This window comes from Spirosoma koreense (genome assembly GCF_054777875.1).
This window is the reverse complement of the sequence record NZ_BAAHAC010000013.1, coordinates 115344-173014: the sequence shown is the minus strand read 5'-3', so window position 1 is coordinate 173014 and position 57671 is coordinate 115344. Positions and strand designations below refer to the sequence as shown.

Below are 57671 nucleotides of genomic sequence, written 5' to 3'. Positions count from 1 at the left end.
TGGAAGGTAGTCAGCACACAAACCAGAAAGAGTAAAATGAAGCTATGCCTGACAGTAAATCGGAATAGTTCGGCTTCCCGGCCGGATAACCCAACGGAAGCCGTTCCAATCGCAATCGACTGGGGTGAAATCATTTTGCCCGTTACCCCGCCAGTGGCATTGGCACTCACGGTAATCAGCGGGTCAATTCCAATGGCTTCGGCCGATGTGCGCTGTAATTTGCAGAACAGGGCATTGGCCGAAGCATCAGAACCGGTCAGGAATACGCCCAGCCAGCCCAATACGGGGGAGAAAAAAGGAAACAGTACGCCCGTGCTGGCAATGGCCATCGCCATCGTGGCTGACATACCTGAATTATTGACCACAAAAGCAAAGCCGACAACCGAGGCAATGGTCAGGGCCGGAAACCGTAATTGTTTCAGCGTCGCCACAAAAATTTGGGTACCCTGCCGATAGCGCATACCTACCAACGGCATGGCTATCAGCGAAGCGAGCAGAACCCCTAAGCCAGAATTGGACAGGTAATTAAATTCGTAGGGTTTGATCAGTAGTGGACTCCCGTCTTCTTTGGCGATCGCATTTTCCAACCCCGGCATCATGAATTTTACTGTGCTAATGGAGTTCAGGGCATCCTTAACGGGTTGAAGCCCCCAGGCAACCACCATGAGCGTCATCAGCAGAAAAGGCGACCAGGCCCGCAGGATGGCACCCGCTGTATACCTCTGGGGGACGGTGGACGCGGGCGGCTCCTCGCTGAAGCGCCAGATTGTTTTGGGCTGCCAGAACCGTAAGAAAAGGATAAGCGCCATCAGGGAGGCTAATCCGGCCAACACACCGGGCAACATGGGACCTAGGTAGTTGGCGGTAAGCCATTGGACAAGAGCAAACGTAAAACCGGCTACCAGACAGGCGGGGAGAACCTCTACGGACCGTTTAACCCCCGCCATAACACCAATCAGATAGAAGGGCATAATGAACGATAACGTGGGCAGGGTTCGGCCGATCATTTGCGAAATGGCCATTTCGGGCAAATCAGACACTTGGGCCGCGATGATTACCGGAACCCCGACCGAGCCAAACGCGACGGGTGCCGTATTGGCGATTAAGCATATACCAGCCGCGTACAGGGGCGTAAAGCCCATACCCACCAGCATGGCGGAGGTGATGGCGACGGGCGCTCCCATACCGGCAGATCCTTCCAGAAAAGACCCGAACGAAAAGGCAATGAGCAGGGCTTGCAGTCGCCGGTCGGGGGTAATCGACGACATGACATTCTTGATAATCTCAAACTGACCACTGGCTACGGTTACGTTATACAAAAACACCGCCCCCAGAATAATCCAGCAGATGGGAAACAGCCCGTATAAAGCGCCATGTAGAGCCGACGCCAGGACCTGTGGTATGGGCATCCTGTAAACGATGACCGCTAAAACCAGTGCCAGCGCCAGGGTTAATACGCTGGACTGATAGCCTTTCATTTTTCGGATGATCAGCGCCCAAAAGATGAAAGCAATCGGTAGGAACGCTACCAGCGCCGACAGGGTCAGATTGTGCAGGGGATTAATGGGCTGTATCCAGGTCATTGTCGTCAGTTCAGTTTGCTGCCTTTTCTGGTGAATCGTTGATTAGAACCTGATGTCGAACGAAAGCACCGCGCTTCGTCCGTCGGAAGGCCAGATACCGCCCCCTGGGTACATCGTGGGGCGCTTAGTGACGTATTGTTTGTTGGTAAGGTTGTTGGCACCCAAGTCAGCAGCGAGCCGACGTTGCCCGTAACGCCCGCTTCGAAATTATAACCAAAGGCGTCTTTCCGATTTTTATCAACCCTTTCTAACACCGACCCCGGAATGATGTCCTTGATGACAACGGGTTGATAAGCCTGCGCTATTCCGGCATAGAATTTAGTGGTCGCATTGGATCGGTACTGCGCATTAACGTCCAAAAGAGCAAAACAGTGACTGATGCTACTCGGCAAATCAGCGGGCGCATAGTACGAAATAGAACCCTGCATATCGCTGACGCTCCCCTCTATACGTAAGTCCGGTGCTAGCGTTAGTTTGGGAGTAATGTACACTAAGTTCTCTACGAAGAAGGCAATATTTTTCGTCTTCATATACAGATCACGTCCGAACGTCTGATCAGTCACGGTCAGGTCGAAGTCGCTACCAGTGGTGCCCTTACCCAGTTGACGACGCCGGAGGTTGTTGTGCATGTACTGGACCCCAGCCGCTACGATACTGGTTAGATAGTTGGTCATGGGGCAAATAAGCGTTACGGCTGCGCCCCTTGACAGGCGTATCGATCTAGTCCGAAATTTGGTAAAACGAGCGTGTTTCATAGGACAGTCAAGGTCAAACAGTCAGTAAATTTCCACAATGCTCCCACAGCTGACCCGATTAGCATCCGGTCACTTATTGCCAATAAACAGGTTTTCAGAAAGAGATTATGCCATTTAATCTTCCAGGAAATTCAGGTCTTTACCAAAGGTTTCCTCCATCTTCCAAAGGCCGAGGAAAGCGGTCAGAATAGTTAATGCTCCTAACAAAGCGGCCCCATTGACAATGCCCAGCATGTCTCGGAACAGCAGAAATAACGGCGTCATGATGTTGATGCTCCCCCGCACAAAATTCGGTACCGTCGTCGCCACCGTCGCCCGCAGATTCGTCCCGAACTGTTCAGCCGCAATGGTCACAAACAAAGCCCAGTACCCTACCCCGAATCCCAGGGCTACACAAATGGCATAGAACGCGGTAGCCGATTGAAACGGTACGTATAAATACACCACCACTAGCAAAGCCGTCCATACCAAAAATAAACCCAGTACTCTTTTCCGACTGTTCAGGTATTGGCTGAAAACGCCACTCGACAAATCGCCGATAGCCAGCCCGATGTATTCCCACATGACAGCTTTACCAGCCACTATTGGTTCGCTGAGACCCAACGCTTTACCAAACTCGGGCGAAAACGTCATCAGGATACCCGCCACAAACCAGACGGGCAGCCCAATCAGAATGCAACGCAGGTATTTCAGGAACTGGGGACCACTGGAAAACAGGTGCAAAAAATTACCTCTGGATACCGTTTCTTTTTCCTTGACCTGGCTAAAAATACCCGACTCGAACACACTGACCCGCATCAGCAACAGGAGTAGTCCCAACCCTCCGCCAATGAAGTAAGCAACCCGCCAGGCGAACATATCGGCAATGAAATAAGCCAGTACCGCGCCCAACAACCCAACCGAAGCCACCAGCGACGTACCGTAACCCCGGATTTCTTTGGGCAAAATTTCGGCTACCAGTGTGATGCCCGCGCCCAGTTCACCGGCCAGACCAACCCCGGCAATGAAGCGCAGCAGGGCATACTGATCAACCGAGGTCACGAAGCCATTGGCAATGTTGGCCAGCGAATAAATCAGGATCGACCCGAACAAGACCGAGAGTCGACCGCGTTTATCACCCAGGATGCCCCAGAGAATCCCCCCCACCAGTAAACCTGCCATTTGCGTGTTAATCAGATAGATACCCTGAGGCAGCATATCCGCATCGGCAACGCCGAGGTCTTTCAGACTCTGCACGCGAACAATGCTAAACAGCAATAAATCGTATATATCGACAAAGTAACCCAGAGCCGCTACAATAACGGGGATCTGAAACAGTTGGCGCAGCAGCGAAGGCGAAACTGACAATTTGGGTTTGGTGATAGGTTCAAGCATAGCGTAGTTTTTTGACAGGATTCATAGGATAGACAGGACTTACAATCCTGTTTTCATCCTGCAAATCCTGCTAATCCTGTCAGAAAATGATTAACTGATGCCTCCAAAGCACAGATACTTAATTTCAGTGTAAAAATCCATACCGTACTTAGACCCTTCCCGACCAACACCGGACTCCTTAACCCCACCGAACGGGGCTACTTCGGTCGAGATCATACCATCATTGATGCCGACCATACCGGATTCCAGGGCTTCGGCCACGCGCCAGCAGCGGTTAATGTCTTTGCTGTAGAAGTAAGAAGCCAACCCATAAGGGGACGCATTGGCCTGCTCAATCACCTCCTGTTCATCCGTAAATCGGAAAATCGGAGCGACCGGACCAAATATTTCATCCTGGGCAATAATCATGTCGGCGGTAGCATCGGTTAGAATGGTCGGTTCAAAAAACAATCCCTCCAGTCCATGGCCACCCACCAGCACATGGGCTCCTTTCAACACGGCATCGGTCAGGTGACGCTTTACCTTTTCCAGTCCTTTTTCGTTGATCAGCGGCCCGATCTGCGAATCGCTGTCCAGACCGTTACCAACCCGAAGCGCTTTGACGGCTTTGGCGAGTTTATCAGTAAATTCGTCGTACACCTTATCATGCACATAAAGCCGATTGACACAGACGCAGGTCTGCCCGCTGTTGCGAAACTTCGAAGCCATAGCGCCTTTAACAGCGGCATCAATATCGGCATCGTCAAAGACGATGAACGGGGCGTTGCCGCCCAATTCGAGCGAAATCTTTTTCAGGTTCGACGCACACTGTTTCATCAGCAGCTTGCCGATTGCCGTTGAGCCGGTAAACGAGAGTTTTCGAACCTTGCTGTTTTCGCACAGTTCCAGGCCAACTTCCGTATTTTTCGAGGTCGTTATGGTGTTATAAACGCCCGGTGGAAACCCTGCTTTCTCGGCTAGGTACGAAACAGCTAAAGCGGTCAGGGGTGTTTCGGTGGGTGGTTTTACAATCACCGGGCAGCCAGCGGCCAGCGCCGGACCTACCTTGCGGGTAATCATAGCCAGCGGAAAATTCCAGGGGGTGATCGTGGCTGTAACGCCGATGGATTGTTTGATCACTACAATCCGCTTGTCGCGGGTATTGGCCGGAATCACATCGCCGTAGGTACGCCGGGCCTCTTCGGCAAACCACTCGATGAACGCAGCCCCGTACTCCACCTCGCCCCGGCTCTCGGCCAGCACTTTCCCGCATTCCATCGTCATCAACCGGGCTAGTTCCTCCTTGTTCTCCAGAATCAGGGCGAACCATTTTTTGAGCAGCGCTGCCCGCTCTTTCGCTGTCTTGTCGCGGTAAGCGGGCCAGGCGTTATGAGCGACATCAATGGCTTTTTGAACATCGTACTGATCCATGTCGGTCACCTGCGCAATGGTTTCGCCCGTAGCCGGGTTGATTACGGTGAATGTTTCGCCACTGGCCGCATTCACCCATTGGCCGTTGACGTAGGCCTGGGTGCGAATCAGCGAGTTCTGCGATGTGTTCGTTGCGGTCATGATCAGAAAGTGATAATCTGGCGAATCGCTTCGCCTTTGGCCAGTCGCTCAAATCCTATATTTACATCATCCAGCTTTAACTGGTGGGTCATCAGCTTATCGACGGGAAGGCGACCCGCCTGGTACAGCGAAATATAAGCCGGAATGTCCCGCGCCGGCACGCAGCTTCCGATGTACGATCCTTGCAGAGTTCGTTCATCCGCCACCAGTTTTGTAGGCGATAACTGCATCATTTTGCTGGGATGCGGTAATCCAGCGGTAACGGTTTTTCCACCCCTGGCTGTAGCCTGGTAGGTAAATTCGAGGGCCGCCACCACACCAGCAAATTCAAATCCGATATTTACACCCCCGCTGGTCAGGTCTTTGACCTGCTCGACCGCGTCGGGCTGCGAGGAATCGACGACCGCATCGGCACCTAATTCAAGGGCTTTTGTCAGCTTGTCCCTGTTGACATCGGCCACAATGATTTTACTGGCTCCCCCAGCCAGAGCGCCTAACAGCGCGGCAAAACCAACCCCGCCCATCCCGGTAATCAGCACCGTTTCACCGAGTGACAGTTTCGCCGTATTTATCACAGCCCCGACACCCGTCATGATGGCGCAGCCAAACAGGGCTGCAATATCGAAGGGTAAGGTCGAATCAATTTTTACGATGGATTTGCGGGATACGACACTGTACTCGGCAAAGCCCGACACGCCCATGTGATGATGAACAGGGCGCGCCTGACTATCCTGCAGGCGAAGACCTCCTTCTAATAGTTCTCCTTTGTTATTGGATGCCAGACCATTTGCGCAGAGCGCCGGACGACCCGTCATGCAGGGCATGCAATGACCACAGATGGGCAGGAATGAAAACACAACGTGATCACCCACCGCTAAATCATGAACGCCGGAACCCAGTTCGACCACCTCACCAGCCGCTTCATGGCCTAACACCATGGGCATCTGACGGGGTCGGTTTCCGTCAATTACCGACAGATCGGAGTGGCAAAGCCCGGCTGCCTTAATCCGAACAAGCACTTCGCCCGGCTGGGGTGGCTGTAAATCGACCGTTTCGATGGTCAGTGGTTTACTGCTGGTGTATGGGCGTTCTTTACCCATTTCATGTAAAACGGCGGCTCTGATTTTCATGCGTTCGGTATCAATATTGCCTGACTAAGGCTTTTCGCTCTTCTTACAAACTCACAACTAGTTGTGGTCGCTGCTCTTCGGTGATAAATAGCCTGGCTGGAATGATTTTGAAAGGTTCAACCCCTCCCAGCTACGGAGGAAGGGGAGAATCCTGAATTACCCAACCTATAAATGAACTGGTGGTGCCTGCTGCACATGTTCCTGTAAAAACTGTTCAATAGTCTGCCCCACTTTCTCCATGAGCAGCGTGCGGGATTCGATGCTCGCCCAGGTTACGTGGGGTGTCAGCACCAGCTTTTCTTTCTGCTTTACGTGCAAAAGTGGATTGTCCGGGCTGATGGGCTCCTGAGTAAAAACATCGATGCCCGCTCCGGCGATCAGGTTTTCGTCCAGTGCCTTGGCCAGATCAGCTTCAGACACAATACCACCCCGACCTACGTTAATCAGAATGGCCGACTTCTTCATCTTTGTCAGTCGCTCATAATTAATAAAGTTAGCCGTGTTCGCATTTAAGGGAGCGTGGATAGACACGATGTCGCAGGTCCGTAAAAACTCGTCTAATTCCAGGCGTTGATACGGTTGCTGATTATTCTGGCCGGAGGTGGAATAATACACGACCTCGCAACCAAAAGCATCGGCCATTTTGGCAACCTGGCGGCCAATGGCCCCCAGGCCAACGATCCCGAACCGTTTCCCGGTCAGCTCCCAGAATCCGGGACCAAAGTGCGTGAATATGTCAGTTTTCGCGTACTCGCCCTCTTTGACGTACCGATCGAAATAAGGAATATTCACTAGCAGATGCAACAGGATGGCAAAGGTTCCCTGCGTCACGCTCTGGGTCGAATAATCGGCGGCATTCTTCACCGGAATACCCCGGCCTTCTGCCGCTACCTTATCTACATTATTCGTACCCGTTGCGGCAATGCAGATGAGTTTTAAATTCGGTGCCTCGTTGATAACGGCCTCATCAAGAACCACTTTGTTGGTGATGACGATATCCGCATCTTGGATGCGCTCCCGCGTCTGCGACGGCAGGGTTGTTTGGTAATACCTTACCTGGCCGTATTTCTCTAATACATTTAGGTTGGGAACATTACCAACGGTTTTGGTATCTAAAAACACTAGTCGCATGGTATCTGACTGGAAACAATGCCCGAATGAACTTAACTTTAGTTGTAAAGGGCTGGCTACTTGGGGGTTACCCTTACTTTAACAACTACTTTTTTGACGCCATCGTACCCATCTACTTTGTTCGCCGGATTGTGCGCTTCAGTTGGCGTGACGATGTAGAAAACACCCGGTTCAGCTACATAGTAGTTACCCTGATCGGTGGTATAAAACGCAATGTCTTTGTCGGCACTGTATACCTGAGCCACATTCGATTTTACTTCCTCAGTCGGAATAATCCCGATCTTTTCCTTGCCCTTCACGACAAAATGAATGTCAGAGTAAGTCTGATGAGCCTCCCATTTCGAATTGGAAATCTCACGGGGCGGACCTTCGGAAATGGTAGCATATACGTTATCATCGTCGATGGGGTACTTGCCTGGCCTTAATCGGGTAAAATCCGTGTTTTTCAGGAAAGCAAAGGCCTTTTCCCAACCGGCTTTATTGGCGTGGTAGCGTCTGGCAAATTCCACCTTGTTGATCGGGTCGGCGGGTTTAGCGTTCAGTCCATTGAGCCAGTTCATCTTAGCATACCACTGCTCCGCCTTTTCGCCCGTCCACTCATCGGTCGATTGAGCACGTACGGCAAAACTGGCCAGGCAGGCAATGAGCAGGAGATATAGATTAGGGTAGTACTTCTTCATGCTACTTTCGGGGCATCAGGTTGACGCGTAGTGGGTTATCATATCCAGCCCACTTCAACCAGCAGGCTGGATACTGAAACCATCTGCTTAATTCCGGGCCATCTTTTTCACCTGACCGAGACCGAACTGATCACCGGCGGCAACAGGTTTACCCCCGCTGAAATGGATTTCAACCATTTTCTCGCTTTGCACATCGTTGTGCTCCTGATCTTCCAGATTGGAAACGATCTTCCGCGTTTTAACGTCGATCACTTCACCCGTTGCGGGATAGGCGTATTTACCATCCAGGCTAAACGTGATCCAGCCGGGCATGTCTTTGAGCGCTATCGTTGTTTTCTGGACCGGCGGCATCACCGTGTTGTCGAAAACATGTAGTCGCAAGTTGTGCCCGTCACATACCCAGAGTTCTTTTTCATCGGGCGTCAGACCAATACCGTGACTAGGGCAGCTGTGCCGTCTTACCTCACCCGCGTTCCAGCCTTCGACCACCACGCGATGCAGGAATTTACCCGTCACTAAATCGGCTACTTCAAAGCCAAGCAGGCCGTTGACATTCACGTACACCAGCGTCTGCGACCCGTTGATCGTAAATGGCCGTATTTCGGCGCTGAATGGGCCAACCTGCCGGCTAACCGTATGCGTTTTCGTATCGGCTACGTTCAGCATGGTCGATTTCAGACCAGCCATGTACACTTCTTTGCCGTCTGGTCCGTAAATCGTATTGTGCGCTCCGGAATTGGTGACAATTTTAGTGATTACATCCCCGGTTTTGGCGTCGACGACATTCCAGTGGGCTTTCTCCAGGGAAGGTGCATAAATAGTTTTGCCGTCGGGCGAGATGGAAATCCGGTCGACACCTCCTTCGTATTCTTTTTCCCAGAGCGTTTTTTCCGTAACCAGATCGATGCATTGAATGGCTTCCAGGGTGCTGATATAAATGCAATTGGTGGCCAGGCTCACATCAACCCCCTTCACATTGGAGGGAACGCCTTTTTTCGCCACACCCGTGGGGGATGGCATGTCTTTTCTTAACAGACCACCGGGCGTCTCGATGAACTTGACAAACTTATGGTTATTGTCTATGTCGAAGACCTGAATTCCGTGGCCACCGTAGCCTAAATAATTGCGAATGCCGGGCGTTACGACGTACAACAACCGTTGCACTTTTGGAGCTGGCTTTGGGGCAACAGTAGCCAGTTTATCGCCGGAGTCCGCCATCCAGGCAGTAGCTGTCAACAGGAATAAACCGCCTAGTAAAAGCGAAAAAACAGTTTTTGTGCGTTTCATAGTAAGGTTTGGTTCAGAATTTATCGATCAGAAAAATTGATTACGATTCGACGTCCAAGAGGCTGACGCCCAACCGTGATCCAATTAATTATAACCTGGATTTTGGGCGAATATGGCTGGATTGTTAACGATCTGAATCTGGGCCAGCGGCACGGGAAAAACCGTCATGTGGGGCTTCATGCCGAATTTCTGCATTACCGGATAAGCCTGTCCGGTTCGCACCAGATCAAACCACCGATGGCCCTCAAACGCCAGTTCCCGACGGCGCTCAACCGCGATGTTATTCCGCATGTCGGCCTGCGTCAGCGTAGCGTACGAGTCAATACCCGCCCTGGTGCGAATCTGATTCAAAAAGGGTAACGCAGCCGACGTTTTACCGTTTTCATTCAAGGCTTCGGCGTACATCAGCAGCACATCGGCATAGCGAATCACTTTCCAGTTAGCTGGACTATCATTGGCTGCTGTGATCTTCGTAATGTATTTCCGGGTATAAGCGGACATGTTGTTGGAGGAAATCAGGATGGGAATATACTTTCCTGTAGCATCGGTATAGCCCCTTGATGCCGTAATGTCCTTTCGTTTATCCTTGGTTTCAAATAGATCAAACAGCATCTGATGGGGGGTATTCTGGTCATCGACGGCACCTGTAATGCTGTAGAACGCGATCATGGATGTCACCTTCGGTGTAAAGCGGTTTGTGAAAACACTGCCTTCGGTGCCTAATCCCTGCTCATATTCAATGTCGTATATGTATTCGCTGTGGTGTTCGTTCTTGGTGTAATCCCATAAATCGGCCCAGTTAGGTAACAGCGCATAGCTCATGGTTGTCACTTCCTGCAGCTTGGCTTCCGCTTTGACAAAGTCTTTCCGGGTCAGGTATACTTTACCCAGCAGCGCTCTGGCGGCTCCTTTGGTAGCCCGACCGACATCCGCACCGGAATAACTGGCCGGCAGTTTGGCTTCGGCATCGAGCAGATCTTTTATAATGATATCATCATAGATTTTATCTACTTTTTCGCGGGGGGTTTTGTAGGCTTCATCAATGCTCAACGTTCTGGTAATAGCCGGTACATCGCCGAAGATACGGACCAGGTCAAAATAAGCCAGCGCCCGCAGAAACTCGGCTTCGCCCGTGTGCCGGTCTTTGTTGGTAACTACTTTGACATCGGCCGTGGGGATGCGTTCCAGCACGGCATTCGCGCGAGTGATGGCTTTATAGTAATTCCGCCAGGTGTCTCTCAGCAGCGGATCGTCATTGGCCAGCGTAAAATTATCGACGGCTCCCGCCGTTCCTTTCACCAGTTCGTCCCAGTTATCATCGCCCCGGATATCACCGAAGTAATACATATTCTGGTACTGGTCCTGGAATATACTGTAAACACCAATGACGGCATCCTGATAGTCTTTGTCCGTCTTATACAACACATCCACGGTTACAGTATCGAGGGGCTGGATTTCAATAAATTGTTTTGTACATGCCGTTAGCAGCAGACAGAAAACGGCGAGTAAGGTTAGGATCTTTTTCATGCGATGAACTGATTAAAAACCCAGATTAAGTCCAAAAATTACGCTTTTCGCGGTCGGGTAATCATACCGCTCCACACCGGGTGCGAGTGGGCTGTCAGGACGGCTAACATCCGGGTTGAAGCCAATGTATTTCGTAAATAGAAAGGGGTTGTTCGCCGTAAACGTTAGCCGGATAGTGCTGAATGTAAGCTTCTTCGCTACATTATCGGGTAATGCGTACCCGAAGGCGATATTGTTGATCCGGAGATAAGAGCCGTTGTCCAGCCAGCGCTGGCTGTAGGTTCCCCTGAAATTCCCCGTGGGTACGTCGTTAGGCCGAACCGAGTACCCATTGCCCGGATCAGACTCCGATTTCCAGTAATTATTCATGATCGCATACTGCCGGAACCGGGCCCGGTCATTAGCCGATTGCTCACGGGATAAAGCCAGCACACTGTTTCCCTGCACGCCCTGAAGGCTGACACTTAACGTAAAGTTTTTATACGAAAAGTTATTGGTCATACCATAGAAGAAATCGGGGTAGGGCGAACCCATAATGGTTCGGTCGAAACTGTTGATGATGCCATCCGGCACGCCATTGGGACCGCTAATATCGACAAACCGAACGTCGCCCACGCGCGAGGCATCCCGGCCACCGGGATTCCAGAGGGGGCCTTTATCCAGATCCGCTTTCGTCTGAAATATGCCGTTGGTCAGCCAGCCGTAAAACATCCCGACCGGTTGGCCGATCATGGTAATATTGCCACCCTGTGGCGAAATAATAGGGTCGCCCGAGGGACCTAACTTCGTCACCTGATTCTTATAGGTGGAGAAATTCAAGCTGGTCTGCCAGCGAAATTTTCCTTCGATATTGACCGTGTTCAACGCAAATTCCCAACCGGTATTTTTGACTTCACCGATGTTCTGTAAAGCCGTACTGAATCCTGTGATATCCGGGACATTCACGTTCAGGAGCAGGTCGGTATTTCTGGACCGGAAGTGATCGAGGGTCAGCGCGAACCGGTTATTTAAAAAACTGACGTCGAAACCGGCATTGATTTGCTCCTGCTTTTCCCAGGTCAGGTTCGGATTGCCCAGCCGGCTGGCTGAATAGCCGCCAATACCGGTATTTCCCAGTACGTATTTTTCGTAGTTAATAGTTGCCAACTGATCGTAGTTGCCAATGTTATTATTTCCCGTCCTGCCGTAACTAACCCGTAGTTTCAGCTCATTTATCTGGCGAATATTCTTCATGAAATTTTCGTCCGAAACGCGCCAGGCTAAGGCTAATGAGGGAAACAAGCCATACTTATTGGCTGAGCCAAAGCGGGATGAGCCATCTGTCCGGATTGAAGCCGTTGCATAATACTTGCTGTTGTAATTGTAGTTGATCCGGCCTAAATAGGACAACAGCGACCACTCGGCTACGTTGGATGATCCGGCCGTTAGGATGTTACTAACGGCACTCAGCGTCGGTACCAGGTTATTCGGGTATTTATTACTGGTCAGGGTATTGGATTCAAACGTTTCCCGCTGGGTTGTGTACCCAAGCAGTCCGGCGAAGTTATGCTTACCAATACTTTTGGTATAGTTCAGCGTCGTTTCGGTAATCCAGTTCAACCGAAGCGATGCATTATCGGACCCCGTTGCCAGTTCATTTAAGAAGGCCGGTAGCTGGGGTTTAAAGTAATTCCCCTTGATATTCATCAGGTTGATACCCAGCATCACATTTACTTTTAAATCGTTCCGGATGGCATATTCAAGAAAGGTATTTCCTAGAAAGCCAACCCCCTTTTGTCGCCCGTTCACTTCCTTTGCCAGCGCCAGTGGATTTTTGCTGGTCACGACCGCATCCAGCCCATTTCCGAACGGATAGTAGCTACCATCGGGGTTGAACAGCGATTGGTAGGTCGGGATAACGATGGCATTGTATAGCGGGTTGTTCGTAATATCGCTGTAGGAGGTCAAGTCTTCGGCTCCCACCCCTCCCACGTTTGTTTTGTCGGTATAGGTTGGGTTAAAGTTTACTTTTAGGGAAAGTTTCGGCGTCAGTTTGGCGTCGATATTCGCCCGGAACGAATAGCGTTTGAAATTACTGTTAAGAATGATCCCATCCTGATTGAAGAATTCACCACTTAGGGCATAGCGGATGTTCTCGCTGCCACCCGTAGCACTAAGCTGATACTGTTGCTGAGGGGCGGTGCGCAGAATCGCATCCAGCGGATCTTCATTGAACGTATTTTTTCCGGAGATTACGTCCAGTATGGTCTGGGGTACGGGCGATTTCCACTTCAACGGATCACCGGACACGTCGTTGTTTTCATCCAGGTTTCGGTTGCGCACCCCATCGTAATAGTGCTGGGCTTCTTCCAGCCCCGTTTGATAAACCGGTCGTTTGGCAATGGTCTGGAAGCCAAGCTGGTAGTTGAAATTGATGACGGCCTTGCCCGATTTGCCCCGTTTGGTATTGATGATGACGACCCCGTTGGCGCCCCGCGATCCGTAAATAGCGGTAGCCGAGGCATCTTTCAGCACGTCGATGGTTTCCACATCATTGGGATTCAGAGACTGTATACTGGAGATCGGGAATCCATCAACTACGTACAACGGCCCGGTACCCGCCGAAATACTACCCACCCCCCGTATCCGGATTTGCGGAGCCGCGCCCGGTTCGCCCGAAACAGGTTTTACCTGGACGCCGGCTACCTTCCCCATCAGAGCCTGGTCGACCCGGGGCACCGCCAGCTCCTGAATGGATTTACTGCCTACCGAGGCAATCGACCCAGTCAGGTCTTTCTTTTCAATGGCCCCGTAACCGATGACGACAATCTCGCTCAGGGTTTTGTTGTCGGTGGCCAGGGTTATATCCAGACTGGTACGGTTCCCCACTACAATTTCCTGGGAGGTGTAGCCGACAAAACTAAAGATCAGCGTGGAGGCTGCATTCGGCACATCCAGTCGGTAACGCCCGTTGACATCGCTGGTGGTTCCCTTCTGTGTTCCTTTCAGGACAATACTCACCCCGGGTAAGCCTTCGCCTTTTTCGTCGGAAACGGTTCCCTGAACAGCAATATCGGCAACCGGTGGCTTTTCAATAGTGCGGTCCAGAACTACCGATGACAGCGTTTGCTGACTATCCAGGGTAACGGGACTAATCAGGGCATTATCCGGAAATCGGGCACTAGTCGGGTCTTTCTTCCCCGCGGTTTCTTTGGCCATGACAACGTACCCGCCATTCTTGACCTTTTTGTAACGCAAACCAAACGGCTTCAGCAGTGTGCTTAAATTCTCTTCGATTTTCGCGTTCAGGTTGATCGCATCGGGCGCAACCATCAGGCCTTCCACATTGCGGTCGAAGAACAGGATGTCGGTGGCATAGTGCTCCTGAAGCATCTTGAGCATGTCCTTCAGTTGGCGGGGGGATGTTTTGGGGGTTAGTTCTCTGGCCTGCATTTGCTGAGCCCGGGCGAACGTCTGGGAAAATCCAGGCTGTAGGCGTCCCATGACTACTCCGATGAGGAGTAGAAGCTGTACTGATTTTTTCATAGGATTTAGGAATTAGTTAATCAAGGCTCCTGGGATATAAAGAGTGTATCTCCTTTTCGCTGGTAGGTAAGGTTGGCCGCACTGCTCATGGTTTCGATCAGTTCGTCGGCGTTCGTAGCCGTAAACGCGCCGGAAACTGTCCACTTGGTTAATGATTCGTCGGCAAACTGGAGGTGAATCCCGTAGACTTCTTTAAAGAGAAGGCTAACTTCGGCTAGCGTTGTCCCATCAAAAACCAACCGATTTTCCTTCCATGCCGTGTAATCCTGCGGCTTTGGTGTCTGTTTCAGGTTAGCCCTCCCCTGCCGGTCGAACGTAACCAGGTTGCCGGGCTTCATTATCAGTTGTTTGGTCGCTTTTCCTTCCTGATACCGCAGTTGAACCTTTCCTTTGTTAAGGACCACCTTCTGGCCGGACTCCCGCGTGTTGACCATGAATTCGGTTCCCAGTACCACTACTTCGAACTGTTTATCGGTCTGAACGACAAATTTCTGGTGGTTGGGCAGATGCTTTACCGTGAAGTCAGCTTCACCAGTCAGGGTAACTTTTCGCGTTTTTTCGCCAAAGCCAAAGCGGGGCACCCGCAAGGATGAATTTGCATTGAGTGTCACCCGGCTTCCATCCGACAGCATCAGGCTACGGGTTTCGCCAAATGACGTTTGATAAGACTCAAACAAGAGGTATTCTTTGGCGGGTGTTGCTGTAAACAGCAGGACTGCACTGACCGTAGCCGCTATAAACCAGCCGAACCAGGTGGGCAGGGTCGAACGGCTCGGTTGGGGATCAAAGCGCACCGGCGCAGCAGTCGACTGGCTGACTTCGCCAGCCATCCGTTGCCGGTGGCGGTCCAACGCTGCGTTGGTATCCACACTAAACTGCCTGTTCTGAGTTTCCCAGATGACCAGGCATTCGAAAAAAAACTCGCGGTTTTCCCCGACTTTTACCCACTCATCAATTTGCTGTTTTTGCAGAGCAGTAGCCTGCCCGGCAAAATAATTGAAAAGTGATTCTTTCGATATGCGTGGTTTCATGTGTGAATTCGTTAGTCAACTTCTAAGACGGTTGGGCGCCTAAAAACACGTAGTCATTGCCAAAAATAAATTTAGCTACAAAGTAAGGCGAGCAGGCAAACCAGACACTGCCATTTATTTTTCAGGGCATTCCGAAGCTGATGGATAGCCTGGTATACGTGTGTTTCAACCGTTCGTGGGGATACGTTTAATTCGTCGGCAATCTCCTGATATTTCTTCCCTTCAAACCGATGCAGAATGTAAATCTGCTGCCGTTTCAGAGGCATGGCATTGATGGCCTTCTCCACATCATGATACAGTTCTTCGTACTGCGTCATGGAATCCGGGTTTTGCGCGCCATGAGCCGGAATAAACTCAGCATTTTCCAGGGTAGTGCTCTGGCGCATCTCAGCCCGCAGGTAATCGAAGGCCCGGTTCCGAACAGTCGTAAATAAATACGCTCGGTATGAGCTCGTGATGGTCAGGAACCGAAGCTGACTGTGGAACTCGTAGAAAATATCCGACACGATATCTTCCGCAACTTCCTTCGATGAAACAAACCGGACAGCATGGCTACACAACACCGAGTAGTATAGCCGAAATAATAGGCTAATGCCCGCATCGGCATCCTGTTCGAAGTTCTTTCGGATAAACAGTTCAGTATCCAAACCGGGCCTATCTGCTGAATTATCGATAGGGGCATTTTCTTCCCGGCAGGTAGGCTCGACCATCTTTTGGGGACCATGTAACGGCTGGATTTGTCCCATTTCGGTTGGTAAGGGAAGACGGTAATTCATCAATGGATTTCCAGTTTGGATTTTGTCCTGACGTGGCGTTGCGAACGCTGTTTGCCACCCGATTTGGTAGTAAGACGATTGAGAGACAAAAAATACGTAGTCATATTTCAATTTTTTTTTGAAAAATTGTCTTTTACCGTACGAGCGACTAAAAAAACCTTGTTTAGTACTAAAAAATAGCCCTTAGAACGCTATTCACCCCTGTCTGGACATCTCAGTTGCATTTTTCCAGACAGGGGTGAATAGCGTTCTAAGGGATAAAAAAAAGCGGATAAGACTACCGGCTGGCTAAGTCCGGCAGTACTTAGTTAAGAACAAACGCATCGATTCGTATTTGTGGTTTTGGCGTAGAAGCCTGGGGACTAATTAACACAAAGACTATATCGCTGATCCCCAGAGTTGGCGATAAATCAACCAGAATATTTCCTTTTTGGTGGCTGGACGTATCCGCAGCAGGAAACAGGCGGGCCGTATCAAACGCCGTCCTGCCGATTAGCTTACCTGTAATTGAGCCTGATCGCACTTCAACGATTCCTGTCTGTATAGTTTGTTTATCAAGTGCAGTAACCTCAATGGTCAACTGGCTGATATCAGTCATATCCAGTTGAGCGTACCGCCAATAAGCGTTGGTACCATTGACGTATTGATGTTGAGGGAAACTCGCATCAGCCTGTTGTACCCGATCGGCCTCCTGGGGTAAAAGCACCGGACTGCGCAGAAAGCGAACTTTCTCGGCTCGAATCGGCCCCTCCGATTGAGTTCCTCTATCTGTGTAGGATGCCAAAATCCTGAAATACCCCCTGTTGTTATCTGTTTCAGGAATGGTAGGCGTGTAACTACCATATACAGGCAAAGCGGTTGCTGGACTACGCGCTTCTGATAAGCTCAGAATATAGGTGACAAGGGTTGAGGCATTATCCGGTGACAGTTGCGGGTGAGGGCTCATCGTCGCGTCACCCCATACCCCTTTTCCGCCGGAAATGATCTTCCGGGCGAGTCGGTCAACGGCACTGGAGTCGCCTTTATATTTCTGAGCAATTCGTTCGTAGGCAGGTCCAACCCCTGGCTTATTGATGCTGTGGCAGGCACGGCAATCATTCTCAACAATGAGTCGTTGGGCTAGGGCCTGCGTAGGCGTCTCGCCGATGTCGCGGGGCTTTGCCAAGGCGGTGAGACTGTCAAAACGTGTTGACATATACTCAATCCTAACCGTTACCCGGTCTGGACTAATTCGTCCATCCACCAGGCTACCGTCCTCTGGGTCTACGACCCGAACGGCATACTGAATCGGTTTATTCGGGAAAAAGAACATGGTATTCCCCTCGCGGATATCAATATCAATAGTAGGCGGTTCGTTTCCAGCTCTGACTACTGATTTTGTATACTCCTTTGCGTGTCCAGCGTTTATAACGGCCCATTGATGAAGTTTAGGCTGGTCAAACCTTTTGGTTGGTCGACGAGCAACTGACATACGATTTTGTTCATGGTTGACGATAAAGGAGGAATAGCTTGTTTTGAGTTGTAAAGGCATCGATTGTATGCACAATCGTCCATATACGGATAATTCAACGCAAATGAATAAGAGTATACACAGCCGTTTTTCCATGACTTGATAAGTTGACTTCAACCGGGGGTTGATTTAGTTGTCGCTCCGATGGTGAGAATCATTTATAGGAAAGACGGAATAGGCTCGAAAAACACGTAGTCTCTACTCGTAAATGGTTGATAAATACTCATTTTTCAAGTAGCTACACTATTGAGGATCAAACCAATTATTATCGGCTTTTATAAACGGGGCAAAACCGGCTGGACTGGATTGCCTTCATCTGGCAAGCGGTTGAGGTAACAGCCCGGCAGACGATTGATCAAATTACCCATACACAACTGCTAGTTGACCAAACGGTTGAGCAGATTCGAAACCAAGTTTTTAATGGTATATAACCACGAGTTATTTAGTGTCTTATTCGAGCTCCCCTCAGTGAAATCAAATATGTGGTTGACCGCCCAGAAATTGACCGCCGTACGCACTCCAAGTATTTGCATAGATTAGCGTAGCTGGTCATACTTCGAGCCGAAACGAAGTGGAAAGAAACCCTGTTAATTCGTATTTCCCTATTCGATTTGTTACGTCAATAGTTCAGATACCAACTAACTTTAGGATGTAGCTGATGTTGGTTCATTTGTGATCGTTTGGTCTGGATAAGTTGGTTGCCCGTAGCCGCATCACCACTGATCGCGGTGGTGATCCTAACCTGAGCCCATAAAGTAGTCGAGCTGGCCAAGCCAACCAGAACGAGAAGGGTACGCATAGAGTATTTCATGGTGTGACGAGATTAGAAAGTAAAGCTGTAAAAGAGAAATTCTTCTGTTGTATAATCTCGATCCTGTTACGTACTACATTCTGTAAGACATAAACAAGCAATGTCTTGTATTCTGTAAGCCAGAAAGCGAAGCCAGTAAGTTGACTTTTGCTAAGCAATCAGAGGAGCCGAGTTTTGAATAAGGCCCGATTTACAGATATCCAAATTTCTCTTCGTCTCAGGTAGGAAGGTTTGAAGAGACGCTCAATCACAAAAAATTAGCCTGACGTTTTGTACTTCAGCTAACCTATTGGCACTTATCCAACTACCGAGTTTTGTATGAATTGAGAGCCGGTGGCTTAATAATTCTACCTTTCACTCAGTTAAATCAGGCTGAACACAAGTGATTTTTTAAGTTTGATTTTTAAACCGCGCGACGCCCATTCTGACAGGCTGCGGTGAGTGGATGCCAAATGCCAAACTACAAACTTCTGTTACTATGAAAAATCTAGGGGTGTGTGGACTATTGCTGCTTACGGCAAGCCTAATCAGTTGTAGTAAGAAAGAAGCTCCTAAACCAGCCGAAAACCCGATAACTACCCTCCTCAGCGAGCAGTTGCAGACGTTGAAATTAGTGGAAATTCGGGAAAATAGCTTTCGAGAGTCGGGTGTGGTTTTTAGCAGTTCCGTCGCCGGTAAACTCACTCAGGTGGGTAGTAACCTGCCAGACGCTGGTTTTTATGTTATTACGGTCTGGGACTTCGATAGTGGACAAGTATTGCTACAAAAAACGGTGGAGCAACAGATCCCTAACAAACTATCGCTCACCAACACGGACGTAGTGCCGCTGACGATCAACAAGAAATACTTAATCAGCATCAATAACAAATCGGGCCAGCGCAGCCAGGGATCGTTCACCCAAGCTTTTAAAGCCAGCGGGGGTAATATTCTGCCAGCCACTCAAGGCAACATCACGATGCATGCCAGCCGCTCCGGCGGTGGCAGTATGGTTGCCTTTCCAACCTCCTCTTTGAACCAGTTCAGCTTACTTAATGGCTTTCCCGAGTTCACGTTTATCCCCGACTGAGCCACTGCTTGCTGGAAAGTTTTGCCTATAAAAACAGCGTTTGCTGAGAAAAGTAACTCCTGACTAGTAGTACATAGTATATACCGAAAAAATCCCTCGCTCATTCCCAATTTCGCCTTGTACAGCGGCCATTCCTGTTCGCTAAGGCTGCCTTGGCGACTAGCCTCACTTCGGCTGTTAAACCAAAACAAACCTGCATGAAACAGGTTTCTGCACTTTTATAGGTATTCGTTGAGGAACCGACCAAGCGCTTTAGCGGACTGGTTCCTGACATATTTCGTTTCCAGAAACCATTTCAGACTTATGAACCAATCCCGCGACAGCATCAACGACATCTGGGGGCAACGCACCCCCTACCAGGGAGACTATCCTGTCCGAATCGACCAACGCACTACCGAACAGCCCGATCAGTGGGTACAGTCCGCCTGTGTGCTGTGCTCAACGGGTTGTGGGGTAGACATTGGCGTCAAGGAGGGACGAATCGTTGGGGTACGCGGGCGGGGGGTAGATATAGCCAATTACGGCCGGCTGGGCCCCAAAGGGCTACACGGCTGGGAAGCCAACAACAGTACGGATCGATTGACAAAACCCATGATTCGTAAGCAAGGAAGCCTTCAGGAGGCAAGCTGGGATGAAGCCATGGACCTGATTGTCCAACAGTCCCAAAAAATACTGGAAACCCACACCAGTCTGGGCATTGGGTTTTATACCTCAGGCCAACTGTTTATTGAAGATTATTACACGTTAGGGGTAATTGGCAAAGCCGGTCTGGGTACGCCCCACATGGATGGCAACACTCGGCTATGTACCGCTACGGCAGCAGCGGCACTCAAAATATCGTTTGGCACCGATGGTCAGCCCGGTGCCTATAAAGATCTGGATACGACGGAAGCTATTTTTTTAGTGGGTCACAACATGGCCTCTCAGCAAACCGTGCTGTGGATGCGCATTCTAGATCGGCTGGAGGGCCCTAACCCACCCAAGCTGGTGGTCCTCGACCCTCGAACTACCGACACGGCTCAAAAAGCAACCGTGCATCTGGATCCGCTTCCGGGCACCAATATTCCGGTCTTAAACGGCTTGCTGCACTTACTGATTGAAGCGGGCCAGCTGGATATGCTCTACATCCAGGCCCACACGGTTGGCTTTGAGGAGCTCAAAAAAACAGTAGCCGAGTGGACGCCGGAGCGAGTAGAAAGCGTGGCGGGGGTCTCGGCCCAAAAGCTGCGGGCAGCGGCTGCCATCTTAGGGACTACCCCGTCTTTGGTGTCGACCGTTCTGCAGGGCGTTTATCAATCCATGCAGGCTACCGCTGCCGCCGTTCAGATTAATAATCTTCACTTGATTCGGGGCCTGCTTGGAAAACCAGGCAGCGGTATTCTGCAGATGAATGGGCAGCCCACCTCTCAGAATACCCGCGAATGCGGGGCGGATGGAGACCTGCCGGGTTTTCGCAATTGGGGGAACCCCGAGCACATCAATCAACTGGCCACCCTTTGGAACGTCGAGCCCATCCGGATACCCCACTGGGCGCCCCCTACGCACGCCATGGAAATCTGGCGGTATGCCGAGCAGGGATCCATCAAACTGTTATGGATCAGTGCTACCAACCCGGCGGTCTCCCTTCCGGATCTGGATCGAGTCCGCAACATTCTGGCCAAGGACGATTTATTTGTCATTGTTCAGGATGCCTTTATGACTGAAACCGCCGTCTATGCCGATGTGATTTTACCGGCTGCCTTGTGGGGGGAAAAAACGGGTACCTTTACCAATGTGGATCGTACCGTACACATATCCCACCAAGCGGTGGATCCACCGGGCCAGGCTAAAGCGGACTTCGACATTTTTATCGACTATGCCCGGCGCATGAACTTTCGCGATAAAGACGGTGCACCGCTCATCAAATGGTCAACGCCCGAAGAAGCGTTTGAGGCCTGGAAAGCCTGCAGCCAGGGAAGACCCTGCGATTATACAGGAATCAGTTATGCCAAGCTGAGCGAAGGATCGGGTATTCAATGGCCCTGCAATGAAGAGCATCCCCAGGGAGCCGTGCATTTGTACACGGATGGGGTGTTCAACACCCATATTGACAACTGCGAAAGCTATGGCTATGATCTGATCACGGGGGCTGCTTATACCCAAAAAGAGTACAAAAGCATTGATCCGAAAGGCAAAGCCTTCCTTAAACCCGCCGAATACGTAGCGGCCCATGAAGTGCCGGATGAGGACTATCCGCTGTGGCTGACCACCGGTCGATTAGTGTACCATTTTCATACCCGAACCAAAACCGGTCGCGCCAAAGCGCTGGCGGAGGCCGCCCCCGATGCGTATGTGCAGCTTTCCCGGCAAGACGCAGCGGCCTATGGCCTAGCCGAAGGGGATCTGGTTAGGGTCTCATCCCGCCGTGGCCAGATCACCGCTCCGGCCCGGCTAGGAGGCATTAAACCAGGGGTGGTGTTTGTGCCCTTTCACTATGGGTACTGGGACAATCCCCAGCGGAACCGGGCGGCTAATGAACTAACTTTAAGCGAATGGGATGCCGTCAGTAAGCAGCCGCATTTTAAGTATGCGGCCGTCAAGGTTGAAAAAGCCACAGAAGGTGTCCTGCACAAGCTGGGCAAAGCCATGGGTATCCTGAACGATCAACCTCAATCGATGGAGGTGTAACATGCACATTGGAACCTACCTTGAGTTAGTCTATCGGGGCCAACAGGATTTGGCCAAGGCCTTTGAGCTGGTCGCCAAAAAACACGGCGATGAACCAGATATTAAGGAAATGTGTCAGCTCCTGGCCTGCTGGTCCAACTCCCTGGCGGAACGAATCCACCCCTTTACCCAGCAGTATCGGGCCGAAAAGGATAACGAACCCGATCGGTTATTAAGTGCGTTTTTTGGTCAACACCGTACCGGTTCGCTGGCGTTGCTACGGGACCTGCATGACCTCTGGCTGATGGCCAACGAAGCGGAAATCTCGGCCGTTTTATTGCGTCAGGCAGCATCGGCCCTGCGCGACACAGCCCTGATTGGTGTATGTGATGAGCTGGAAGAAAAAGCAAGCCGTCAACTCGCCTGGCTAGTAACCCGGCTAAAATCAGCGGCCCCCCAGGTATTGATTGCGGCCGGTTAAAGGTTATCCCGTACGGAATGGTCGTGTTCACTTGCTAACTAAACGAATCAGCTCTGTTCAGGCGGGGCTGGGTAGGCTCTAGGCTTTGGGTTGACAGCTAGAAGACTCATGGGGCGCGTAAAATATGACAATCAGGACTTGATGGGGGTGGCATTATCAATAAAAGTGGGGGCGTGATTGGATTGTCCAACGTTTTTTGTCAAGCCCCTGACCCTGTTTTCATCTGGAGGGCCTGCCTGGCAGCAGCTCAGGACTTCGGGCCTGACTTGCCCGTATTACTTTACCCAAGTGCCCTACCGCTTGCATTGGCGAAGTCGATCGGGTGCACCGAGCTAGGACCTCTGTCGGTATGGCTCAAGCAACCTATGCTGGTTAAAAAGAACCAGCGGGTTAGGCTGGCGCGAGCAAGGTTCAATCACTAGCCTTAAGCCTAAGGATGGAAGCGCTATAGAATACACGAGTCAGGTTGAAGTATCTAATGAGCCTTTTATGAGAAGACTTAACTTTTAATGGCTTTAGAAGGGTCCGTTTGTTTTTGAGAAAATAACCAGTCCAGTAAGCCCGGGGTCTTGATGACTTCCTCCCAAACACTGTGAGCCAGATGGGCATACTCCGTGTAGCGGGGAGTACCTCCCGCTTTTTTGAGCGCAGTAACCATCTCCCGAGAACCACTCACCGGTACATTCAGGTCTTTAGCCCCATGAAAGGCCCAGACCGAGATTCCTGCCATACCAGGGGCTTGGCTAGGATCGCCTTCTCCGCACACGGGTATGGCGGCTGCAAATAACTCCGGGTGGGTGCCAATTAGATGCCAGGAGCCATACCCGCCCCGCGATACGCCCGACACGTAACGCCTTTGGGTGTCAATCGAAAACGCCTTATCCAGAGAAACAAGGGCCTCAATGGCTAGGGGAGCTTCCGAAGGCGTATTGGCTACACCACCCCAGCCAGAGTAGGGTGGACAGCGAGGCACAAACACGAAACAAGGATACTTACGCCTGTTTTCATCCGTCGCTAACCATTTGGCTATGGGGCAGGCATCGATCTGACGGATATTGTCTAAGCGGCAGGTGAAAGGGAGACCAACCACCAGAGGATATCGTTTCCTGGCATCGTAATGCAGGGGCTTTAAGAGTCGGTATAGCAACGTATCACCTTGGCGGCTGACATAGCTTCCTTCCTCAAAAGGCTGTGCCAAGGCCATTTCGCGGGCAGATATATGCGTATGGTTGTAATTATCTCCAAGTAGCTGAATAGCGAGTACCGTTGCCGAGATGGCAAGAATCACAACCATTCCTTTGGCAAGTAGCAAGCCGGCCGGTAGGTCAACGGGCTCCTTACCGTCAGGGGTGTTGGTTAACTCATCAACAAAATTAAACAGGAGTAGAACTGGAACGATCCGGTCAGCTAAGGAGAGCCATTGCTGGATTACATCAAGCTTGGCGGTTGGTGGATAAGGGGGGATATCGATAAACCACACCAGGACTGCCAACTGAGCTCCATAAAGTAATGCCATCGCCATACCTGCCCCTTTTAGCCAGGGTCTGCTCCCGGAGTGAGAAGCAGCCAGTGTAGTGCCATAAACCAGGTAGGCTAAAACGCCCAGCAATACAGCCACTCTAACATATTGACCCAGCAATGGGTAGCGTGAGGCCAGGATTAGATAGAGTAGGATTACAAATGAAAGTAGGGTGGCTACCAATCCAGCCCAGAATGTCGCCCTATAGTTTTTGCGATAATAGTAGGTTAGTAGCAAACTAGCCGTTAGGAAAGCAATGAAGTCAAAAACTAGAAACCAACTTCGAAAGGAGGCTAGCATATATAGATCAACGCCCCGTTGAAAATGGACCCAACTTTGAAATAAGCCAGCCGCCAGGGATAGCCCTAAGCTGGCGCAACTAGTTTGGTGAAACTGTTTAGTCATAAAGCTACGTGTTGAACTGTAAAGGCTTTATGCTAAAAGCTTTACTAGGGATGGGCATGGCTCAGGCTGCCCTAGGGGCTTCGGCTCAGGTGGGAGCAATTTGCGGAGCATTTAGGATTGCACATCAAGCCTAACCTTTGCGGTCCCAGTCTGACGAAGACACTCGGTCTAGGGGTTGCCCAACGCGACTAGCTTACAAAGCTAATCAGCTCAAAATAGCGAGGACACATAAAGGTAGTTTGTAGTGGCGAAATTGGTTTTAACAATACAGAAACCTAGTTTCGCCAATACAGGTAAACATAATGCCACTTATAGAACAGCGAAACTAGCTTATATATCCGAAGTCTTTTAGCTGCTGGACTGGATGCTCAAGCTGAATAGTACGACCACCCATGTTTAAGAAATAGATTTTGTCGCTAATCGTCAGCACATCCTGATAATAGTGATCTGTAATCAGAATCCCCTTTCTACTTTTCAGAGATACTAGCCAAGTCTTTAGCGTTTCAATGTGTACAGGCATTACGTTTGAAAACGGCTCGTCCAGGATAACGAATGGCGCTGGACTGGTAAGTACCATAACGGTTTCTACCAAGCGTTGCTGGCCACCGGACAGATGCTTAAAACAGTAGGAGCCTAACTCGTTTAACTCAGGGAGATAGACGCTAGCCTCTGGTAAATCGGATTGATAAAGATCTAAAGCTTGTCGGACTGTCAAATGACTAGGGACAAAGTGTTTCTGGGGTAGATAAGCCAGTACTCCTCGATGCTGGTATAACTTGCTGACATAAATGCCATCGATGCGAACGGAACTGTTTTGAGAAGACCTGCTGCCATAAATGATCTCTAACAAAGATGATTTCCCGCTGCCATTTCGGCCCAACAAGCCGACGATCTGGCCTTTATCGACTCGCAAATAGACGTTCTGTAAAATTTTATGGTTTCCATATTCTAACCAGATGCTATCGGCCTCCAGTCTGGTTACGGAAGAATGAGGCTTGCTAGACAAATGCATAGACTAAATATCAGGAGGTCAATAATATACACGCCACCAGCTAATTGGATCTCAGATAGTCCAAAGTGATGATAGAAGATAAACCCTTTCCGGTTAGTTAGTCGAAAAAGGTACCAGATCAGGAGCTGAGTCAGGGTACGCAGCCAAAAAAATTTCGTAATAAAAGACATGAATTTGTCCGACCCAAGAGTAGGGTATCCCGCTATTAACCACATCATTAGAGATGTAGCTAACGTCAACGGGCACATCTGTCTGTACAAGATCAAGAGGACACGAAGTGGTAGCATTTGGGAAATATAGACCCTTTGACCACAGGTAGGAAAAAATTAAGAAGCTTTAACGCTGAAAGCAGTAGGTCAAAACTGTATTATTCCTATTCACTCGATTTAACTATATCGGGATATACTCTTAAAGAAATTCATTAACATAATCTGAGTTTTAGAACAGACCTAAATTAAATACCAATAGTTAAGTCGTGTACCTTGTCTGATTAATTGTATTTATTTGAGTTTAGAGAAACGTAATTCATCAACTATTTCCTCCAGCCTGGTTTTGTTTATTTCACCATTTAAGTAAGGGTTGGCCAGTTCGAAAATCAAATTCTCCATTTGGCTATCTTCAAATTCTATATCATCCCGAGCTTCTAAGATATTAGCCCAATCTTCTAATTGGATAAACGATACTTCACCACTGATTGCCCTACTAAGAACTTGGGTAAGATCCTCTTTTGAGACTGTTACAAGCGGCTCATTGCTATCCCACGGGTAATAGTCAAGTTCAGTTTTCATTCTGTTCAAATCACTTTTAATTTGAATAACATCAGTTAATATAGAGGCTCGACCACGTATCATACTATTAATAAAGTGCAATTAGCTGTAGAACAGTAGGTTAGAATTATTTCGAGAACTGTTATATAACTAATTTTGTGTTAGTGAATTATTCCTGCTTTTAGAAATAATTCAAGCTTCTGCTGTTCTTAATAGAATCTATTTTCGGGATATTAGCCTAGGTACTGTTTAAGTACTACACGTTCTTTGAGCTCATCAGGCCATATCTCTATCAAATAAGTATCAGCTCCCCTATTCCCTTCGTACACGTCTGCACTACTAAGATTAGACGAATAAACTCTAACTCGATACTCACCTGGCTGTAGGTCAAGTCCTAACTCAACAATCGAATCAGGGCAATTAAGAATTTGTACTATACCTGAGCTGAGCACTAAGCTTGCTTCTACTACATGATCAAAGGTTTCAAAGCTAGATCTATTGCTCTGCTCTTTTAGAATGAGCAGAGTGGCCTTAACCTTACCGTAACTGCCAATGCCTACACCGATTATACCCGCTTCAAGAGTTAACCTTGACTCCAAATCCCAAGTATTAGTCCAGAACTCGCCTATATCTTGCGGAGACTCTTTGTCAGCAATAAAAAATTGAAAGTTGGATGTAGTAAACTCTAAATAATACTCAGACTGCATCTGTTGTATAAGTGGCATTATGATAACTCGTATGCATCGCCTAGATGCTTGAAATCCTGATTTAACCAATAAAGTGAATTTCCTATTGCTTCAACTGCCTTGGCTCGGTAAAAGGTGTAGATAAGCGATTGTTTGGTGTGGTGAAAGACTAGCCTTTGCCTCTGGCAGCATTGCTTATTTGACCAACAAGCACGGTTTTATGGGACTGCTGTATAGGCCGGCCACATTCTTGTACACTACGTCTAACTACCTGGAAACAGAAACTCACCCTAGTAAGTAAAAGTGGCTTTGGTAATGCTTCCGGTTAATTTAAAAACTAAGCATGGCTGGTAATGGCGCCAAAAGCAATCACAGAAAGCAGACCTAGTTGGGAACATAGAATAGGATGATACTCTTTTCAATTCATCTTTATAACCAATTGGCACACAGTAGTATACGAACGTAGGTAGTTTGATAGATAATTTACCGTTGGTACAAAAGGAAATAGATTCATTGCCTGGAGTTAATTAGTATTACTGGCTTCTCGAATCATTTTCATACTAAACACATCGGTTATGAATAAGACTCCTACGATTCGTTCATTGGGCTGGTTAATTGGCTTAATTCTGTTATTCTCCTGGCATGTGCAGGCCGAGAGCAACCCTCCAGGCCCCAATACCCCCATCAGTCTGACGGCTACCGCAGGCGTGCCGTTTAAGTACCAGTTACCGGCCTTACTGCCCTACATTAGCACGATTTACACCTCGCCCCAGCTACCAGGCAATGGCTTGGACGTGTCTTACGAAACATTACCCCCATCCATTGTCGGTACGCCAGACGCCACAGGGGTGATGAACCTAACCATCAATGCCAATCTTACTGTAAATGGGCAGCCTGAATCGGCCTGGATGGCGATTACTATCACGGTTCTTCCCCCTACCCCCATCAGCCTGACGGCTACCGCTGGCGTGCCGTTTACCTATGAGCTACCAGTGCTGATTCACGAAACTAATGCAGGCTACACCTCATCCCAGCTACCTGCGAATGGACTGGGGTTGTCTTATGATACCTATCCGCCTTCCATTAGCGGCACGCCCAACGCGACGGGCGTGATGAACCTGACCATCAACGCGTCGAATATCTCGAATGGGCAGGCGCATAGAGCCTGGGTGCCTATCCGCATCACTGTTATGGCTCCCACCCCCATCAGCCTAACTGCCACGGTGGGGGTGCCGTTTACATACCACATACCCGTCCTGTTGACTCCTAACAACACGTTCTACACCTCGCCCCAGCTACCCGCGAATGGATTAAGTACATCCTATTCGACCTACCCACCTTCCATCGTCGGTACGCCCCTATCCAGTGGGGTGATGAACCTGACCATTAACGCGTCGAATGGTAAGCCAGAATCGGCCTGGAAACCCATCATCATTACGGTCATTGATGCTCCCCCTGTTCCCCCTGTCCCCCCTCTCAATCTAACGGCTATTGTGGGAGTGCCCTTCCAGAAAACGATGCCTCTCTTAGTACCTCTCGATAGCTTATTTACCTATGATTTGACAGGACTACCCGCCAATGGACTGCATATTGAACTGGGCAGGCCGCCCGGCATTCAGGGGGTCCCACTGACCTCAGGGGTGATGAACTTAACCCTGGTCAACACCACCGTCAGACGTACGGCCTGGAAACCCATCATCATTACGGTCATTGATGCCCCCCCGACTCCCCCTGTTCCTCCCCTCAATCTAACGGCTATCGTGGGAGTGCCCTTTCAGAAAACGATGCCTCTCTTAGTACCTCTCGATAGCTTATTTACCTATGATTTGACAGGACTACCCGCCAATGGACTGCATATTGAACTGGGCAGGCCGCCCGGCATTCAGGGGGTCCCACTGACCTCAGGGGTGATGAACTTAACCCTGGTCAACACCACCGTCAGACGTACGGCCTGGAAACCCATCATCATTACGGTTAACCCAGCGCCAGGGAGTGCTCTGACGCTGCTGGCCCCCACTTATAACTGCACAACGGGTGCTTTTCACTTCAATACCAGCGGGGGCGATGGTAGCCCCATCACTTACTTCGCCATTGGCATCACCGGCCCCACGACCAATCCCGATCAGTTCGTCGACACCGAGCTGCGCACGGTTGCCGACGCTCAGCCCTTACACCTACAGGCCACTCAGAATGGAGTGACGGTGAGCTATATCTGGGACATTCGGGCTCAGTGCCCCGCCAGCCCCCCACCCTCGGGGAGTACCCTGTCGCTGCTGGCCCCTACCTACGACTGTGCAACAGGGGCCTTTCGGTTCAATACCAGTGGGGGAAATGGTTCACCCATCGAGTTTTTTGCCATTGGTGTTACCGGTTGGACTACGAATCCAAACCAATTTGTCGATACCGCCCTACGGACCGCTGCTGATGCTCAACCCCTGACTTTACTAGCTCGTCAGAACGGAGTGACGGTGAGCTATGTCTGGGACATTCGGGCTCAGTGCCCTGTCAGTCCTCCTCCATCGGGGAGTACCCTGACACTGCTGGCACCCACCTACAACTGTGCCACGGGGGCTTTTCACTTCAATACCAGCGGAGGGGATGGCAGCCCTATCACCTACTTCGCCTTTGGCATCACCAGCCCCACGACTAATCCTGACCAGTTTGTCGATACCGAGCTGCGCACGGTCAACGATGTACAACCGTTTCTGCTCCACGCCACCCAGAACGGCACATCCGTCACCTACCTCTGGAACCTGAAAGCCGCTTGTGGCCGGGCTCGGCTTAGTGCCCCTGAACCAGAGCGTAGCTTGCGTGTGAAGTTACTAGGCAATCCCGTCGTGGGCGACAGGGTGCACATTGAAGTGAGCGGAGCGGAAGACCAGCCCCTAGTAGTGACGTTGATCAACCAGCAGGGGCGCCCCGTTAGCGAGGCACGGATTGTGAAGGCGACGGCCGTTGAGCGACTTGAGCTAAAGCTGAGCCGTTCGGCTGGGGTGCATCTGCTTCAAGTGAGCACTCTTGATCAAACGAAAGTGGTGCGGGTGGTAAAGGCTGACTAATTTAGACAGTCTAGTTTAGGAGAAAATACCAAAGCCCGGATCGTTCTGATTCGGGCTTTTTGGTAGAGCCCCCAGCATAGGGGACATATAACTTACCGTTTCGACTGGAGTTTTGTGGGTTATTTCGGGCCGACGCTCTTCACGGCGGCCATCCCCGTGTGCTCGGTCTCCGACACGTCTCAGGCAGCCTCGATTCACACCATACCGGTGTGGCTGTTTCACGGCTCGGCCGACAGCGTCAACCGATCGGCATACTCCCGGCTAATGGTAGCGGCACTGCGCCAGTATAGAGAGAGTCCTATGTATACCGAATACCCTGGAGCTGGCCACAACATTGTCCAGCCGGCTTATGCAGAAGGGGGTCTATATGATTGGCTGTTTCGCCAGCACAAACGGTAAAAGGATTATCAGGTCTAAGGGCTCGACTGGTTCCGAAGGAAGCAGAAAAATCAGGTCTCCGGCATGGCTACCAGAAAATAAGAAAGAAAATGAGCGTTTTCTTGAGAATAGTAAAAAGGGAAATATTTGATATAGTATGGTTTGAACGGCTTCTCATAAATTGTATTTTGCCAATATAAGTGGTATAACTAAGAATAAGTTAATGGAATAAAATAAGAGAATTTTTCCATCAGGCGTAGCTCTTTGGCTTTATAAATGATATTTGTCGCTTCGCCAAAAGGAAATAATGATTAGAGATTTACAAACTGACATTGAGACTATCCAGGAAAATACTTCGCTGTGGAATGAAATGAATTTTGAGAGTCGACTACAGGCTTTAGACGACCTAGAATTCATCATTGATCAGCTAGAAGCTCTACTCCAACTCAGTAACCCATCTGAAGAATTGCTTGCCTTAAAGCAGTGTGCTCACCGAATAAAAAGTCAGTTAGAGGCCATTGATGAGGCCTTGTTTTCGCGGCTGCGGATAGCCATTCGACGCGGCTGTTATCAAGGTGTAGCACTGCTAGATTTGATCAATAAGTATGTTAGGAATAGCTTAATCAGTAGTCAGACGACTAATTCAGTTGTCTGTTATGATCATCTTGATGTGTTTACTAATTGTCTTTTCCCCCTTCAGGTTCTCCCTACAGCAACTCTAGAAAGAGAACCGGAAATGGTCTTTTATCAGAAAACGCCGACTCGAATTATTCTCGAGTTGGTAGCGAAAGCTAACTTAACCAACCAGGACGTTTTTTATGATCTAGGATCAGGCTTAGGGCACGTTTGTGTTTTGGTGAATTTACTAACAGGAACGACTGCCAAAGGTATAGAGCTGGAGCCTGCTTATTGTGACTATTCCACCGTCTGTGCAACTGATCTCAACCTATCGAATCTCGTGTTCCTTTGTGAGGACGTTCGAACAGCTAACATGGCTGATGGTAGCGTTTTCTTCTTATTCACCCCCTTTGAAGGTCGGCTTCTGCAAGATGTGTTAGATAAGTTACAGGTGATATCATGGAACAGACCAATCAGACTTTTCAGCTATGGGCCTTGCACCGCCCATATAGCTCAACAGAGTTGGTTAACAGGTACAGGTCAGTTAAAGGATTATCTCTACGAGATAGGCGAATTCAGAAGTTATCCCATTGATTAATACCCACAAATCTGTTTGTTGACACCGCCATTTTATTTAATGCAACCTGTTTAAAAGTGTTGTATAAGTGTCATGGCTTTTGCAAAAGTCGATCAATCTGAGATTTGTAACTCCTTAGCAGTATCACTAAAATCTCACGGAATACTACAGGGATTTATGAACAAAAAAATCGGATAATTTTAGATAAAATAAACCGCTTAAGGTGGTGCCATAGACCTGCGAGCCAAATTGAACCAGTCCGGTTAGCTCATTGCCTTGGAGTCCAGTGTTGTTCAGCTCTTTTAGACTAGTGCTGCCAGTGGTGTGTAGGGTAAACGTCTCCGTGCCATCATCAAGCCAAAAGAGCTGACTATGACCATAGGCAATTAGCTGACCGTTGATTTCTGCATAGTGTGGGGTAGCTGAAAAACTATAACGAGCCACAGTCTGCCAGGTTAAGCCACCATCCAGCGACCGAATCAAACTGCCCTGATTATCGCCCCCATACAGATGGCCACGGTAATAAAAATACGTACTGGGTATCAAAGGTGGGGTATTGATCTGCTTTAGCGTACCATCTTTATTAATAAGAGTCATGCCTTTTCCTTGGTAGGGGGAGTAGGCGCTGGCCACAAAATGATCGCCAACGGCGATAGAGTACCAAGTTTGTAGGTTTGCCAGTAAATTGGGTTGATAGCTGTTGAGCATTTGCTCAGGATAGCCCACAGAACTTGAATAACTGGCGAAATACCTGGCACTATCTTTACGCCTAACCAGGCAAGTACTCGTATTTGTATAGGAGGAGTGGATAAGTAATGTCTGCGTTGATTCGTTCATGGAGCCAAATGGGGTCGCTACCAAACTTAACCCTGGGTATAAACCAGTAAACTCTTGGCTAGGCATCAAGTCGTTAAAATATAATGAACTAGCTGATCCAGAATAATAACTCGTCATTGGCAGCGAGTCTCCGATGAGCGATAAGCCCACCATCCCTCCATCTGAGCGGATATTGGCATACAGATGATCGCTTATCACGGGCGTAGAAGTTGATTCTCCAACGAAGGATGCTTGACCTCTAGTACCATATCGACCAATCGTAGGGCCAAACTCACTGGGTTTCACAAACGAACTATCGCCCGCATCCATTTGGAAAAAGCCATTAATTCCTGCAATAACCAGCCGTTTTGCATTCGCATGAGTGGCAATGAGAATTTTGTTGCTTAGGACTAAATCGGGATGGATTTACCAGGAGGGGAGCGCTGTTGCTGTTGTGTCGGCAGGCCTAACGGGAGTCGGTTCGACGTGCTTACAAGCATTTAGGTAAATGCCCATAATGCTAAGTGCCCATAGTATTATGGCTCTTTTCATGGGTGCTACTCGTGGATAAAAAATGGCTTTTCTTACTGCTGGACAAAAATAGATGCTTACTTAATCGTATGTATCAATCAAGTCATTGGATCTGGTTCAATTTACCATCGACCATCTAGATTCAGAAACCAATTTGAAGGCCATTAAGCAATTGATTCAATTGGTTCAAAATACGCTCCCACCTAAGACGAGGGGTTTCTTATGGTCCGTCCGTAAATGGGGCATATCGTGAGACCAGCTCTGCTACTCTAATCTAAATTGATACACGTATCATCAGTGCGATTCGATAATGCCGAATCGCACTTGTCTTATAGCTATTGATTGGGGACAAGCTTGTTCAGTCACCATTATGAAAGCAGATAGCAGCATCGCTCATAAGGCTACCCATTAGCTTTTGGCGTAAACTTGATTGAGAAACTGCCCGACTGTAGTGGGCTTTCGGCCCAAAAAATTCGCCAAGGTAGGGTCGTCTACATCCATTGTGCTTTGTGATAAGGCCAAAGCCCACATAATAAACATACCGATGTATGAATCAGGTATACCCACGCTTTTTAACGTCGATTCAAATTCACTAAACGAGGGCGATTGGAAGGTGACGTCTTTTCCCAAAACATTAGCTAACTCACCAGCGATGTCATAAAAGGAAGCCGAGGTTGTATTGGTTAGTAGGTATACCTGGTTGAGATGACCAGCTGTAGTTAACACGTGAGCAGCAGCTTCGGCCAGTTCTTCACGCAGGACATAGCTGGCTTTGCCATCACCTGCTGGAAAGAAAATGATACCTTTCTCGGCAACCTGTGTGCCAGAAAAAACAGGTATCATTTCCAGATACATCCCATTTTGAAGAATGGTATAAGCCATCCCGCTGTTCTTAAGAAAGGTCTCCGAATCAACGTGTGATTGTTGAAAGGTAGCGATTGCGGACTGCTTAAAGCCCGGTTTTCTGACGAACGAGGTATAAATCAGATGCTTAACTTTAGCCTCTTTTGCCGCTTTGATCACATTGATGTGATGAGCGGTTCTGTTTTCGACAGCCTGACGGTCATTACTCGACACCAGTAATAACTTGTCTACGTTCTTAAAGGCTTGCACGAGTGAGTGGTGATCGGCGTAATCGCCCAGTCGAATGGCAATGCCTTTCTCTCGAAGCCCTTTGGCTTTGGCTGCGTCTCGAACTAATGCGGCAATATCTGAAGGATTAACTCCTTTTTGTAGTAAATGGTCAATGGCCTTAGCCCCAAATTGACCGGTTGCGCCTGTAACTAAAATCATGGTTCATTTATTTATTGACGTGCAAAAGTAGAGTTAGCACTATATTAAATATACTTTGTACTTATAAATTAGCAGTATACTTTTGTATATCGAGATAATTAAGTCATTAATTATGAGCAACTTTAAAGAGTATATAGGAGCGGAGAATGGCCAGAAGTGCCCCAAAAGCTACATCCTGGCTTTGACCGACACGGTGAACGTTATTCATGGGAAGTGGAAGCTACCCATCATTGCCTCGTTGTTGCGGGGAGTGAATCGGTTTACCGATTTGCTGGCTAGTACCGAAAAAATAACGCCCCGAATGCTATCAAAAGAGCTTAAAGAATTGGAAGTTAACGGGATTGTAGATCGGATCGTGTATAATCAGACGCCTGTCTTGATTGAATACCGGCTAACCGAATCGGGCCGAGACATTGCAACGGTGATCGATTCAATGATAGACTGGGGAATGCTTCACCGATCACACCTTATCCCTATAAATTCGTGAAATGACTCACTGGAGTTTTTTATCTCAAATAATGCTCCCTAATGAGACAAAGATGTCTTCAAGTATCGGTTTCAATAACTGGGCATTTCAAGAGAAAGCTTACTTTTCATAACTGGCAATTGATACCCCTGGCCTATAAATCGACTGACACATCCTTAGTTAGTCTACCACCCAGAAAAGAATCCATTATTATATTCCAATGAAGTATAATAATGGATTCTTTTAATATTAGAAGGGGTTTCGGGCAATTAAACGCTTCTGCCCTGGATTAACCGAAAAACGATAGCAATGACCGCAATAACTAACAGAATGTGAATAAGTCCGCTACCGGCAATGCCCGCGCCTAAAACACCTAAAAAGCCTAGAAGCCAAATGATAATCAATACCACGGCGACGATATACAGAAGATTGCCCAGATGGAGATTATTAGTGAAAGTAGGTGAATTGTCTAGTAGAACTCCGCTACTACAAATAGGTTATTTAATCTAATTGAATGGTAAAAATGGGGAATGGATAACACTTACTATTTCGTTTCTTTCAGGAGACTGCTCGTTACCGCTCGCTCAAATTACTTGAACATAGTGTGCTATGTCAGGTTTTGTTTGTAACCGACTAGGGTTTACTAGTTGGTTTACACAACAAAACCAAATCATTCCAATGACGACTCAACCAAGTAATACCAGCTTTAACGACTCATCATCAATCGACTCTTCAAGGCTGATGACGGCTATTTTTACGGATCGTGATGCGGCCGAAACTGCTTACGACGCCTTGTTAGCGCATGGCTTTTCGAAAGATGATGTGAATATCGTCATGACCGATGAGACTCGTAAGCAGCATTTTGATCATAGCGACACTGAAGACTCTGCCTTAACAGATAAAGCGATGGAAGGGGCTGGTAAAGGCTCGGCCATTGGGGGTACAGTGGGAGCGGTAGCAGCGGCTATTGCGGCAATAGGTACGACATTGGCTTTGCCAGGCCTAGGTTTACTGATTGCGGGTCCGTTGGCGGCTGGCTTAGCGGGTGCAGGAGCGGGTGGCCTGGCGGGTGGCTTGATTGGTGCTTTGGTGAATTCGGGTATACCTGAAGAAACGGCGAAAGCCTATGAATCGGGTCTAAAAAGCGGTGGTATTGTTGTGGGGGTTCACCCTCGGAATGAAGCTGATAAAACGTATTTGACTCAGCAGGGCTTTCACTAAGGCCAGACTAGGGGCAGGGCATTAATTGCTGACGAGCCCCCATCCGCCGATAGCCGATTAGCGGGAACGCCTTTTATAAAGACATTGCCCAGTCCTGATCAGGACTGGGCAATGTCTTTATGTGCTTACCTAACAGAGCTTAAACTAAAAGAGGAAGATCCGAGTGCTGAACAGGGACCGGCCTTAAAATAAGCGATTAGTAAGGCAAATACTTAGCGTTCACCTGTTGAGCGATGAATAGAATCTGGACCCAGACGCTTAAAAACTGCTAACATTTAATCGACCTCCGGTTAAGCATTTACCTGCCAGGGAGGGGGTAGCCACCGCACTACTTAAAATCGCCCCTTTTATGGTGGCCGCTGAAGCCCCACTATAGGTAGAAGCATATAAGGCGGCTCCACCCGTAACGTGAGGAGTGGCCATTGAGGTACCACTATAGGACCCGTAGGCAGAAATGACCTTTCCTTTACTACTAGCGGGTAGGGTGGAATAAATGGCAAAACCGGGTGCGCCTATATCAACCTGGGTCGCGGCATAATTTGAAAAGCTGGATAAAGAAGGATCATTTGAGTTGATTCAAGACGATACGAACCGCCACGGGTAGACTCCACAGCAGCGGAAAGCCCACGACTAGCATGGCCCAATGCGAGTGATGGGACCGCCACAGCCAGTAGCCAGCTAAAGCCGGTAAGCCCATAAACAGCACCCCCAAGCCCAAGAACCAGCTTCCAGGCCAGTCCTTGATAACCAGCCCCAGCAAGAGTAAGGCTGCCACGGCATCCAGGCCTATGCCGATCCAGAAGAGTCGTTCTACCATTTGTATCTACTGTTTGAGGCAAACTAGAGAAATAGATTGGGCCTGTCCTAACGTCATTAAATAACGAGTAGCTAAAGGGCAATAAGTAACGGAAAAACATCCTTGTCGTACGGACTATAGTCGTTGGCAGTGGATTGCTTTTTCGGCAGAATTGCGGCTGTGCTCTGCCGAGTGCATACAAAACGCTGGCTCTGATCGGGGCTGGCATTTTGTTAGTAGATGGATCAGTCGTTACTGTCTCGTCATGGTGTCGCGGAATAGAATTAATTGTCTCGCAATCGGCCCAACCTGCCCATGAAGTTTTGGCTTTTTTACTCTGCTTTTAACACGTTTGCCGGTTCAATTTGCCCCGCTCGAATGGTTTGGGATAGAACCGTCAGTAGTCCAACCAAGGCAACCAAACCAAAGCCTATGCTTACATGTATAATACCCAAATCAAGATAACTGCCCATTTCTTTTCTAAGTAAATCACCACAAAACAAGCCAGCCGGAACACCAATAAGACCGGCAATTAGGAGCAGAATGCCAAAATTCTTGGTAACTATCCACACCAGTTTTATATGGTTTGCTCCTAATATTTTTCTTATACCTAGTTCTTTCGTGCGGGTTTCTACCGAGTAACTGGCTATGCCTAAAATGCCCAAAGCAGCGATGATCATGACAATCAGGGCAGAGCCTCCAAAAATTTCCATTTCTCCACTGATTTCACCCGAATAACGATACGCTTTTAAGTTATAAAGATTGGCAGTTTTCTGAGGAAAATGGTCTTTCCATACCGATTGTATAGCCTTGGTCGCTTCCAGTTCTGTATATGGCTTTATTTTTATGGTCAAGGTGGTTATTTCATTTGGCAAATACCGATAGAGTAAAGGGAGTTGTTGGCCAATTAGCTCATTGGGTAGGATCCCAATGACTTGTACCGAAGCAGAGTCCAGCAAGAGGTTTTGTCCCACCAGGGTCTCCGATTTAGATGCCAGTAATTTTGCGGCAGCTTCATTGACCAACACATATTGCTCCGTACTTTGGGGCATGTTTTCAGGAAAATTTTGCCCAGCTAGTAAGCGGATACCTTCTGTTTTAATGGTTCGTGGGTCAATACTTACGTAATTTATTTCCAGCGTTTTATCGTTGAGCGTTACAGAATCCTTACCCATTTTAATGGGCTCATAGTACCAGTTCGTGGCCAACGTCGTTTCTACCTGACTTAACCCACTTATTTCGTTTTGCAGGTTTTGATAGTGTTCACCTTTTAAATCTAATGTCAGAACATTGGATGGCACGGTTGAGCTGATGATCGCCTTGTTTTTTCGATCATAATCGGCTATTATGACAACCAATATCATAAACAGAATGGTCACAGAAAATTGAACGACAATCAACGCTTTGTAAACAGCAACACCCCGGAACAGCTTTATATTCTTCATTTTACGCAAAACCTGTATGGGCTGAAACGCTGACAATAGCCAGGACGGAAGTGCTCCTGCCACTAAGCCGGTGATAAGGGCATAGGTTACCAAGCCTACTACTAAGGCTATATCCCAGGAGAATGTCACATCATCCATATCGGGTATATAGTGGGCTAAAATAGTAACACATGGCACTGTAAAGGCCAAAGCAAACAGCGCAACAAGGGTCGATTCCATTAAAAATTGACCGATAACCTGTCCTCTTGTTGCACCTATGGTTTTGCGAACTCCTACTTCTTGCGCTCGGGAGAACGCACGCGCCAATGCCAAACTGATATAATTGAAAGCAGCTAAAAGGGTTAACGATAGAATGATGAATAGCTGCGTTTTTACGTCTTCCCAACTAGTGCCCGCATTGGGGTTATTTTTAATAGCAATTTTTCCAGGGGTAATATCTTCGAGGGGTTGTGCCAAAAATTGAAGATTGCTCTTATCCAATTTCCGAGTATAGTTCTGGAGTGTTGCATTAAGTTGCTCCAAATTACCGTCTGATTCTAAACGAGCATAAATGGCTGAACTCTTGAAACCTCCCCAATCTTGTGAGTTACCAGGGATTGCTCCTTTTTTTTCAAGTAGTTCAGCAGCACGAATTGATAACATGGCCTCAATGGGCAGATGTGTTGCTAAAGGCGGGTCCTGGATTATTCCCCCAACGGTATAATAGCCTAAATTTTCAACTTGAACCGTATTTCCTAAGACATTGGCGCTGCCAAATAGTTTCTCTGCTGTTTTTTGGGTTAAAAAAATCGTGGTGGAATTATTGGCCAGGCTTTGTGCAGTACCTGACAACAAGTGAAAGCCAAACACATCAAAAAAAGAAGGCTCTGAAAATTTCAGGTCAATCGGTACATCACCCTTGTCGGTTTGCAGGTTATGTTTTCCTGCCAGACGTACTTTAACCGTTTTTTGGACAAAGGAGACGCTGTCCAGTTGACTCACCAAGGGCAATGGAGCGGTTGCCCAGTTGGTTTTTTCCCCCTCCTTTGTTTCCTGGGTGAGTATGCGTACGATTTGATTTAATTTGGGATGAAAATGGTCTGTATCAAAAGTGGCTTTCAGGCCTGTAAACAGAATAACGCCCACCGCCATGCTCAGGGACAAGCTCAGTATATTGACTACTGAGAAAAGTTTGTTTTTCCAAAGGTTGCGCCAGGCGATTTTGAGATAGTTGCGAATCATATCCGGATTGATTAGGGATGGCGAGAAGTGTTCAGGGGTAAAGTAAGGGCGGGTGGTAGCCCCTCGCTTTGGGAAGAAATTCGTTTGCCGGTTGGCCAGGCTGGCCACTCGACGCCGTAGGTAATAGGGCCGAATGACCTTCAGTGCTTCCAGGCCATACCACCAACGAGCCCGGCGGGGACCGACCTGGTCAACCCGCTCGGCAAACTGCTCCTGCAGATCCCCCTGCAACTCTTCCAGCAGATCCGTGGGCGTCAACCAGCTCAGCAGGCGATCGGCCCATCGGGGCGGCTGCCCGGAGTGGGGCGTTGGGTTGGGCAAAGGCTTGTTCATGGCTTACGAAAAGAAAGGGGTGGGTAAGGCCTCCCAAAATCCCATTCGGAGTTGACGCATCTCCCGCAACACTTGCTGACCCGCGGCCGTCAGGGTAAATAGTCGTTTGCGTCGTCCGCCCCGGGCCAGGGTAGCTCCGCCAAGCTCCGAGCCAACGAGGCCTTTTTCCTCCAGTCGATACAAGACCACATGTACTCCCGTGACAGAAGTGGTTCGCTGGGTTCGTTGCTGGAGTTCATCGGCAATGGTGACGCCATAAGCCCCCGTGGGTTGGCCTTGCAGGAGGGCCACGGCGAGTAAGACCAACTCTTCAAACTCGCCCAGATAGGTTCGACTCATAGCAAGTGGACTAAAAGGTAGATTTCTTTAGTACTTGTTGAACAAATAGAGTGCCAGCTTTATAAGCTGCTAATTTTCAGCCGTATAAATTTATACGTAGTATATAGTTGTCCGGGACCGTACAAAAGTGTCCGATACTAGGTAAGCCTGGGCCATTAATTTGATATCCGATTTGCACATGAGAACGTCCTCTTAAATGGCTCACACTTGAGACGAGGGAATACAAAAATTCGGGCGTTCTAAAGAACCACTTCCTCAGCATTAACCGCCTAACCTTATGCGATAGTCATAGGGGAAACGCCCAGGAAATAAGCAGCATTTTCCAGGTTCGGGTTTGAATGGGTTGTTAAAGGGTAAGTATACTTGGTTGGCGGTTATCACACTCTAACTAAGACACGCTTACCATACAGAAAGGACCACTTATTGAGTTGAACTAGTGAACCTCGGTGTCACCTCATAACAAAGCTCGTTCATGCATGGACGAGCTTTTTATGGTCAAAATTCAACGGATCCTTCCTGACGTTCTACCGCTCTGGAAAAGAACGAACCGTTCACGAAAGATTTCGCGGTTTGCCTCGCCTAACGTCGCAAGTTCGGTTTCGTATTCCTTCAGCAGGAACTGACTCCTGCTGAAGGAATACGAAACCGAACTAATGACAACCATTTAATTTGACGTTTTATGAAACCGCTGTATGCCTCAAAATCTTTTTCCTGTATCATTCTAGTTACGCTCTTATTGACGGGCTGCTCAAAAAAGAAGGACTCGACACCAACGCCGACAGTGGACGTATCGGGCAAGTGGGAGATGGTTGCGTTTGTGGTTGATCCCCCCTTGTCCGACGGCACCCGAGATTACCTGGCTTATCTTCGTCAGATTTTTTCCTACAACTGCTCCGACATAACCTTTTACTATAATTTTAACCGTGATCATACCTTCTCGGAAACCGACGAAAGCAAATGCATGTCGGGAAACACCACGGACGAATTAGTTACCGGGAAGTGGGCCGTAACGGGGACCAAACTGACCTTGACATCCGATGCAGGTACAGCCCAGGATATTGATATTGACTATCACCCAGGCGGAACGGGTAATTACACCCAACTAATCCTAACCTGGACCAATGCCGGCCAAAGCTTTAAAGTGACGTTAAATAAGGTGTAAATGGACCGTCTTTACTTGGGTAAAGGCACTCTTGCCACTCCTGCCCGTCAGGCTTTTGCCCGTTGACATTACATAGGCCGACCCAGACCTGGTTGTAATCAAATCGTCCTTTCTGCCGATACAGGAACAAAATTGCTTTTTAAGCTTATTTTAATGACTCATTTCCCCGCCCTGATCCTGCTTTATTTCGTTTCGCTCAGCCTACCCACCGCAAAATCGTTAAGCATCTCATAATCAATGCATTAACTACTAACCTATCTAGGAAGATTTTCTTATCGGACTCGCTGGTTGCTTACCTAAATGCCTACCGTATATCTACCCATCCAACCTGGTTCACATAATTAACACGAAAGCGGAACCTATAAACAAACTTCTTCACGTTGCGTTCTATGGCATACTTTCTCAAACTCTAACGGTATGAAAACACTATTCATGGTAACAGCGGCTACCCTGCTATTGGGTGGCTGTGCTTCCGTCGAGGAAAATCTCCAGCCCCAGGCGGTTCATTCAGGAGCCAAGACGGCTCCGCTTATCCCCAACCTCGAAGACTGGGGTGGCGTAACGCTACAGCCCGTGTATGGGTATGCCCCTCCCCCACAGCCTGCCCCTGTACTTTATTACCAAACTTCCTGGGTAGGCATTCCCATTAAGCTTACCAACATGAGTTATGAATTAACTGCCGGCTACGGTGTTGCCTGGGGGGATGTGGCCAACTATCAGGATTTGCACGATATGGGTGTCGATTTCGAAAGTGTAGGCACCGATGGCATGTTCAGCATGGTGCAATTGAATACCGGTGATAGTTATGGCATCAATGCCGTGGGCCGGGTGGAGTATGATGCCAACAACGTGTTAGGCCAGATTGACTGGTATCCTGATCCGGCTGAGTATTATTCAAAGCCTGACCCGGACCTGCGAAGTAAGTTTATTGAGGCCCTGAACACCCTGAAAGATTACTACCAAGGTCAGCAGGAATCAACTGAATTTGTGACTGAGGCCAATAAGATGCTGACCAACCTGACCAATAATGTCCCTCAGAACTCCGTGATGAGTGGCTACACGGACAATTCCTGGCTGATAGTGGGCCGGGTCGTCAAGAAGCCCGATGGTGGGTTTGGCATCGTTCCCCCTATGTGGATTCCTCCCCAATAACGACATCGAGCGCCCGTTTAACCGGGCAAATCAACGGGCAACATCACGTCTGGTTGCATTAAAAAGTGACTTCAGCCCCAGGTTCTCTATCGTTCGAGTCACTTCTTGCTGACACTCATGAGCCGAACTCCTTATTTTCGAAATCAGCTAGTTACTAAAGAGCACGTACATACTTTTTAGTCAAACGCAATGGCCAGGCCGTTTACCAACTGATCGGCCTGGCTATTGCGTTTGACTTGATACCAAAGCAAAAGCCCCGGCTTATTAGCAAAGGCTAACGTCACGAAGGTAAAAAACGCAATTGAGCGAATGGGTCATTGCTGAAAAGAATCCACCTTATCGGCATCGGTGTTGTTGTCGTAGGCCGCTTCGGTAAAACCTATCGGCAGCACCGTCCAACTGACCGTGAGCACGCCCGTCGTGGCCCTGGGTGGCAGTGTGCCGGCCAGCCCAAAACTCAGAACATCACCGGCCGCTACGCTCAGACGGCATTGATGGCCAAAACGCTGGCGGCAGGCTGAACTAATTTTCAGGATGCCTCATTCAGCCAGGCGACAACCAGCTTCTGTTCTGCTGATCAACTGGAATTATTTATCGGCTAGTGTAGGTTGGCCAGGCAACGGTCGAGTCAACTCCAGCCATAAAGTCATACCAGGCAGTAGTAGCCATCGGGTTGGCGATCGATGAGGTAGTGACGAGCGTAGCTTTGTGTTGACTTCGATAGGGCTGGCCCACCCAAAAGCGACCTTCTTTGCCTATTTTACCCGTAAAATATCCTGCCAATCTGTTGTATAGCAGGGCGATAGATACTGCCGCTTGTGATGCCAGGAAGGGTCAAACCCCGCTCCAGCGACTCGTACCTTGTCCCGCCCGTACCGATGGTTCAGTTTATCCACCACTTTTGACAGCTGCACCATCCGTCGATCGGGACCACTGGTGAATAGATCCTGTTGCTGAAAATCGTCCGGTACCAGGTTCGATAGAATCACCCCGACTTTCTGGAATTCATACCCGAACGCGAAGATCGCCTTTAGTGCTGCCTGGGCGTAACCAACTAATTCAGTTGTGCTGCTGGTCGGGTGCGGTAACTCGACCGTTCGGCTGTTGTAATACTGTTTGATCGGCTCTCCATTCGGTGATTTCTTGTATCGGTTCGTATGAATGAAGACGGTCAATGTGCCGGCAGCGGAATGCTGCTTCCGTAGCTTCTCGGCTGCCCGGCTGACATGCGTCGTCAGTGCTTCCATGGTTGTGGCCAGATCGGGGATCAGTTTGCCGAAGCTTGGCGCTGTGCAGATGGCTTTTTTCGGTTGGGGTTCCAGCTCCAGCAATTTGCAAGGCATGCCGCGCAACTCGTACGCCAGACGGAGGCCGTTCACGGTCAATTTCTTATTGATCCAGTCGTCGGGCAGATCACGGAATTGGGCAGCCGTGCGGATGCCGTTGCGTTTCAACATACCCGCATATCGCCAGCCGATCCCCCACAGATCTGCCACATCGAAATCCGTAAGCAACTCCTGAATCTTTGCATCCGTATCGACGAGTAAAACCCCGCCATGTTCAGGTTGCCGTTTGGCATACCAGTTAGCAACTTTACACAGAGTTTTGGTTGGAGCGATGCCAACGGACACCGGTATACGTGTCCATTGTTTAATCTTCTGACGAACTGTTTGGGCGAACTCGGTTAGATTTGGGTATACGCTATGGTAGCCGGTCAGGTTGAGGAATGCTTCGTCAATGCTGTACACTTCAATTTCTTCGACAAATCGGCCCAGCGACGCCATCACCCGCGCAGACATATCCCCGTACAGCGTATAGTTGCTACTAAACACGGCAACGTTGTGCTGCCTGATCAGCTCGTCAATCTGAAAAATCGGAACGCCCATCTTGATGTCAAGCGCCTTTGCTTCGTTACTGCGGGCGACGACACAGCCGTCGTTATTCGACAGGACAACAACAGGCCGGTTCTGTAGCGAATAGTTGAACGCGCGCTCGCAGGAGACATAAAAGTTATTACAGTCGATAAGGGCGTACATCGTGGCGGGGTGGTTTAAACAGCACATAGGTGACGACGCCGACCACATGAAACTCATCCCCATCCAGATAGTCGTCCGTTTTAGGGTGCACATAGATCGGTAAGAACCTGTCATTGGAAGAAAGCAGCACGACCATGGGCGCTCTGTCGACGTAGATTTTGGCGCAGTAATCCCCGTTGAGCCATACTACCACAATACTGCCGTCGGTAGGGTCCCGCATCGAATCGATGACCAGAATATCACCCGGGTGGATCCGGTCTCCGATCAGACTTTCCCCGGTGGCCCTGGCGAAATACGTCCCTTCAGAATCCACCTGACATAGCTCATTCAGATCGAGCCGCCGTTCGACGTAATTGTCCGCAGGGCTGGGAAACCCACAGTTGATCATGGACAGAAACAACGGAATGGCGTACCGGTTGGTCACAGTCGCCTGGACAATATCAAGGGGGTGTATTCGGTCGCTCTCTTCGATCATAGTAGTCTCCACAAACGCAGAAACCACTATATTATTACTTTGTTATATATAATACAAAAATATCTTATCAATGGAACCTCTTATAAACGAATTAAGCCAAAAGGATACTTTTGCTTAGACTGTCCGTCCATAAACACGGCCGGTAAATTACCCCTTCCCGATTGGCTATCTGGTTTGGCTTATCGCTTTACGGCGCCTATCCAGGTGTGACCCGGCCGCGCAACACCCATGGGCCGGCGCCTGAGTGAATCGGCTAAACACAGATGAGCACCTTGGATAAACGGATATCCTTCCGGTTAAACTGACGCTGCATTTCGTCGAAAACCCACTCAATAGCCTCATCCGGGTCAGCAGCAGCCACCGATACATCCCCATTGAGCCGAATAAGCTGGCCCATCCCATCCAGGACGTCAAAGACGACCCGGATCACGTGTTTCTTTGCGGTTGTCATAGTCGTTAGGATTAAAACGTCAATTGATTTGGTTAATCAGCCCTACAGGCTCATCAGCAAGGATCAGATCAACCGTAGCGGGGCAAAAATAGCAGCTTACTATTTTAGTTATATTATTTATAGCAAATTAATCGTATAAACTAGCGAATGTATACTCCCCTGGCGGCCAAAAGCCGGTACTTCATCCCGTAGATGATGGCCAATCCCAGCCAATGGCTGAGCCTTGGTCCTACGTTCTGGAGCGGTACGACTTGGGTATGGATGAGTACCTCTGTCAAAACCTGAGCGCAGAAGATTATGCATTTCACCAGGAAAGCGGAAAGCCACTAACCGATGAAGCTCACTAAAACAATGCGTTACTAATGAGTTACCGGGCAGCCGACTTCGAACGCCTTGATGACAGAACGGGCAAAGCTCCCACCGGGCGAATATGGCTGAAGGCTAACCAGCAGGTTAGCAAACAACTTATTCCAGTTTAAGCTGACGGTTCAAGTTCGTCAGGACTTCAAGCTAGTTGCTGGACCTTTCATACATAATATTCATAAGTAAGGGAATGAAAATTGTACTCAGACAGCGTATTTACTAAAAATTAACGTCGATATTGACATTAACTTTACTACTATTTTTAACGTCAATAATGACGCTAAAGACAAAGTATAACTAGCTATGAATCTATGCAATAACGAGCTGTATCATTTTCTTTTACTGACATGCCATATAGGATGATTTTATCCGCCGTTACTGTGATAAAAACTGGTGACTGATACAGGATGACATACTTAAAAGCTGCACTGAGGAAACTGTAAAACGAGTTAGCCGGAGAGTATCAGAGAGGCTATAACGGGAGATAGACAGAGCCCGATGCGCTATGATCTGCCTTTCTAAATACCCGCTCAACTACCTTGCCGAGCAACTTAGAAACCGCTGCCATATGAGGGAAAAACAAAAGCCAGACAACACGGAGTCACCTGGCTTTCTTTTCGCTCTGTGTGCAGACCTAGGGCTGCGTTTTAAGTGCATCTAGGACTACTTCGAGTGAACTATGATAGTAAAACTTGCTAGCCAGGAAATTGTTTAATCGTATAGACCATTTTTAGGCGTTATAGAAAATATAACCATCTATTTACCAATTAAGCAGATATTGACCAACGTGAAAACGCTAGCTGAAACCAATTTCAGTGCCCTGATTCGCTATCCATTTCACGACCTGTTGAAACATCAAGGCTACCGCAAGAAACGCTATAGTTTCTATCGGTCAACACAGATTGGTAAACTCATTAATATCCAGAAGAGTCAAGCCAGTACCAGGGATCAAATCAACTTTACTATCAATCTGGGTTTGTTTTCAGAATCCTATTGGCAACTCCTCTATAACTACACGGCTCAACCAGTACCCATCTTTCCCCAAGTCTCAGAGTGTGTGCTAACAAGGCGTTCAGAGTTTATTGTAGACCATTCCGACCAGTGGTACTCAATTGATCAGGAGACGGTTATGAGTGAATTAGTCGCTCAAATGGAGAATAACCTGACTCAATACATTCTGCCTTATTTAGATGCGGTGAAGACTTTGGACGATTTATTGGAAGAGCTGGGATCAGCGCGATATTTAGAACGGATAATTTTACTGGCTACTGCCAACCGAATGGCTGAAGCCCATTTAGTATTGGATCAGGCTTTAGCCGATCAAGTACAGAAAAGTTATAAAAGTATTGTACTTTCAAGAGCTAAAGATTTAGGATTGATCAAAAGTGAAAAGCTTACTAATTAGCCCTTTGGGTTAATATAAAACAGATTATACAACAGTAAAATGGTCTATTTGGAAAAAGCTTGGGGAGATTCAATTGAGGATGCTACTATAGATGATGTTAGGGTTGCTATTGATGAAATTCAGCAAATGGATGAGGAGCATGGAGCTTTCTGGATTGGATCTGATGATGGTGAAAACACTCTAGAAGTAAATAAAGACCTAAGTTTTAAGGGGTCTTTGATGGTGATCAGGAGACGCAATACAAGCTGAAGTGCAAAGATTGGGAAGAGGTAAAAACGCTTTATAAGTTATTCTTAGGAGAAAGGTATGATCTAGTAAAAAACGCCTTAGGTTAACATATTGCCACTTATACAACAGATTCGAGAGCTATTCCAACTCCTTAAAAAGGATACTGAAAGGGGTATCTTCTATACCTAATTCTTTCTTTTTGGAATTGAATTCAGAAAACGACAAGGGACCATAATAGTTACGATCTGTTGCTTTGGAGATCTTTTGTTTCAGAGGGATAATAAAATAGTTAGTTGTTGACTTGTCTACGTTTCTGGTTTCGTCAAGAGGATGTTGTTTGGCAATGATAAACTCATCGGTTTGGCTTACTGCAAAAACAGTAGCTTTAATTACGCCAACCCCATCTTGGCCATCTTGGATGCTTATAGACATATCCTCATACTCATCAACGGCATCTAAATAGTAAGGTCCATTCAATTGCTTTTCATAGATTGGTTGTCCGTCATTGATACACGCAACTAGTACGCAGGACAGTAGTATCGGAATAATCTTAAGAGGGGTTTTCATCACATCTATTCTATACCGAAATTATATTTTTCCGGTGGTACTTCTTAGTTGCCTGTTAGTCTACCTCTGACTTTAAGCACATAACATAAAATCAGTTATACAACAGGGCTGGAAATGATGCAAAAGCTAATCAGTTATTGATCTGGTTAACCTTTGCACTTTTTTAAGAATCGCTAGCTTCATCGCTAGTTGTGTTGTTGTCGAAAAATCTTGTAGATGGTTAATAGTGAAGACACTATGAAAATCGAAGATGGTATCCAGAATTGAGAATTTACTGAAGTGATTGGCCATATATTTCCAAATTTCTCGTATCTGTTATAGGTCCATAAAAGACCAGCCCACTGAGGGATAAGACAAGCTAGGACTAGCAACCAGTTCTTTTGTAGGCTTGGCTTGAAAACTACCCACCATAAACTGAACCAGCTAATCAACAATAAAAAGAAGGGGATCTTATCGGAGAAAGGAGCAGCTACAACAAAAAGAACAGCCCACATCAGTAAAGGCATCGGCCCTCCACGATCATAATCGGGGATTAATAAAAAGGCTAATAGCGATACCACAACCAAAATAGTAATCAACCGATCACGACCTACTAGGCGGTTGTTTTGCATATTAGTCTCCATGTGTCAAATCGAAATATACAGGGTCCGTATCGGTCATCCTATCAACTAGGAAAAATACAAGTAGTAGGCAGTGTATAGTTTGAACAAAAGTAAGCCCTGTTATACAACTAAGAATATGTTAATGAAGTATTCCCTCCTCTCAATAGCATTTATTAAATCCTGAATTGTAATTGTTCTTTTGTTCCAATTTTTCCAAAACTCAAGAAGGTAGATATCACCAATATTAAAGTTGTCTAGGTGTATGTTTTCAAGTGGAATTTCAAATGTTTCGCAAAAATCCCACAAAAGGTCCTCTAACTCATCGCCATAGAGATTGAGATCCTTTAGCAAAGATGTTGAAGGGGTAAGCTTATGAATCTTGTAATTGTACTTATTAGCTAGATACTCTTTAACCTTTGATAAGATATCAACGTCCATCACATTTTTGTTGTATAAGTGGCGTGGCTGTTGCAAAAGTAGATCGGTGGTTGATAGTGACGAATTTTAGCCAACAACTATGATACTTTTGAGCGCTGAAACAGACGCATAAGGCCTAAGAGATCCGTTAGTCTGGACTTTTGCAACAGCCACATTCCTTATACAACAGGTCTTAACATGAAATTCCTTATCACCTGGTATTGTCTGCTAAATCTTGGGACAGGTATTTATCGAACAAATGCTCAGTCAGCTAATGCCGCTCCTTGTGACCAAGTTCAGCAAGTCAAACTAGACACGGATGAAAATAAGCGGCGAATTTTACTCGACTTCATCCGTAGCTGTAAGGAAAGGTACTGGTTTAATAATAAAGGAATTGTCCTGTTGCGAGAACATCAAAACGCAGCAGGTAAACAATGCTGGTTACTCTTACCCAGTATCGATGATAGCTACAAGGATAATCCGCCTAGTCGGTTTGCCTCATTTACCGGAGATATTATCCTGATTTCTGACGCTTATTCAAATGGCAGGACTAAACCAACCCTAGGTGATAAAACCGGGTTAAATCAATGTTTAGAGCAAATCATTGGTGACCGCGTTTATGGTAGACCCACCATGCAAAGAGAAGCTTCTCGGATGTACAAAGGCAGTCTAATTATCGTCTTTAACCTTGATGGTAGTTACGAAAAGTTTCTACCTCTCTAGTATAATTTCGAGATAAGCTATCTTTTGATGTTCAGTCATATTCCTGGAAAGTATAACTAACATAAAGTTAGTAAAGACTATGAGTGTGGCGTAAATTCTCACGAATCATTCGTCTATTTATCCAACATTAACCGGATGCTCAAGCATTTTTAAACAGGCTCTAAGTCTAGTGGTTGTGGTTCCGTGCGGTTGCAAAAGTATGAACCGGATAAAACCGACTCAACTTATGAGTCTATTGTGAACCGATTCGGGGCTGAACATTGACTCTACAACGACTCGATTTATAACAACACTGACTTTTGCAACCGCACGGGACCACAACCACTAGACTTATGTTAAGCGACTAAAATCAGAATCAACTTACCGACTAGTTTTCAATACCTCTTGGAAAAATATGACTAGACTGATCTGCCTCAAAGTGACTTTTTATAGAACATGCGTATTGTGTAAGTAACTGTATCTTTGGCAAATGGAGGTAAAGTTGTTTGCTGAAGGACAGCAGTTTGGCGAATTTTACCCGTAAACAGCTCATCTTTCGCTAATGAGTAAATCAGCTGATTTGGATAATAGTTAGCTACTTGAAGATTCACAATAGGATCTTTCAAAATCCAAGTCCCCCTATCAATCTGTGTCTTCGCTATTTGGATGCTGTCAGCATTAGCCAAGTATTGCTCAGAAAAAGTGCCGTCACTAGTAAAAGTAAAAGAGGTGACATTTTGAGTAGCTGATAATAAGCCAGCTAAGTAGAATGTATCAGTAGTTGAAGCCACGAAAAAGGGAATATTATGCTTGGCTACATACCATTTTGGCAGGTTCGTAATTTCAAAACGGTCTATCACCCAAGATCCTACAATTGTGGCAGTGGGTGGGTCTATACTAGTTACCCGCTGGCATGAGATTACTAGGCCAACTACTACTACAAGTAAGAATGCGAGTTGAGTTTTCATAAACCAAGACGATTTTTAGGCTACTGCTTTAGCAGGATTACCAATTCTTACCGCCAGTAACGGTTTGGGACGAAAGCAGTACCAAAGCCCACTGGCGAAATAGACGTGCAGACGGGGTTAGCAAACCCTTTTATGCCGTATTTAACTCGACAATAACCCACGAGTCGCAGGTTTGGCAACGGGAAAAAGAACCCCTGTTAGTTCGTCCTGACGATGTGAACGTACCGGCCTATTATCCAGATTCGAAGACCGTTCGGCATGATATTGCCCGTAACCTCTCGAATGTCATGCGGATGGATTCGATTATGGGTAGCGTCATCAGGCAACTTAAGGACGACGGGCTTTATGACAATACGATCATCTTCTTTTATTCAGACCACGGCGATGGCTTACCGTTTGTCAAACGGGAAGTCTACGATCGTGGACTTCGGGTACCGCTGATTGTGCGGATTCCGGAAAAATTCCGTGTAAAAGGGTACCAAGGTGCTGGAACCACCGACGATCAGCTCATAAGTTTTGTCGATCTGGCGCCAACCATTCTTTCATTAGCCAACATCCCTTTACCGACTTACTTACAGGGGCAGGCTTTTTTAGGCGCTCAGAAGGCGGCCATTCCCTGGAAATACATTTTCGCCGGTCGTGACCGAATGGATATGCCCGTCGACCGGGTACGAGCAGAAGTTAGCCCTTCAGCCGGGCGATTTGCTACGGGTAGTTGCCCAGCGAATCGGTTATTTGCCGAGTACAGAGGTGCTATTTACCCAGTAAGTGTTAAAGTTAATAGTTTAAAATAGAGCCTTTTATAAATTACGAAACATGCTTATTGTCAGTCGCTTTACTCGAAAGTCAGTTCTACTTTTCTTATTTCTTTTTTCAGCCGAAGTCGCGTTTGCGCAATCGGCAACGCCAGGTGCAAATGGCGGAGAGCCAGCGTTGCACTTGTTTATGATTGGCAATAGTTTTTCGCAAAATGCGTCAAAATATCTACCTCAATTAAGTAAAGAAGGTGGTCATCAACTCATTATCGGACGCGCTGAACTAGGCGGTAGTTCCCTGCAACGGCACTGGGATCATGTGGCGGCTGCCGAACAGAACCCAGACGATCCCAAAGGCAAACCGTACGCAGGGAAATCCCTGAAAATGCTGTTATCTGAAGGTGTCTGGGATGTAGTGACCATCCAGCAGGCATCCATTCTTTCCGGCGATGTGGAAACGTATCGGCCCTATGCGCGTAAATTATATGATTACGTTAAAAAACTACAGCCTAACGCTACCGTTGTCTTTCATCAGACCTGGGCTTACCGCATTGATTCAAAGGATTTTAGCCAAATCGCGACGAACGATTCAGCTAAAACTTCTCAGGAAATGTGGGAGAAATCAAGGGCCGCCTATCATACGGTTGCTGACGAATTAGGGATTCCGATCATTCCAACTGGTGACGCGTTCTGGCGGATAAATTCAATGGCTAAATGGGCTTACAAAAAAGATGATGTGTTTAATTTCAGCCACCCACAATCGCCAAATCTGCCTAATCAAACTCATTCATTGAACGCGGGGTATCGCTGGGATAAAGGTAAGCTGGCGTTTGACTCCCATCACGCCAGTGCCGCCGGTTGCTACTTAGGTGGATTAGTTTGGTATAGTTTTCTCTTTAATGAATCACCAGTTAAGCTGACGTTTTATCCTGAAGAAATTGACCAAGCTTTTGCTAAACAGTTACGAAAAACGGCCTGGTCAACCGTTAAAAAAGAGCGAAAGAAGTCGGCTACAAAGTGGGCAGGCATCAAACACTAATCGTTCCTTTTATGGCCTACACGTTAAAAATAGCGCTGATTGTCAATATACTTACTGAGGCTTCCTTGGTAGTTTTGGCCAGGGACAAACACAGTTTGGGAAAGAAACCGTGAGTATGAGACCCTGCTTAGCAGCCTACAAAAGCAAACTGTCGAATCCGTTTACCGCTAAATAATTCGGCTTGGTGGCAAAGTGCGGAAGCAGTTTGTGCCGTGGATTCGGGACACTGTGCACGTTATGAAGGCGATGACGTATTTTGAGCCTGACTTTAGCCGTTTCTGGCAATACTATTTGGAAACCAGACGAGCGAAGGCTTTTATTATGATTATTACCATACAATTACGACACGGGCGAGCATTGGCTACAACAGGGTCCACCCTATGCAACATTGAATTAATTACCCCATTAAATGCACCAACGTAAGCGAAAACATAAACTTCGACGGGCCGCCGTTGCGATGAGACCTTTACAAAAATTAGGTATGGAATTGTAATATATGAGAGCTTCTTTCTAAGTATCCGAAATCGTTCAATTTAACGGTTATATTTGCCATTTTTTGAACCTTTCTACAACCTGTAAATAAGGTGGTTGGCATCGATTTGACCGTTCAGAAAAATCCGTTTAGTAAACCTCCGATTCCAATCAGGACAAGACAGAAACGGATAGGTGAGCGGCTCAGTTAGCTAGCAAAGCCAGCCGAAGATAACCTGCCGATTTTGCTTAAAGCCATTCATAGGAGCACTAGTAAGGTTAGCCAGTAATTCACCAGTTCGTTGAGATGAATTTTTCAGACAAGTAAGGAGTGGTCAGCCTAGCCGACGACTTGGGGCTAAAATCCTACTTATTCATGACTTGAGTACTACTATCGAGTTGCCCGCATACATGCTCATAATGGCCTCTGGAAACCGCCAGCCTGAGTCCATTCGGTAGTTGAATGGTTTTGGCTTGCCGAGCTGGACCTTTCGTTAGGCTTAGGACATGGGATGGATTGACTAAAAACGATTTATGGATTCGTAAGAAACCGGTTCGTGCTTGCAACTTACGCAGGGTGCTAGCTAGCATAAAACGCTGACCAGTGAGCAGATGAACGATGGTGTAGTTGCCAGCACCTTGCAGGTAAAGAACCTGGCTCAGCGCCATCGGAGCAAGACCCGGTAATTTTAGCGTATCAGGCTTTGTCATGGAGTAAAGTTGGTTGAAAGCAATTTCCCTTCGAGGCCTAGTCAGGGGTCCAGTACGCTTGGTCAGCGGGTAGGTTTGAAGCGACCCGCTGACCGGACTATTTTAGGAAACCTAGGGATATAATAGCCGTTCATTTAACGCACTTGGTTGCTGATCTCAGTCCTTTGATACCTGGGCTGTTAAGCTCATCACTGCTGAAAATACTCGATCTTGTCGGCATCGGTGTTGTTGTCAAGGGTTCCATCCCCTCCCCCCAACACAATCCCACTCACCGTCACCACCCCCGTCGAAGACCCTGCCGATAGCGTCCCCGTCAGCCCCACCGACGAGCTCGTGCCGGACAGCACCCCACTATGGGTCAACGTGTAATACCCGCCCGAGAGACCCCCAAACGTCCACTGGCTGTTCTGCACCGGCCTGCCCCCGATACTGCTCAAGCCCCCATCGAAGCTCAGCGTGAGGTTGGCATCTTTGGCGATTTTCAGCGTGATGGGACCACTGGTGGGAATGCCATTGATCTCAAACACATCGACCACCACGGTGATGGGCTGATTGCCTCTGGCCGTCGACGGACGCGCGTAGAGCATCAGCGTCAGGTCGGGCAGTTGAATCGCCGTCACGGTCACGGTGGTCGTCTGGCTACAACTGCCCTGACTGACGGTGACGGTAAAGGTTTGGGGCCCGGCGCTGGTCAGTGTGGCGGAGACGGTAGAAGCGGTGGCGGGCAACGTGAGGGTAGCGCCCGGTGGGGCGGTCCACAGATAACTGGTTCCTCCACTGGCGCTCAGGCTAATCACATCGCCCACCAGGGCCGTCGTGGAGGAAGCAAAGGCACTGGCCGCGGGCGGGGCATTAACCGTCAGGGAGGTGGTGGCCGTGGCGACTTGCCCTCCGCTGCTAACCGTTAGGGTAAAGGTCTGCACCCCCGAGCCACTGGCCGTCAGGCTCCGACTAAAGGTGGGGGTGGTGGCCGAGCCGCTGAGGGTGGTACTGCCGTTGGAGAGGGTGTAGCTGTAGCTGGTAGTGAGATTGCCCACGCTGGCCGTCAACGAGAGGGCTTGACCCGCACAGACGGGATTGGGACTGGCCGACAGACCGGACAAGTTGAGAGTCAGAGGAGGTCCCCCATTGAGCCGTACACTCACGCTGGCGCTGTTAGAATTAGCCGTCAACAGGTCCAGATCCCCGTCTCCATCCACATCCCCCAACGCCACGCTATAGGGACCACTGCCTACGCCAGGCTCCGGATTGATGGCCGGGGGAATGAAGTTGCCCGACCCATTGTTAAGTCGTACACTCACGGTGCTGCTACCATTAGCGGTGAGCAGGTCCAGATCGCCATCCCCATCCACATCCCCCAACGCCACGCTACTGGGATAATTCCCTACGCCAGGCTCCGGGTTGATGGCGGGGGCAGTGAAGTTGCCCAACCCGTTGTTGAGCCGTACACTCACGGTGCTGCTACCATTAGCGGTGAGCAGGTCCAGATCGCCATCCCCGTCCACATCCCCCAACGCCACGCTAACGGGATTACTCCCGACCACAATCTCCGGAGTGATGGCCGGGGGGGTGAAGTTGCCCGTGCCGTCGTTGAGCCGTACACTTACGTTGTCGCTGAAACTATTAGCGGTCACCAGGTCCAGATCGCCGTCCCCATCCACATCCCCCAATGCCACGCTTTGGGGGTAATTCCCTACCCCAGGCTCGGGGTTGACCGCTGGGGCGGTAAAGTTACCTCCTCCGTCATTGAGTCGCACACTTACGGTGTTGCCGTTATAATTAGCGGTCACAACGTCCAGATCGCCATCCCCATCCACATCCCCCAACGCTACGCTGTAGGGAGTACCTCCTACCCCAAACTCGGGGTTGATGGCCGGGGGGGTGAAGTTGCCCGTGCCGTCGTTGAGCCGTACACTTACGTTGTCGCTGAAACTATTAGCGCAGAGCAGGTCCAGATCGCCGTCCCCATCCACATCCCCCAACGCTACGCCCTGGGGATAATTTCTTACCCCAAGCTCCGGATTGATGGCCGGGGCGATAAAGTTGCCCGACCCGTTGTTAAGCCGCACACTCACACTGTTGCTATACTGATTAGCGCAGAGCAGGTCCAAATCGCCGTCTCCATCTACATCCCCCACCGCTACGTTTTGGGGATAATCTCCTACCCCAAGCTCCGGATTGATGGCCGGAGCGGTGAAGTTACCCCGGCCCGTGCCGCCCACCCCCGTGGTGAACCCGTAGACCTGCCCCCGGTCCAGCCGGTCGCCACCCGTACCCTGGATGGCCGTTGTGCTGGTCACATACACCGTCTCGCCGGGCTTGAAGTTGAGCGACGGGTTGAAGTTGAGCGTGCTACCACTCACGCTGGCGCTGCCCCCCTGTCCGTTGCGCAGCAAACCGCCCCGCTGGGCACTGAACACCCGCACGCCCCCCAGTGTGGCAGCATTGTTGCTGAGCGGTTGAGCGAAGGTTAGGACCACGTTGGCGTTCGCAGACGCCGAGCGGGCGTTGCGGGCGGGGCTCAGTCCGGTGAGGCTAAAGCATTGGGTCACGGTCAGGATGGTGGTAGCGGTGACTACTTGTCCTCGGCTGCTGACCGTCAGGATGACGGTTTGTGTCCCCAAACCACTGGCCATCAGCGTCTGACTAAAGGCCGCACTGGTACTGCTGCCCGTAGTGGTCGACGTACCACTGGTGAGCGTGTAGCTGTAGCCGACGCTGAGGTCGTCGAGTGTGACCAGTGTGGCACTTATGGTAAAGGGTTGGCCCACACACACAGGGTTGTGACTAGCCGCCAAGCCAGCCAGGGTTAGCGTGGGATCAGTCACCGTCAGTACATAGGGTGAACTGATACCCGAGCAGCCGGTGGCCATGCCGGTGGCCTTGGCTGTGATTGTGAAACTGCCCGCCTGGGTAGGCGAACCTTGTACCGCCCCATTGTCCAACAGGCTAAGACCTGGAGGCAGACTGCCGCTGTTCAGACTGTAGCTGTAGGAGTCATCTTCATTCGAAAACCTAAAAGATTGGGTGAAGTCTTGCCTGGTTGTCGCTGTAGTAACGGTTGGGTTAGTGATGGTCACGGTGGCGGTGCGGCTTTCGACCCTTGTGCTAGCCACGGCCGAACAGCCCATGGCATCGGTGACCGTTACGGAGTAAGTCCCCGCGCGGCTGACCACCACCGTGTTGGACGGACCAGGTACGCCCAGCACCCCACTCTCGCTGGCAAAGCGGTACGAGCTGCCCCCACCAGCCGTCAGCGTCACGCTGGTGTTGGCGCAGGTAAGCGGGCCACTGCTGATCAGCGTCGGGCTGGGCGCAGTGACACTAAACAAGGTAGTGGCCGTGGCCTGTTGGCCGTTGCTGCTGACCGTCAGCGTGACGCTCTGCACGCCCGGACCACCCGCCGTCAGGCGCTGATTGAAGGCTGAGCTGGTGGCCGTGCCGCTGGTGACGGAGCTGCCATTGGTGAGCGTGTAGCTGTAGCCGCCATTAAAGTTGTTCACTGTGGCCACAACTGAGACGGGTTGGCCCGCACAAACGGGGTTGGGACTGGCCGACAGGCCACTAACAGTAAGGAAGAATTCGCTATTCAGTCGCACACTCACGGTGTTCACGGAGTTCCTGTTCACATTAGCGGCCACAAAGTCCAGATCGCCGTCCCCATCCACATCCCCCAACGCCACGCTGAGGGGAGTAGTCCCTACCCCAGGCTCGGGGTTGGTGGCCGGGGCGGTGAAGTTGCCCGACCCATTATTGAGCCGCACACTCACGGTGGGGCTGCTCTGATTAGCGGTGAGCAGGTCCAGATCGCCATCCCCATC

Annotated in this window: 48 protein-coding genes and 1 pseudogene (2 of these 49 cut by a window edge); 16 read left to right on the top strand and 33 right to left on the bottom strand. The window is 48.7% G+C overall.

Annotation, left to right across the window (positions count from 1 at the left end):
• The 14 genes from ACYVC2_RS12600 to ACYVC2_RS12535 form a co-directional block, all read right to left on the bottom strand.
• Positions 1-1583, bottom strand: the 5' portion of a protein-coding gene (locus tag ACYVC2_RS12600) for an L-lactate permease (RefSeq protein ID WP_461102784.1). It extends 193 nt beyond the left edge of the window; only the first 1583 of its 1776 coding nucleotides appear in the window; the start codon lies at positions 1581-1583; its stop codon lies off the left edge, out of view.
• A 5-nt stretch (positions 1584-1588) separates the two neighbouring features.
• Positions 1589-2257 carry a hypothetical protein gene (locus tag ACYVC2_RS12595; RefSeq protein WP_461102783.1) on the bottom strand — a complete coding sequence of 223 codons (669 nt, stop codon included), beginning with the start codon at positions 2255-2257 and terminating at the stop codon, positions 1589-1591.
• A 195-nt stretch (positions 2258-2452) separates the two neighbouring features.
• Positions 2453-3712, bottom strand: a complete 1260-nt coding sequence (locus ACYVC2_RS12590) for an MFS transporter (RefSeq protein ID WP_461102782.1) — start codon at positions 3710-3712, stop codon at positions 2453-2455.
• 90 nt (positions 3713-3802) lie between these two features.
• Positions 3803-5263, bottom strand: coding sequence for an NAD-dependent succinate-semialdehyde dehydrogenase (locus tag ACYVC2_RS12585; protein WP_461102781.1), 1461 nt, complete (start codon positions 5261-5263; stop codon positions 3803-3805).
• A 2-nt stretch (positions 5264-5265) separates the two neighbouring features.
• Positions 5266-6393, bottom strand: a complete 1128-nt coding sequence (locus tag ACYVC2_RS12580; protein WP_461102780.1) for a zinc-dependent alcohol dehydrogenase family protein — start codon at positions 6391-6393, stop codon at positions 5266-5268.
• Positions 6394-6558: 165 nt separating this feature from the next.
• On the bottom strand, positions 6559-7524 hold the full coding sequence (locus tag ACYVC2_RS12575) for a D-2-hydroxyacid dehydrogenase (protein ID WP_461102779.1): 966 nt from the start codon (positions 7522-7524) through the stop codon (positions 6559-6561).
• Between the two features lie 56 nt (positions 7525-7580).
• A complete protein-coding gene (locus ACYVC2_RS12570; RefSeq protein ID WP_461102778.1) occupies positions 7581-8204 on the bottom strand; it encodes a NanQ anomerase/TabA/YiaL family protein in 624 nt (207 codons plus the stop codon).
• Positions 8205-8291: 87 nt separating this feature from the next.
• Positions 8292-9491, bottom strand: a complete 1200-nt coding sequence (locus tag ACYVC2_RS12565) for a YncE family protein (RefSeq protein ID WP_461102777.1) — start codon at positions 9489-9491, stop codon at positions 8292-8294.
• An 84-nt stretch (positions 9492-9575) separates the two neighbouring features.
• On the bottom strand, positions 9576-11018 hold the full coding sequence (locus ACYVC2_RS12560; RefSeq protein ID WP_461102776.1) for a RagB/SusD family nutrient uptake outer membrane protein: 1443 nt from the start codon (positions 11016-11018) through the stop codon (positions 9576-9578).
• A gap of 12 nt (positions 11019-11030) precedes the next feature.
• Positions 11031-14543 (bottom strand): SusC/RagA family TonB-linked outer membrane protein, encoded by a 3513-nt coding sequence (locus ACYVC2_RS12555; RefSeq protein WP_461102775.1) that lies wholly within the window; start codon positions 14541-14543, stop codon positions 11031-11033.
• 20 nt (positions 14544-14563) lie between these two features.
• Positions 14564-15574, bottom strand: coding sequence for a FecR family protein (locus ACYVC2_RS12550; protein WP_461102774.1), 1011 nt, complete (start codon positions 15572-15574; stop codon positions 14564-14566).
• A gap of 71 nt (positions 15575-15645) precedes the next feature.
• Positions 15646-16350 (bottom strand): RNA polymerase sigma-70 factor, encoded by a 705-nt coding sequence (locus tag ACYVC2_RS12545; RefSeq protein WP_461102773.1) that lies wholly within the window; start codon positions 16348-16350, stop codon positions 15646-15648.
• Positions 16351-16654: 304 nt separating this feature from the next.
• Complete coding sequence (locus ACYVC2_RS12540) at positions 16655-17881, bottom strand: c-type cytochrome (protein ID WP_461102772.1); 1227 nt, start codon at positions 17879-17881, stop codon at positions 16655-16657.
• A gap of 598 nt (positions 17882-18479) precedes the next feature.
• Positions 18480-18659 carry a hypothetical protein gene (locus ACYVC2_RS12535; protein WP_461102771.1) on the bottom strand — a complete coding sequence of 60 codons (180 nt, stop codon included), beginning with the start codon at positions 18657-18659 and terminating at the stop codon, positions 18480-18482.
• Between the two features lie 490 nt (positions 18660-19149).
• Between ACYVC2_RS12535 and ACYVC2_RS12530 the strand changes: the two genes are divergently transcribed.
• The 3 genes from ACYVC2_RS12530 to ACYVC2_RS12520 all read left to right on the top strand — a co-directional run bounded on the left by ACYVC2_RS12530 (position 19150) and on the right by ACYVC2_RS12520 (position 22864).
• The gene (locus ACYVC2_RS12530) at positions 19150-19737 is read left to right on the top strand and encodes a DUF4082 domain-containing protein (RefSeq protein WP_461102770.1); all 588 of its coding nucleotides are present in this window, start codon (positions 19150-19152) and stop codon (positions 19735-19737) included.
• 303 nt (positions 19738-20040) lie between these two features.
• Entirely contained in the window at positions 20041-22404 is a 2364-nt protein-coding gene (locus ACYVC2_RS12525) for a molybdopterin oxidoreductase family protein (RefSeq protein ID WP_461102769.1), read from the top strand.
• Between the two features lies 1 nt (position 22405).
• A complete protein-coding gene (locus ACYVC2_RS12520) occupies positions 22406-22864 on the top strand; it encodes a molybdopterin oxidoreductase (RefSeq protein ID WP_461102768.1) in 459 nt (152 codons plus the stop codon).
• Positions 22865-23363: 499 nt separating this feature from the next.
• On the opposite strand, the gene ACYVC2_RS12515 is transcribed toward ACYVC2_RS12520, so the two are convergent.
• From ACYVC2_RS12515 to ACYVC2_RS12500, 4 genes are all read right to left on the bottom strand, one after another.
• A complete protein-coding gene (locus ACYVC2_RS12515; RefSeq protein ID WP_461102767.1) occupies positions 23364-24788 on the bottom strand; it encodes a carboxylesterase family protein in 1425 nt (474 codons plus the stop codon).
• A 325-nt stretch (positions 24789-25113) separates the two neighbouring features.
• Positions 25114-25800 carry an ATP-binding cassette domain-containing protein gene (locus ACYVC2_RS12510; RefSeq protein ID WP_461102766.1) on the bottom strand — a complete coding sequence of 229 codons (687 nt, stop codon included), beginning with the start codon at positions 25798-25800 and terminating at the stop codon, positions 25114-25116.
• Between the two features lie 500 nt (positions 25801-26300).
• Positions 26301-26588, bottom strand: coding sequence for a hypothetical protein (locus ACYVC2_RS12505; RefSeq protein WP_461102765.1), 288 nt, complete (start codon positions 26586-26588; stop codon positions 26301-26303).
• A 212-nt stretch (positions 26589-26800) separates the two neighbouring features.
• Positions 26801-27292 (bottom strand): hypothetical protein, encoded by a 492-nt coding sequence (locus tag ACYVC2_RS12500; RefSeq protein ID WP_461102764.1) that lies wholly within the window; start codon positions 27290-27292, stop codon positions 26801-26803.
• Positions 27293-27828: 536 nt separating this feature from the next.
• On the opposite strand from ACYVC2_RS12500, the gene ACYVC2_RS12495 reads away from it, so the two are divergent.
• The 3 genes from ACYVC2_RS12495 to ACYVC2_RS12485 all read left to right on the top strand — a co-directional run bounded on the left by ACYVC2_RS12495 (position 27829) and on the right by ACYVC2_RS12485 (position 31906).
• The gene (locus ACYVC2_RS12495; protein WP_461102763.1) at positions 27829-30312 is read left to right on the top strand and encodes a T9SS type A sorting domain-containing protein; all 2484 of its coding nucleotides are present in this window, start codon (positions 27829-27831) and stop codon (positions 30310-30312) included.
• Between the two features lie 114 nt (positions 30313-30426).
• Positions 30427-30711, top strand: a complete 285-nt coding sequence (locus ACYVC2_RS12490) for a carboxylesterase family protein (protein WP_461102762.1) — start codon at positions 30427-30429, stop codon at positions 30709-30711.
• Between the two features lie 286 nt (positions 30712-30997).
• On the top strand, positions 30998-31906 hold the full coding sequence (locus ACYVC2_RS12485) for a hypothetical protein (protein ID WP_461102761.1): 909 nt from the start codon (positions 30998-31000) through the stop codon (positions 31904-31906).
• A gap of 144 nt (positions 31907-32050) precedes the next feature.
• On the opposite strand, the gene ACYVC2_RS12480 is transcribed toward ACYVC2_RS12485, so the two are convergent.
• Both ACYVC2_RS12480 and ACYVC2_RS12475 read right to left on the bottom strand, forming a co-directional pair.
• Entirely contained in the window at positions 32051-33031 is a 981-nt protein-coding gene (locus ACYVC2_RS12480; RefSeq protein WP_461102760.1) for a hypothetical protein, read from the bottom strand.
• A gap of 609 nt (positions 33032-33640) precedes the next feature.
• On the bottom strand, positions 33641-34525 hold the full coding sequence (locus ACYVC2_RS12475; protein ID WP_461102759.1) for an SDR family oxidoreductase: 885 nt from the start codon (positions 34523-34525) through the stop codon (positions 33641-33643).
• A gap of 112 nt (positions 34526-34637) precedes the next feature.
• Between ACYVC2_RS12475 and ACYVC2_RS12470 the strand changes: the two genes are divergently transcribed.
• The gene (locus ACYVC2_RS12470; RefSeq protein WP_461102758.1) at positions 34638-35012 is read left to right on the top strand and encodes a winged helix-turn-helix transcriptional regulator; all 375 of its coding nucleotides are present in this window, start codon (positions 34638-34640) and stop codon (positions 35010-35012) included.
• 248 nt (positions 35013-35260) lie between these two features.
• Here the strand turns inward: ACYVC2_RS12470 and ACYVC2_RS12465 are convergent, their stop codons facing one another.
• The gene (locus ACYVC2_RS12465) at positions 35261-35428 is read right to left on the bottom strand and encodes a lmo0937 family membrane protein (protein ID WP_461102962.1); all 168 of its coding nucleotides are present in this window, start codon (positions 35426-35428) and stop codon (positions 35261-35263) included.
• A gap of 241 nt (positions 35429-35669) precedes the next feature.
• Between ACYVC2_RS12465 and ACYVC2_RS12460 the strand changes: the two genes are divergently transcribed.
• Complete coding sequence (locus ACYVC2_RS12460) at positions 35670-36212, top strand: hypothetical protein (protein WP_461102961.1); 543 nt, start codon at positions 35670-35672, stop codon at positions 36210-36212.
• A gap of 258 nt (positions 36213-36470) precedes the next feature.
• Here the strand turns inward: ACYVC2_RS12460 and ACYVC2_RS12455 are convergent, their stop codons facing one another.
• From ACYVC2_RS12455 to ACYVC2_RS12440, 4 genes are all read right to left on the bottom strand, one after another.
• Complete coding sequence (locus ACYVC2_RS12455; RefSeq protein WP_461102960.1) at positions 36471-36788, bottom strand: S8 family serine peptidase; 318 nt, start codon at positions 36786-36788, stop codon at positions 36471-36473.
• Positions 36775-37029, bottom strand: coding sequence for a hypothetical protein (locus ACYVC2_RS12450; RefSeq protein ID WP_461102757.1), 255 nt, complete (start codon positions 37027-37029; stop codon positions 36775-36777). The genes ACYVC2_RS12455 and ACYVC2_RS12450 overlap by 14 nt, the downstream gene beginning before the upstream one ends.
• Positions 37030-37340: 311 nt before the next feature.
• Entirely contained in the window at positions 37341-40007 is a 2667-nt protein-coding gene (locus ACYVC2_RS12445; RefSeq protein ID WP_461102756.1) for a permease prefix domain 2-containing transporter, read from the bottom strand.
• A 3-nt stretch (positions 40008-40010) separates the two neighbouring features.
• Positions 40011-40346: a PadR family transcriptional regulator gene (locus tag ACYVC2_RS12440; protein WP_461102755.1), complete on the bottom strand. Its 336-nt coding sequence runs from the start codon at positions 40344-40346 to the stop codon at positions 40011-40013.
• 679 nt (positions 40347-41025) lie between these two features.
• Between ACYVC2_RS12440 and ACYVC2_RS12435 the strand changes: the two genes are divergently transcribed.
• Positions 41026-41508 carry a hypothetical protein gene (locus ACYVC2_RS12435; protein WP_461102754.1) on the top strand — a complete coding sequence of 161 codons (483 nt, stop codon included), beginning with the start codon at positions 41026-41028 and terminating at the stop codon, positions 41506-41508.
• 417 nt (positions 41509-41925) lie between these two features.
• A complete protein-coding gene (locus ACYVC2_RS12430; protein WP_461102753.1) occupies positions 41926-42660 on the top strand; it encodes a hypothetical protein in 735 nt (244 codons plus the stop codon).
• 755 nt (positions 42661-43415) lie between these two features.
• Here the strand turns inward: ACYVC2_RS12430 and ACYVC2_RS12425 are convergent.
• The 3 genes from ACYVC2_RS12425 to ACYVC2_RS12415 all read right to left on the bottom strand — a co-directional run bounded on the left by ACYVC2_RS12425 (position 43416) and on the right by ACYVC2_RS12415 (position 45622).
• Positions 43416-44696 carry a Y-family DNA polymerase gene (locus tag ACYVC2_RS12425; RefSeq protein ID WP_461102752.1) on the bottom strand — a complete coding sequence of 427 codons (1281 nt, stop codon included), beginning with the start codon at positions 44694-44696 and terminating at the stop codon, positions 43416-43418.
• Positions 44674-45171 (bottom strand): LexA family protein, encoded by a 498-nt coding sequence (locus ACYVC2_RS12420; RefSeq protein ID WP_461102751.1) that lies wholly within the window; start codon positions 45169-45171, stop codon positions 44674-44676. Before ACYVC2_RS12420 ends, ACYVC2_RS12425 begins: the two co-directional genes overlap by 23 nt.
• A 253-nt stretch (positions 45172-45424) precedes the next feature.
• Complete coding sequence (locus ACYVC2_RS12415; protein WP_461102750.1) at positions 45425-45622, bottom strand: hypothetical protein; 198 nt, start codon at positions 45620-45622, stop codon at positions 45425-45427.
• Between the two features lie 212 nt (positions 45623-45834).
• On the opposite strand from ACYVC2_RS12415, the gene ACYVC2_RS12410 reads away from it, so the two are divergent.
• The 3 genes from ACYVC2_RS12410 to ACYVC2_RS12400 all read left to right on the top strand — a co-directional run bounded on the left by ACYVC2_RS12410 (position 45835) and on the right by ACYVC2_RS12400 (position 47639).
• Complete coding sequence (locus tag ACYVC2_RS12410) at positions 45835-45969, top strand: hypothetical protein (protein WP_461102749.1); 135 nt, start codon at positions 45835-45837, stop codon at positions 45967-45969.
• Between the two features lie 803 nt (positions 45970-46772).
• Positions 46773-47390, top strand: coding sequence for a DUF4304 domain-containing protein (locus ACYVC2_RS12405; RefSeq protein ID WP_461102748.1), 618 nt, complete (start codon positions 46773-46775; stop codon positions 47388-47390).
• 39 nt (positions 47391-47429) lie between these two features.
• Positions 47430-47639 carry a hypothetical protein gene (locus ACYVC2_RS12400; protein ID WP_461102747.1) on the top strand — a complete coding sequence of 70 codons (210 nt, stop codon included), beginning with the start codon at positions 47430-47432 and terminating at the stop codon, positions 47637-47639.
• A gap of 117 nt (positions 47640-47756) precedes the next feature.
• On the opposite strand, the gene ACYVC2_RS12395 is transcribed toward ACYVC2_RS12400, so the two are convergent.
• Both ACYVC2_RS12395 and ACYVC2_RS12390 read right to left on the bottom strand, forming a co-directional pair.
• Positions 47757-48185, bottom strand: coding sequence for a hypothetical protein (locus tag ACYVC2_RS12395; protein ID WP_461102746.1), 429 nt, complete (start codon positions 48183-48185; stop codon positions 47757-47759).
• A gap of 722 nt (positions 48186-48907) precedes the next feature.
• Positions 48908-49225, bottom strand: a complete 318-nt coding sequence (locus ACYVC2_RS12390; protein ID WP_461102745.1) for a DUF1493 family protein — start codon at positions 49223-49225, stop codon at positions 48908-48910.
• 177 nt (positions 49226-49402) lie between these two features.
• Between ACYVC2_RS12390 and ACYVC2_RS12385 the strand changes: the two genes are divergently transcribed.
• Positions 49403-49927 carry a hypothetical protein gene (locus tag ACYVC2_RS12385; protein WP_461102744.1) on the top strand — a complete coding sequence of 175 codons (525 nt, stop codon included), beginning with the start codon at positions 49403-49405 and terminating at the stop codon, positions 49925-49927.
• 413 nt (positions 49928-50340) lie between these two features.
• On the opposite strand, the gene ACYVC2_RS12380 is transcribed toward ACYVC2_RS12385, so the two are convergent.
• Positions 50341-50874, bottom strand: coding sequence for a hypothetical protein (locus ACYVC2_RS12380; RefSeq protein WP_461102743.1), 534 nt, complete (start codon positions 50872-50874; stop codon positions 50341-50343).
• Between the two features lie 131 nt (positions 50875-51005).
• Here ACYVC2_RS12380 and ACYVC2_RS12375 point away from each other — a divergent pair.
• Together ACYVC2_RS12375 and ACYVC2_RS12370 are read left to right on the top strand one after the other, a co-directional pair.
• Positions 51006-51668: pseudogene (locus tag ACYVC2_RS12375) on the top strand (sulfatase-like hydrolase/transferase); the annotation flags it as partial.
• 22 nt (positions 51669-51690) lie between these two features.
• Positions 51691-52668 carry a DUF4886 domain-containing protein gene (locus ACYVC2_RS12370; protein WP_461102742.1) on the top strand — a complete coding sequence of 326 codons (978 nt, stop codon included), beginning with the start codon at positions 51691-51693 and terminating at the stop codon, positions 52666-52668.
• Positions 52669-53505: 837 nt separating this feature from the next.
• On the opposite strand, the gene ACYVC2_RS12365 is transcribed toward ACYVC2_RS12370, so the two are convergent.
• Positions 53506-53850, bottom strand: coding sequence for a LytR/AlgR family response regulator transcription factor (locus ACYVC2_RS12365; protein ID WP_461102741.1), 345 nt, complete (start codon positions 53848-53850; stop codon positions 53506-53508).
• A gap of 188 nt (positions 53851-54038) precedes the next feature.
• Positions 54039-57671: the 3' portion of an FG-GAP-like repeat-containing protein gene (locus ACYVC2_RS12360; RefSeq protein ID WP_461102740.1), read on the bottom strand. Its footprint extends 2952 nt past the window's final position; only the last 3633 of its 6585 coding nucleotides appear in the window; the start codon falls outside the window, past its right edge; the stop codon is at positions 54039-54041.

What these genes read in the sequence shown, in the direction of transcription:
- ACYVC2_RS12595 (WP_461102783.1), bottom strand. Translation starts at nt 2,257, where the DNA reads ATGACCAACTATCTAACCAGTATCGTAGCGGCTGGGGTCCAGTACATG.
- ACYVC2_RS12590 (WP_461102782.1), bottom strand. Translation starts at nt 3,712, where the DNA reads ATGCTTGAACCTATCACCAAACCCAAATTGTCAGTTTCGCCTTCGCTG.
- ACYVC2_RS12585 (WP_461102781.1), bottom strand. Translation starts at nt 5,263, where the DNA reads ATGACCGCAACGAACACATCGCAGAACTCGCTGATTCGCACCCAGGCC.
- ACYVC2_RS12580 (WP_461102780.1), bottom strand. Translation starts at nt 6,393, where the DNA reads ATGAAAATCAGAGCCGCCGTTTTACATGAAATGGGTAAAGAACGCCCA.
- ACYVC2_RS12575 (WP_461102779.1), bottom strand. Translation starts at nt 7,524, where the DNA reads ATGCGACTAGTGTTTTTAGATACCAAAACCGTTGGTAATGTTCCCAAC.
- ACYVC2_RS12570 (WP_461102778.1), bottom strand. Translation starts at nt 8,204, where the DNA reads ATGAAGAAGTACTACCCTAATCTATATCTCCTGCTCATTGCCTGCCTG.
- ACYVC2_RS12565 (WP_461102777.1), bottom strand. Translation starts at nt 9,491, where the DNA reads ATGAAACGCACAAAAACTGTTTTTTCGCTTTTACTAGGCGGTTTATTC.
- ACYVC2_RS12560 (WP_461102776.1), bottom strand. Translation starts at nt 11,018, where the DNA reads ATGAAAAAGATCCTAACCTTACTCGCCGTTTTCTGTCTGCTGCTAACG.
- ACYVC2_RS12555 (WP_461102775.1), bottom strand. Translation starts at nt 14,543, where the DNA reads ATGAAAAAATCAGTACAGCTTCTACTCCTCATCGGAGTAGTCATGGGA.
- ACYVC2_RS12550 (WP_461102774.1), bottom strand. Translation starts at nt 15,574, where the DNA reads ATGAAACCACGCATATCGAAAGAATCACTTTTCAATTATTTTGCCGGG.
- ACYVC2_RS12545 (WP_461102773.1), bottom strand. Translation starts at nt 16,350, where the DNA reads ATGAATTACCGTCTTCCCTTACCAACCGAAATGGGACAAATCCAGCCG.
- ACYVC2_RS12540 (WP_461102772.1), bottom strand. Translation starts at nt 17,881, where the DNA reads ATGCCTTTACAACTCAAAACAAGCTATTCCTCCTTTATCGTCAACCAT.
- ACYVC2_RS12535 (WP_461102771.1), bottom strand. Translation starts at nt 18,659, where the DNA reads ATGCGTACCCTTCTCGTTCTGGTTGGCTTGGCCAGCTCGACTACTTTA.
- ACYVC2_RS12530 (WP_461102770.1), top strand. Translation starts at nt 19,150, where the DNA reads ATGAAAAATCTAGGGGTGTGTGGACTATTGCTGCTTACGGCAAGCCTA.
- ACYVC2_RS12525 (WP_461102769.1), top strand. Translation starts at nt 20,041, where the DNA reads ATGAACCAATCCCGCGACAGCATCAACGACATCTGGGGGCAACGCACC.
- ACYVC2_RS12520 (WP_461102768.1), top strand. Translation starts at nt 22,406, where the DNA reads ATGCACATTGGAACCTACCTTGAGTTAGTCTATCGGGGCCAACAGGAT.
- ACYVC2_RS12515 (WP_461102767.1), bottom strand. Translation starts at nt 24,788, where the DNA reads ATGACTAAACAGTTTCACCAAACTAGTTGCGCCAGCTTAGGGCTATCC.
- ACYVC2_RS12510 (WP_461102766.1), bottom strand. Translation starts at nt 25,800, where the DNA reads ATGCATTTGTCTAGCAAGCCTCATTCTTCCGTAACCAGACTGGAGGCC.
- ACYVC2_RS12505 (WP_461102765.1), bottom strand. Translation starts at nt 26,588, where the DNA reads ATGAAAACTGAACTTGACTATTACCCGTGGGATAGCAATGAGCCGCTT.
- ACYVC2_RS12500 (WP_461102764.1), bottom strand. Translation starts at nt 27,292, where the DNA reads ATGCCACTTATACAACAGATGCAGTCTGAGTATTATTTAGAGTTTACT.
- ACYVC2_RS12495 (WP_461102763.1), top strand. Translation starts at nt 27,829, where the DNA reads ATGAATAAGACTCCTACGATTCGTTCATTGGGCTGGTTAATTGGCTTA.
- ACYVC2_RS12485 (WP_461102761.1), top strand. Translation starts at nt 30,998, where the DNA reads ATGATTAGAGATTTACAAACTGACATTGAGACTATCCAGGAAAATACT.
- ACYVC2_RS12480 (WP_461102760.1), bottom strand. Translation starts at nt 33,031, where the DNA reads ATGGATGCGGGCGATAGTTCGTTTGTGAAACCCAGTGAGTTTGGCCCT.
- ACYVC2_RS12475 (WP_461102759.1), bottom strand. Translation starts at nt 34,525, where the DNA reads ATGATTTTAGTTACAGGCGCAACCGGTCAATTTGGGGCTAAGGCCATT.
- ACYVC2_RS12470 (WP_461102758.1), top strand. Translation starts at nt 34,638, where the DNA reads ATGAGCAACTTTAAAGAGTATATAGGAGCGGAGAATGGCCAGAAGTGC.
- ACYVC2_RS12460 (WP_461102961.1), top strand. Translation starts at nt 35,670, where the DNA reads ATGACGACTCAACCAAGTAATACCAGCTTTAACGACTCATCATCAATC.
- ACYVC2_RS12450 (WP_461102757.1), bottom strand. Translation starts at nt 37,029, where the DNA reads ATGGTAGAACGACTCTTCTGGATCGGCATAGGCCTGGATGCCGTGGCA.
- ACYVC2_RS12445 (WP_461102756.1), bottom strand. Translation starts at nt 40,007, where the DNA reads ATGAACAAGCCTTTGCCCAACCCAACGCCCCACTCCGGGCAGCCGCCC.
- ACYVC2_RS12440 (WP_461102755.1), bottom strand. Translation starts at nt 40,346, where the DNA reads ATGAGTCGAACCTATCTGGGCGAGTTTGAAGAGTTGGTCTTACTCGCC.
- ACYVC2_RS12435 (WP_461102754.1), top strand. Translation starts at nt 41,026, where the DNA reads ATGAAACCGCTGTATGCCTCAAAATCTTTTTCCTGTATCATTCTAGTT.
- ACYVC2_RS12430 (WP_461102753.1), top strand. Translation starts at nt 41,926, where the DNA reads ATGAAAACACTATTCATGGTAACAGCGGCTACCCTGCTATTGGGTGGC.
- ACYVC2_RS12425 (WP_461102752.1), bottom strand. Translation starts at nt 44,696, where the DNA reads ATGTACGCCCTTATCGACTGTAATAACTTTTATGTCTCCTGCGAGCGC.
- ACYVC2_RS12420 (WP_461102751.1), bottom strand. Translation starts at nt 45,171, where the DNA reads ATGATCGAAGAGAGCGACCGAATACACCCCCTTGATATTGTCCAGGCG.
- ACYVC2_RS12415 (WP_461102750.1), bottom strand. Translation starts at nt 45,622, where the DNA reads ATGACAACCGCAAAGAAACACGTGATCCGGGTCGTCTTTGACGTCCTG.
- ACYVC2_RS12410 (WP_461102749.1), top strand. Translation starts at nt 45,835, where the DNA reads ATGGCTGAGCCTTGGTCCTACGTTCTGGAGCGGTACGACTTGGGTATG.
- ACYVC2_RS12400 (WP_461102747.1), top strand. Translation starts at nt 47,430, where the DNA reads ATGGTCTATTTGGAAAAAGCTTGGGGAGATTCAATTGAGGATGCTACT.
- ACYVC2_RS12395 (WP_461102746.1), bottom strand. Translation starts at nt 48,185, where the DNA reads ATGAAAACCCCTCTTAAGATTATTCCGATACTACTGTCCTGCGTACTA.
- ACYVC2_RS12390 (WP_461102745.1), bottom strand. Translation starts at nt 49,225, where the DNA reads ATGGACGTTGATATCTTATCAAAGGTTAAAGAGTATCTAGCTAATAAG.
- ACYVC2_RS12385 (WP_461102744.1), top strand. Translation starts at nt 49,403, where the DNA reads ATGAAATTCCTTATCACCTGGTATTGTCTGCTAAATCTTGGGACAGGT.
- ACYVC2_RS12380 (WP_461102743.1), bottom strand. Translation starts at nt 50,874, where the DNA reads ATGAAAACTCAACTCGCATTCTTACTTGTAGTAGTAGTTGGCCTAGTA.
- ACYVC2_RS12370 (WP_461102742.1), top strand. Translation starts at nt 51,691, where the DNA reads ATGCTTATTGTCAGTCGCTTTACTCGAAAGTCAGTTCTACTTTTCTTA.
- ACYVC2_RS12365 (WP_461102741.1), bottom strand. Translation starts at nt 53,850, where the DNA reads ATGACAAAGCCTGATACGCTAAAATTACCGGGTCTTGCTCCGATGGCG.